Consider the following 54,163-nt stretch of genomic DNA (forward strand, 5'->3'; position numbering starts at 1 on the left):
GAAGTGCGTCAGCAGCTGGGCGATACTCAGCAGAAGTTGGCCGCAGTCGGCAGCCAGGTGCAGCGCGTGCCGGAACTGGAGCAGCAGTTGGCCGCCCGCGAGCAGCGGCTGTTCCAGCAGCAGGAAGACGCCCGCGCCATGGCGGCACGGCTGGCCACCAGCGAAGAGCAGGGGCGCCAGCTGCAGCAACTGCAGGCGCAGCGCGAACATTGGCAGCAGGCGCAGCAACAGCTGCAGGATGAACTGACGCGGCTGAGCGTGCGCGAGCAGGAACTGGCCACGCTTCTGCAGCAGGAGCGGCAGCAGAGCGCTGAAAAGCTGCGGCTGCTGAGCGAGGCGCGCGAGGCGCTGAGCCACCAGTTCAAGGCGCTGGCCAGCGACATCCTGGAAGAAAAAAGCCAGCGCTTTACCGAGCAGAACCGCCAGAACCTGGAGCAGATGCTGGGCCCGCTGGGCGAACGGCTGCAGAACTTCGGCAAGCTGGTGCAGGACACCTACGACAAGGACTCCAAGGAGCGGCTGACGCTGGAGCAGGAGCTGCGCCGGCTGCAGGAGCTGAACACCCGGCTGAATGCCGACGCCGTGGCGCTGACCAATGCGCTGACCGGCAGCAACAACAAGGCGCAGGGCACCTGGGGCGAGATGGTGCTGGAAAAGGTACTGGAAACCTCCGGCCTGACCCGCGATCGCGAGTACCGCGTGCAGGTATCGGACACGCTGGAGCACGAAGACGGCAGCCAGCGTCGCTACCAGCCAGACGTGGTGATCGACCTGCCGGAAGGCAAGCAGCTGGTGGTGGATTCCAAGGTGTCGCTGAACGCCTACGTGCGCTACACCGCCGCCAGCGACGAGGCACAGCGCGACAGCGAGCTGAAAGCGCACATCGCCGCGTTGCGGCAGCATATCCGCAGCTTGTCGGACAAGCGCTACCAGGATCTGTACAAGCTCAATACCCTGGATTTCGTGTTCATGTTCGTGCCGGTGGAGCCGGCCTACCTGCTGGCGGTGCAGCACGACATGAGCCTGTTCAACGAGGCGTTCGAGCGCCGCATCATGATCGTCGGCCCCAGCACGCTGCTGGCCACGCTGCGCACCGTGGCCAGCATCTGGCGCTACGAGTACCAGAACCAGAACGCCCAGGAGATCGCGCGCCAGGGTGGGGCGATGTACGACAAGCTGGTGGGGTTGGTCGATACGCTGGAAAAACTCGGTCGCCAGCTGAGTCTGGCGCAGGAAACCCACGGCAACGCGCTCAAACAGTTGTCGAATGGCAGTGGCAATCTGCTTGGTCGCGCCGAGCGCTTGCGCAAGCTGGGTGCGCGCACCAGCAAGCAGCTGGCGTCACATTTGCTGCCGTCGCTGGACGACGAAAGCGAAGACGCTGCCGAATGATTTCTTGCAGCCGTGTGACGGGTAATCTATATCGAAATCAGGCAGCAGAAAGGAGGGGGGCAAAATGGTATCGCTGACATTGTTGTGTAGTGTTGTAGCCGCAGTAATGTTCTTTGGTAAAGCGTCTCCCCTGAAGCGCGTCCGTGTGAGCGTACGGACGCAACAGCAACCGGCATCGCGCCGGCAACGCTCCCGCCTTTATTGATGCCTGCTTTGCAACCGGTGGGCTGGAAGAGTAGAACCAGTCCGTTTGAAGTACTGCAAGCCCAAAGCCGACCTCCTGGTCGGCTTTGTCTTTGTGTGCCACAGGCTGCTGCGCTGCCGACCGCTAGTCGGATGGGGGCGTCAGTCGGTGGCAGTGGTCTGATACGGCGCCAGCGCTTGCAGTAGCTGCGCCAGTGTCCGGGATACGGCGGCAAATGTCGTGCGAGCCGTCTCAAGCTCTCCGGCCTTGCTGACGCTCTCCAGTTGCTGGCAGGTGGCCACCAGTGCCGGGGCGGCAATGGATAGTGCCGAACCGCGCAGGCTGTGGGCGGCAATGCTGACACGCTGCAGCTCGGCAGCGGCCAATGCCTGTTCGATTTCTGCCAGCCGTGCCGGCGCATCGTCACAGAATGCCTGCAGCAGGATGGGAACAAAACGCTGGTCGTCGTCGCAGTTGCGTAGCAGCTGCGGGTAGTCGAACACCATGTCCGCGCTGGCAGTGTTCTGCCGTGGCAGCATCGCGCGGCCGCCCTGTACCCGGGCGATTTCCTCGAATACCTTTTCGGCGGTGATCGGCTTGCCGATATAGCCGTCCATGCCTGCCTCGATGCAGCGCTCGCGGTCGCCGTTCATTACGTTGGCGGTCATGGCGATGATCGGCAGGTGGCCGCCGCTGCTTGCCTCCTGTGCCCTGATGCGGCGGGTGGTCTCCAGCCCATCCAGTACCGGCATTTGCATGTCCATCAGTACCAGATCGAAGCACTGGGCGGAGAGCAGCTCCAGTGCCTCCTGGCCGTTGTTGGCCACGGTGACCTGATAACCGTGACGCTCCAGCAGGGTAACGCCCAGCTTCTGGTTGACCTGGTTGTCTTCCACCAGCAGCACGGTCTGCGTGTTGCTCAGGGTGCGGATGGTGTCCTGGGTCACCAGCGGCGCCTGCTGCTCGGCAGCATCGTGGCTGAGCAACAGGCGCATGGCCAGCAGCAGTTCTTCTTGCCGTATCGGCTTGGTCAGATAGCCGCGGATGCCCAGCTGCTGGCAACGCTGAGTGTCGCCACGCTCGCGCGACGAGGTCAGCATGATGACCGTGGTGTGGCGGTGCGCGGTTTGCAGCTGTTGCACAACCTCAAAGCCGGACATGCCGGGCATGTGGCTATCCAGCAGGATCAGCGAGTACGGCGCGTGCTGCAAGGCTTCCAGTGCGGCAAAGCCGTCGTTGACCAAGGTTGGCCGCATGCCCCAGCTCAACAGCAGCGTCTCCAGCCAGCTGCGGTTGGTGGCGTTGTCATCGGCAACCAGTACGGACTGGCCGGTAAGGTCGGCCGTCACCACGCGCGGTACGGCCAGCTGCTCTGCCGGGCTTGCCGGCAGGGTGAAGTAGAAGCTGCTGCCTTGCCCTTCGGCGCTTTGCACCCACAGCCGGCCACCCAGCAGCCCCACCAGCTGGCGGGTAATGGCCAGCCCCAGGCCGGTGCCGCCGTAGCGGCGGGTGGTGGAACTGTCGGCCTGGGCAAAGGCGGCAAAAATCAGCTGTTGCTTGTCGAGCGGAATACCGATGCCGGTATCACGCACGGCAAACTCCAGCACCATGGGCTGCTGCGCGGTAGCAGCAAGCTGACGCACGCTGATTTCGATTTCGCCGCGGTCGGTGAACTTGATGGCATTGCCGATCAGGTTGTTGAGAATCTGGCGCAGGCGGGAGGGGTCGGAGAGTAGCTGGTCCGGGATGTCGGGTTCGATGCGGCATACCAGTTCCAGCTGTTTCTCGCCGGCACGCAGGGCAAACGGGTGCAGCGTCTGCGCCATCAGGCTGCGCAGCGAAAACGACACCGATTCCATTTCCAGCTTGCCGGCCTCGATTTTGGAAAAATCCAGGATGTCGTTAATGATCACCAACAACGAGTCGGCAGACGATTTCACCAGATTCAGATATTGGCGCTGGTCGTCATCCAGCCGGGTGTCCAGCGTCAGGTCGGTCATGCCGATGATGCCGTTCATCGGCGTGCGGATTTCGTGGCTCATATTGGCCAGGAAGGCGCTCTTGGCTTCGTTGGCCGCTTCGGCTTCTACCCGGGCACGGTCCAGCTTGCGGCTAAGCTGCTCGGCTTCCTGGCGGCGGCGCTCGCTGGCGGCCAGGTTGCGGTAAGCCAGCACCGCAATGGCGGCGGTAATCAGGATCAGCAGCGCCGCCAGGGCCGCCACCATGGTGTTGAGGCCCTCCATGGCGCGGTTGTTGTCCATTGCCACCTGGTTCAGGCGGCTATTGGCCCCCAGCGTCAGCTCGCGCACCGGCTCAATGACGGCCGCCAGTTCGCGCTCGAAACTGGCGGCGATCTGACGGTTAAAGCTGCCGTCGCCGGCATTCAGCAGCGCATCGGTGCGCTCGATCATCTTGCGCAGCGCGGCAATCTGGCGAGCGTGCCACTGGGTGTCGTGAAACAGCGGCGCAAAGCGGTACTGTGCAAGGACATTGATGCGTGATACCAGAATTTCGTAACGCAGCTGCAGCTCGTCCAGATCTGCGGGGGCATTGCTGACCTCGGCCAGCCGGGCGGCACCGGCGGCACGATGGTAGTCAATCCCCAGCTGGGTGTAGACCCACACCACATTGTCTTCACCCAGGGTGGCCACGCGCTGCATCATCGAGCGCTGCTTGTAGTACAAGCCACCCACGGTGAGCATGGCTACCGTCATCAGCACGGCCAGCCACCACAGCTGCTTCTTTACGTTGTTCTGCATCAGATGGAAGGTCTGCTTATTCGACGCGGATGCGGTTTACCTGCCAGACACAGCGGGAGTAGATGTCCTTGGTCTGCAGCTCCGGGTTCTTGTGGAACGGGTACATCACGAACAGCGGGCCCTTGTCGCGGACGTTCAGTACCTTGCCGTTCACCTTGCGCGCCAGGATCACGTCGTACTTGGCCAGATCGCTCAGCGGAATCTCGGCGGCGTAGTCGTTGAGCGCCACCACGTACAGTTTTTTGCCGTTGGCGCCCACTGCTTTCAGTACGTCGCGGAATAGCGGGCCTTCAAAGGTTTGCGCGGTTTTGTACCATGGCGTGGGCACTGTCATTTTTACTTGCGGCAAGGCATCGATCATGCGCGAATCGAACTGGGTTTCGTTGCCGGCATTTTTTTCGGCGATCAAGCCATTGATCGTCAGCAGGGCGCGGCCCTGTGGTTTATCCAGCGCCAGTGCCGAGCCGCTGGCGGTCAGCAGCATGGCGGAGGTGAGCAGGACTTTCAGTAGTGTGGTCATGGTTTCTCCCTTATTCAGACCAATCTGCAGGCGGTAATTGTAAACGAAGTGACTTGCGGTGCTATCTGCATATTAAAGATAGCAATTAAGCATTCTTTGTCAGTGTCTGTGCCAGGAAATCCAGCAATGCGGCCAACTTGGGGGGCATGAAACGGCTGCGCGGGTAGGTGGCCCAGATGCCATCCTGCAGCATATAGCCGGTCAGCACCGGCACCAGCTGGCCGTTGGTCAGATAGGGCGTCACATAATAATCCGGCAGTTGTACCAGCCCCAGCCCCTGCAGCGCGGCATTCAGCAATGCGGCGCCACTGTTGCAGCGCAGCCGGCCGCCGACGCGCACTTCGCGCAGGCGCTCGCCCTCGTTGAAACGCCAGAAGTCGATGGTGCCGACCAGGCATTGATGCTGCGTCAGCTCGGCCAGCGTATGCGGTGTGCCCTGGCGGGCCAGGTAGTCTGGCGCCGCACACACGTGGTGGCGACGGCTGCCCAGCTGGCGCAACTGTAGCGAGGATTCGTCCATCGGCCCCAGGCGGATGCCCAGATCGTAGCCTTCGGCGACTAGGTCGATCTTGCGGTTGTCCAGGTTCAGCTCGGCGCTGATCTGCGGATGGCTCTGCAAGTAACGGGTCAGCAGCGGGGCGATCACTGTTTCGCCGTAGTAGGTGGGGGCGGTGATGCGCAGGTGGCCGGAGGGCGTGCCCTGCGCCTGCGACAGCGCCTGCTCGGCCTGCTGCAGCCCGTCCAGTAGCGGGCGGCAGTGCTGGTAGTACAGCTGGCCGGCCTCGGTAACGCTGACGCGGCGCGTGGTGCGGTACAACAGCCGTGTTGCCAGCCGCGACTCCAGCGCGCTGACCTGGCGGCTGACCTGCGCCACCGACATGCCCAGTCGCTGTGCCGCCACGGTAAAGCTTTGGGTTTCCACCACGGTGACGAATTCCACTACCCCTAGCCACTGCATGATTGTTACTCATTGGCAAAAATATGTTTCCATTTAACCCGATTATTTCCGCTGTGCCCATTCCTACAATGACGGCAGTTGCGGCTAACCTGCATGGTTGGCCGCATTCACCGAATGCAAGCAAGAGGAGAGCGTGATGCAGATGATCAAGACCCGTGCCGCCGTCGCCTGGGGCCCGAACCAGCCGTTGTCGATTGAAGAAGTCGACCTGATGCCGCCGCAAAAGGGCGAGGTGCTGGTACGCATTGTCGCCAGCGGCGTGTGTCACACCGACGCCTACACCCTGTCCGGCAAGGATTCCGAAGGCGTGTTCCCCTGCATTCTGGGCCATGAAGGTGCCGGCATCGTGGAAGCGGTGGGCGAGGGCGTGACCAGCGTGGCAGTGGGCGATCACGTGATCCCGCTGTACACCCCGGAATGTGGCGAGTGCAAGTTCTGCAAGTCCGGCAAGACCAATCTGTGCCAGGCGATTCGCGCCACTCAGGGCAAGGGCCTGATGCCGGACGGTACCACCCGCTTCTCCAAGGACGGCAAGCCGATCTACCACTACATGGGTACCTCGACTTTCTCCGAGTACACCGTGCTGCCGGAAATCTCGCTGGCCAAGATCAACAAGGAAGCGCCGCTGGAAGAAGTCTGCCTGCTGGGTTGCGGCGTTACCACCGGCATGGGCGCGGTGATGAACACCGCCAAGGTGAAGGCCGGCGACACCGTGGCCATCTTCGGCCTGGGCGGCATCGGCCTGTCGGCAGTGATCGGCGCGCGCATGGCTGGTGCCAGCCGCATCATCGGCATCGACATCAACACCAGCAAGTTCGAACTGGCGCGCAAGCTGGGCGCCACCGATCTGGTGAACCCCAGCGATTTCGACAAGCCGATTCAGGACGTGATCGTCGAGATGACCGACGGCGGCGTGGATTTCTCCTTCGAGTGCATCGGCAATGTGAAAGTGATGCGTTCGGCGCTGGAATGCTGCCACAAGGGTTGGGGCGAGTCGGTGATTATCGGCGTGGCCGGTGCCGGCGAGGAGATCAGCACCCGTCCGTTCCAGCTTGTGACCGGCCGCGTGTGGCGCGGTTCGGCATTTGGTGGCGTGCGTGGCCGTTCCGAGCTGCCGGACTACGTGGAGCGTTACCTGCAGGGCGAATTCCGCCTCGACGACTTCATCACCCATACCATGCCGCTGGAAGACATCAACACCGCCTTCGACCTGATGCACGAAGGCAAGTCGATCCGCAGTGTGGTGCACTTTGCCAAGTGAGGCCGGCATGAGCGCCTCCCTGGAACTGTTGTCCAGCCAGCGCGCCTTTGGCGGCTGGCACAAGCGCTACCGCCACCAGTCGGCTAGCACCGGCACCGTGATGACGTTTGCCATCTACCTGCCGCCGCAGACGGCGCAGGGCGACAAGGTGCCGGTACTGTACTGGCTGTCCGGCCTGACCTGCACCGACGACAACTTCGCCACCAAGGCCGGCGCGCAGCGCGTGGCGGCCGAGCTGGGGCTGGCGCTGGTGATGCCGGATACCAGCCCGCGCGGCGAAGGCGTGGCCGATGCCGACCGCTACGATCTGGGGCAGGGCGCCGGCTTTTACGTCAACGCCACTCAGGCACCGTGGTCGACGCACTACCGCATGTACGACTACGTGGTGGACGAGCTGCCGGCGCTGGTGGAGGGCAACTTCCCGGTCAGCGGCAAGCGGGCGATCAGCGGCCATTCCATGGGTGGCCACGGTGCACTGATGGTGGCGCTGCGCAACCCGGGGCGCTATGCCTCGGTGTCGGCGTTCTCGCCCATCGTCAACCCGGCCGCGGTGCCGTGGGGGCAGCTGGCGTTCAGCACTTATCTGGGTGAAGACCGCGCGGCATGGGCAGCGTACGACAGCTGCCAGCTGCTGGCCACGGCGCAGCCGCTGCCGACGCTGGTGGATCAGGGCGAGCAGGACAGCTTCAAGCCGGAGCAGCTGCAGCCGGAAGCGCTGCAGTTGGCCGCCAGCAAGCGTGACTGGCCGCTGACGCTGCGCTTGCAGCCGGGCTACGACCACAGCTACTACTTTGTCGCCAGCTTCATCGAAGACCACTTGCGCTTCCATGCGGCCAACCTGGTGGCGGCCGGCTGAGCATTTAAGGCAGTACGGCCAGGCGGGCCGCGGATTCAGCAGATTGCAGGCTGAGTCCGCGGCCTTTTTACTGGCGGTGGCGTGTGGCAGTCGGCGGCTGCGACCAACCTTGCCTGCGGTTACTTGAGATAGCTTTGCAGGATGGTGAGCAGCTGTTCCACCTCCTGCTGGCGCTGCGCCGGTGTCAGCGCATCGGCGCCCACGTGTTCGCGGATGTGGTCGGCCAGTACCTGGTTCATCAGCCCGTTCACCGCGCCGCGAATGGCGGCAATCTGCTGTAGCACCGCCACGCAGTCGCCACCGTCCTGCAGCGCCTTTTCCAGTGCTTCGGCCTGACCCTTGATGCGCCGTACCCGGGTGAGTAGCGGTTTGTTATTACCTGCAATGTGCGACATGCTGCGTCCTGGTTGGTACTGGGGGGTAGTATGGTTGGTGGTGCTGCAATATACTGCCCGCCAGTATATCAAGAGACCACGGCAGCATGAATAACCGCACCCACACCCACGTTTTCCATCTCGGCAACCCGCTGGCGCAGCGCAACACCCGCTGGGCGGTGTGGCTGACCGCCATCACCATGGTGGTGGAGATATGCGGCGGCTGGTGGTTCAACTCCATGGCGCTGCTGGCCGATGGCTGGCACATGAGTTCGCACGCGCTGGCGCTGGGGCTGTCAGTGCTGGCGTATGCCGCCGCGCGCCGTTACGCCTACGACAAGCGCTTTGCCTTTGGCACCTGGAAGATCGAAATCCTGGGAGGCTTCAGCAGCGCCTTGCTGCTGCTGGGGGTAGCCGGCCTGATGCTGGTGCAGTCGCTGCAGCGCTTGCTCAACCCCAGCGCCATTCATTACGACCAGGCGATCGTGCTGGCGTTGCTGGGGCTGCTGGTCAACCTGCTGTGCGCCTGGCTGCTGCATGCCGCCGGCCATCAGCACGAGCACGACCATCATCACGGTCACCACCATCATGGCCATGATCATCACGCCCATGATGACCACCATGATCTCAACCTGCGCTCGGCCTACCTGCACGTGCTGGCGGATGCGGCGACCTCGGTCCTGGCCATCGTAGCGCTGTTCGCCGGCAAGCTGTGGGGCGCAGCCTGGCTGGACCCGGTAATGGGCATTGCCGGCGCGGTACTGGTGGCGGTGTGGGCCAAGGGGCTGTTGCAGCAGGCCGGCAAGGTGTTGCTGGATGCCGAGATGGATGCGCCGCAGGTGGCGGAGATCCACGACGCGGTGGCCAGCCTGCAACCGCCGGCCAGCATTACCGATCTGCACCTGTGGCGGGTGGGGCAGGGCAGCTATGCCTGCATCGTGGCAGTGGAAACCAGCGGCGATGCCACGCCGGACCAGATTCGCGGCCTGCTGGCAGTGCATGAAGAACTGGCGCACATCACGGTGGAGATCAACCGCCCGCTACGCTGATAGCGGCTGGCCATCGGCGGGATAGGCACAATCGATTTCTCTGCCGCACTGGCGTGGCCTAGGCTGGGGTATCACCCCATGGAGAAGCCACATGGACACGCGACTTGAATGCAGGGTCTGCCTGGAAGAAATCCCGGCGGATCACAACAGCGAAAAAGACGAATACGTCAGCAACTATTGCGGTCTGGACTGCTATCAACAATGGCAACAACAGGCGCCAGCGATGTCGGCACCGCTGGAGGTGGCGGCCTGACCCAGTTTTTGCCCTGCCAGGCGTGGACGCGGACTATGTGCCGCGTTTTTTATTGCGGCCAACCTTTGGCCGCGGGTTGGACCAGGCGTCGCTGCTGACGGCTTCGCCTGATCGCGAGCGGGCAACGGCGAGGCTTGCGACCGGTGTGACGGCTGCGCTGCCGCTGCCGAATGGTGCTGGCTTAGGTGGTGCTGTCGCCGCCGGCCGCCGGGTCGCCATGATCCGGATTGGCGCTGGCTTCGGTGGCCAGGTGGCCCATTTGCCGGGTGCGCGCCAGGCTCAGGTTGGCTGCACGCCAAGTGGCTGCCTCGGCCAGTACCGGCCAGCGGCGCAGCAACTGCAATACCAGCAGCAGGCAGCCTAGCGCCAGCTGGGCATCGTGGCGTTCGCTGTCCGTCAGCAAGTTCTGCCGGTTTTCGCCGCCCTTGCGCCGCTCGCGGTGGCCGCGTGGCGGTGCCGCCCGCGTGTGGCTTGCCGGTGCTTGCCGGCTGTACAGCCGGTAGGGCAGCGGCCATTCGTCCACCGCCGCCATCTCGCGGCCACTCAGCTCACCCACGACCTGTTCCAGTTCGCGCGCCAGATGCGCGGCCTCGTCCAGCAGCACGTGGCCGGGCGTGCCGCCAAGCATGGCCTTGTCGCGCAGCACCATGCAGCGGCGCAGAACGAAGCCGAGCTTGCCGTCGGCCAGCGCGCGCACTTCGCGCTCGCCGCCGTTATTGGCGTGGCGATGCAACTCGTCCAGCCAGCGCGCCCATGCCAGGTATTCCTCGGCCAGGTTCTGCGGGTTGGCCGCCGGCATGCTGCTGGCGGCAACCATGCTGCGCCCTTGCTGCTGCAATGGCGGGAAGGTGCTGCTAAAGCCGTCCAGCAGCTTGCGGCGGATGGGCATCATGGCGAACTCCGGATGCGGGTATAGCCGGTTTATCGGCATGGCCGCAGTATTGCTTAGGGCTGTTTTAGCGATTGCTTACATACTGGGTTTGGACAGCACTTTGCCTGCAAAGTTGGCCGCAAGGCGTGCGGGGCCGCTCTACACTGGAAGCTGTCAGCGCCACATGCGCGGCCACAGCGGCAGGGAGACCATGAGCCACCATTTGCCCACTGCAACGCCACCAGAGGCGCCGCCCCCATCCATTGCCGGACCGCTTGGCCTGCCCGCGCCGCAGGCGTTGCCGAACGGTTTTCTGGACGCCAAATTCCACGACCGGCGCCGCTATTCGCAGCGCATGTGGCAGCTGTCTGGCCTGTTCGCCACCGGCATGTGGGTGTGGGATTACGTGATCGACGCCAGCGGTGCGCAGCACACCATCGGCCTGCGCATCGGCATGGGCTTGCTGGCGCTGGCGGTGGCCTGGAGCATGGCGCACCCGGCGATGTCGCCCCGCAACGCGCGGCTGATGATCTTTGCCGCCGCGTTCATGTTTGATGTGCTGTTTTTCGACATCCTGCTGCGGTTGAACGGTGGCTTCATCTACGGCATCGGTGGCTATATGTACTTCCAGATGGCCGGTTTTCTGGTGCTGCAGGGGCTGTCGTTTCCGCTGATCATGAGCGCCCATATCCTGTTTTCCCTCGGGCCGCACCTGCAGGCGCTGCTCAACCCGCAGCTTGCCTTTCCCCACTTGCTGTACGCGGTGCAGATCTGGCCGGCGACCGGTCTTGCCATTGCCGCGCAGTACGCGCTGTATCGAGAATACGTGCACGGCTACCAGCTACGGCTGCAGCTGGCCGAGATGGCGATGCAGGACCCGCTGACCGGCGCCATGAACCGGCGCGCCTTCCGCGACGGCGCCACTGGGCTGATCGCCAACGCCCAGCGCCAGCGGCAAGGGGTGGCACTGTTGATGATGGATGCCGATTTTTTCAAGCGCATCAACGATGAGCATGGCCATGCCATGGGCGATGCCGTACTGCGGCAGCTGACGGCGATCATGCAGGACGTGCTGCGGCGCAATGACCTGTTCTGCCGCTGGGGTGGGGAGGAGTTTGTGGCGCTGTTGCAGGGAATGGCTGCAGAGGATGCGCTGGAAGTGGCCGAGCGCATCCGGCAGCGGGTGCAGCAGGCCGAAGTGCCGCTGCCGCAGGGGGGCAGTGTCCGTATCACCGTCAGCATCGGGGTGGCGGCGGCGAAGGCGGACGATACCGAGCTGGAGCAGCTGATCTATGCGGCGGATACCGCGCTGTATCGCGCCAAGTTTGCCGGTCGCAACCAGGTGTCGCTGTCGGTCAACTGAGTACGGGCCGTGCCCGGCGCGGCGTAATGCCCAGACGTGCCGCCAAGCCGGTGCCGTAGGTCTGTAAAACCATGCGGGTCGCCTGCGCCAGCAGTGCCGCCGCCGGGCTATGCATGCTGATGCATGGCAGGGGAGGTCTGTGCGGCCAACGTTGGCCGCAGTGCGGACGCTAGTCCGCCAGCCGCGCCAGCAACTGTGTCAGCTGGCTGATTTCCGCCGCGCTCAGCCGGTCGCGCAGCCACTGGCCGGTATTGGCCACAGTTTCGGTCATGGCGCTCTCGATCAGCTGCCTGCCGCTGTCGCTGAGGCACACCGGTTTCAGCCGCAGATCGTGCTCCTGCTGCTGCCGTGTCACCAGGCCACGCGCTTCCAGTTGCAACAGCACCTTGGTCAGGCCGCCGGAGGTAATCACCACCCCAGCCTGAATGGCCGAGGGCGTCAGCTGGTGCGGGGCGGGGGCGTTGCGCAGTGTGGCCAGCACGTCGAATTCCACCGCACTGAGCGCAAACTTCTCCAGCATCGGCCGCATGGTGCGCAGTGATTGCGCCTGCGCCCACTGCAGCTGCAAGAACAGCGGCACGGTGTGCGGGTCTAGCGCGCTGTCCCACTGGTGGTTGTGCATGCGGTTTTTCTGCTGCATTGCTGGCTTCCTTGGCGGATTTGTTAAGGGCGGCGGCAAGATGTTAACGGGTGTGTAGTTATCTTGCGAGAAAGATATGTGGCGATTAGGCTGCCACCATTCGGATTAGTGTTCGCAAGGTGACTGACATGCGCAAGATCACATGGTTTTTCTGGGGCACGCTGGCCCTGGTTTCGCTGCTTTGGCTGGCCAGCAACCCCGCCACCCTGGGCGGGCAGCCCAATTTCATCGCCTGGCGCAATGTCCTGATCCAGTACAGCGGCGTGCTGGGCATGACAGTGATGAGCGTCGCCATGTTGCTGGCGATGCGGCCAACCCGGCTGGAAGGCCGCCTGGGCGGGCTGGACAAAATGTACCGGCTGCACAAATGGTTGGGTATCGCCGGCCTGGTGTTATCGCTCAGCCACTGGCTGCTGGCGAAAGGCCCCAAGTGGCTGTCGGCACTTGGGCTGCTCAGTGGTGGCCGGCCACGCCGGGCGCCGCTGCACTTGGTGGACGGCAGCCTGCAACAGCTGTTCATGCAGCTGCGCCACACCGCGGAAAGCCTGGGTGAGTGGGCGTTTTACGCCGCCGCGGCGCTGATGGTGGTGGCGTTGATCAAGCTGGTGCCGTACCGCCGCTTTGCCCAATTGCACCGTCTGCTGCCGCTTGCCTACCTGGTGCTGGTGTTCCATGCCGTGGTGCTGCTGCAGTTCGGCAACTGGGCGACACCGACCGGTTGGTTGCTGGCAATGCTGATGGCGGCGGGCAGCGTGTCCGCCATCCTGTCGCTGGCGCGCCGTCACCGCGGCCAGCCGCGCACCGCCGGCCGGATCAGTGCCGTAAGCTATCAGCCGGAACTCAAGGTGCTGGCGGTCGACTTGCAGCTGGAGCAGGCCTGGCCGGGGCATCAAGCCGGGCAGTTTGCCTTTGTCACCTTTAACCCGCAGGAAGGGGCGCACCCGTTTACGCTGGCCTCGGCCTGGCAGGGCGATGGCCATGTGCGGCTGTTGATCAAGGCGCTGGGCGACTACACCCGGACCTTGCCGCACAAGCTGGCGGCGGGTGATGCGGTGCAGCTGGAAGGCCCGTATGGCCGCTTTACTTTCGACAGTGCCGGCCCGCGCCAGATCTGGATCAGCGGCGGCATCGGGGTGACGCCGTTCGTGGCCAGAATGCAGGCGCTGGCCGCCCGGCCAGCCGGGCAGCAGATCGATTTTTTCCACGCCAGCAGCGACTACGACGCCGACATCATGGCCCGCCTGGCCGCCGATGCCCGTGCCGCCGGGGTGGATCTGCATCTATTGTGCCAGCCACACGATGGCCGGCTGGATGTCGAGCGCCTGACCCGCACCGTACCGGACTGGCGTGAAGCCGATATCTGGTTCTGCGGCCCGGTGGACTTTGGCCAGCAGTTGCGCGACAGGTTGCTGGCGCTGGGCCTGCCTGCGGCACGCTTCCATCAGGAGCTGTTCCAGATGCGTTAACCCTTGCCGCCGGGCGTGTGTCGCCTGGTTGCCACCCTCCACACATGGATACCGTCATGAAACAACATCGCTATCGCCTTACCGTAGAACACCTCGCCACCGCCAACGGTGAGCCTTCCGCTTACGATGCGCCACTGCAGTTTGAAGCGGGCAACCATGACGACCTGTTCCAGATCGCGCAGCGCCTGCGGCAGCGTAGCGATCTGGCCGGCATCAATACCGACGCGTTCGCCATCGGCCTGAAGCTGTTTGGTGAAGTGATGCTGGAACACAAGGAGCACCCGCTGTTTGCCGAGTTCCGGCCGCACTTTGGTGCGTTCATGAAACAGCTGAAAAAAGGCCCGCAAGCCGACTGAGGCTGCGGCCAACGTTGGCCGCAGGCCGGTGGCAAATCGGCCGCAATATTGTGGCCGCAGGCAGCTATGCTGAGCACAGGCGCTGCGGGTGCAGTCGCCAGTGGTGTTGATTCAGCAGGAGATTGTCATGCCGAAGTATGTGATTGAACGGGAAATACCGGGCGCGGGCAAACTGACCGCGGCAGAGCTGCAGGGCATCTCGGCCAAATCCTGCGGGGTGCTGCAAGAGCTGGGGCCGAGCGTGCAGTGGCTGGAAAGCTATGTCACCGACGACAAGGTGTACTGCGTCTACATCGCCCCCAGCGAGGAGTTGGTGCGGGAACACGCTCGCAAGGGCGGCTTTCCGGCCGACCGGGTGTCGCAGGTCCGCACGATGATAGACCCCACGACGGCCGAGTAAGCACCCGGCTTGGGTGCCCATCGTGTTGCCCGCCGAAGGCCCTGCTGATGCAGGGCCTTCGCCATTGCGGCTGCCGGCTTGCGGCGCCGGCGGCCAGGGTTGGCCGCAGCTGTGGCGCCGGCGACAGGTGCACTTCACCGCCGGCGGCGGCTGGTTGCAGTTGCAGGGGCGTTGCCTACACTTAAGGCGCACTTGCTGCGGTTTCGCGCCTTCCGTTTTCAGCTCCCGGCTGCCAGCTAGCGAAGGCAAGAGCCGTGCACTGTTCTCTTACAATCCAGGTGTTCCACACAGTCGTGCCGGCAGCCGGGGAGACACCCGTTGAATCGCAAAGGAGTGATCATGTCGACACCGGCTTTGACACACCGCTGTCTGGCCATTGCCCTGGGGTTGGCCGCCATTGTCCATCTGCCTGCCGCTTTTGCCTCGCCGCCTGGCGACAAGCAAATGATCAAGAGTGCCATGAGAGCGGCGCCGCGCAAGGTTGCCGCCAGCGCCAGCATTGTCACGATGGAGGCGGACGGCAAGATGCGCATGCTGCGCCAGGGCAGCAACGGCTTTACCTGCATGCCGGACAACCCGGCTACCCCGGGACAGGATCCGATGTGTATGGACATGGCCGCCATGAGCTGGGCCATGGCCTGGATCGGCCACACCACGCCGCCGCCCGGCAAGATAGGCTTCATGTATATGCTGTCCGGCGGCACCGATGCCAGCAATACCGATCCCTATGCCAGCAAGCCGGATGCGCAGAATCACTGGGTGAAAACCGGGCCGCACGTGATGATTGTCGGGGCGGAGCAGGCCTTCTATGACTTGTATCCCAAGGATGCCACGCCGGATACCGCGGTACCGTACGTGATGTGGCCGGGCACGCCGTATCAGCACCTGATGATTCCGGTGAAGTAACCGCAGGCATCGCCACCGGGCATGCAGAAGGCGCCCGCGCATTGAGCAGTAGTTGGCTGCGTCAATGTGCGGGCGCCTCTCTATTGGGCAGTGCTGGCGGGCTATTGCAGCTGGCCGTTGTCCAGCGCCTGGGCGATGAGTTTCAGCAGCACCGTCTCGCGCACGATAGACAGCCCCATGCCGGGCGCACCGCGCTGCAGCACCGCCTCGTTGTGGGCAATGGCAGCATCCACGTCCAGCCAGCGCACTTCCATGCGGTTCTTGATCTCGTAGGCCTCCATCTGCGGTGCGGCCAACGTTGCCGCGATCTGGCACACATAGCAATACGACAGCATGTGCAGCACGTCGTAATCACCGCGCGGCGGGCGGAATTCGTCGATCAACCCGAATGGCCGCTGGATGTTGACCTCGCGCGCGCCGGTTTCTTCCGCCAGTTCGCGCGCCAGTGCCAGCGAGTGGTCCTCATCGGCCTCTACGCCGCCGCCGGGCAGGCTGTAGTCGTCGTAACGGCCGGTGTACAGCAACAGCAGCTCGCGCCCGCGCGCCACGATGCCGCGTACCGCCTGTCGCTGCTGCACCCGGGCGCTGGCGCTGGGCTGCAGGTGATAAATGGTTTGCAGGTGGTGCATGTCCGGTCTCTCCCAACAAGGCACTTGTTTTTGCCGGCGCGGCCGGGCGGCGTCAAGCAACAAATTGTACGGCGGGGCTCAGGCGCGGCGACTTGGTGCGCTCGTCGCAACCGGGTGCCGGCTGCTGTTACCAGCATGCGATGGTGCCGGTGGCGCATCGCGCTGCGAGAGCTTGGTGGCGCCGTGCTCGCGCGGACATGAAAAAGCCGCTGCACGGGCAGCGGCTTGGCAGGGCGCCGGTTTGCGCTCAGGTAGTCTGGAAGCGGCGGAAGCTGCGGCTGATTTCCTCGGTCAGCTCGCTCATGCGTGCCGCCGCGCTGGCGGCTTCGTTGGCCGCATCACGGTTGCGTTGGGCGATGGAGGTGATGCGCTGTACCTCGCGCGATACCTGTTCGCCGGAGCGTGCCTGCTCGGACAGCGCGCTGGCGATGCCTTGCACGCTCTGGCCCACGTTGTCGGTGCCGTTCTGGATGGCCACAATGGATTGCCCGGCCAGCTGGCCCTGGGTGGCGCTGGTGTGGGCGCGCTCCACCGACTGATTCATGGCTTCCACTGCCTGCTGCGCGCTGATGCGGATGGCGCCGATCATGGCGGCGATCTCGCCGGTAGCCTTGGTGGTGCGCTCGGCCAGCTTGCGCACTTCGTCGGCCACCACGGCAAAGCCGCGGCCCTGTTCGCCGGCGCGGGCGGCTTCGATGGCGGCGTTCAGTGCCAGCAGGTTGGTCTGGTCGGCAACGTCACGAATCACCGACACGATGTTGTCGATGGTCTGCGATTGACGCCCCAGCTCGTTAATGCTGCCGGACGTTTCCTTGATCAGGCTGCTGATGGCATCCATCTCGCGTACCGCGCCCTTGATCACTTCCACGCCCTGCTGCGCTTCGCCGCTGGCGGAGCGGGCGGCCGCTTCGGTGTCGTCGGCGCTGCGATGCAGCTCCTGCACGCCGACGGCCATCTGCTGGATCACGACGACCATGTCGTCGGCGGCGCGGTTCTGTTCTTCCGAGCGCGTCATCAGCCGCTGCATGGTGTTTTGCAGTTCGCCGGAGGCGGCGGCGCTTTCCTGCACGCTGCGCTCCACGGTGTGCAGCGCGTCGTTCAGTTCCTTGGTCATGCGCGACAGGTTGTACAGCAGCGAGCTGTTGTCACCCTTGCGGATTTTGACTTCCACGCCCAGGTTGCCGTGGGCGATTTCCTTCATCACGTTGGCCGCATAGTCCGGCTCGCCACCCAGTTGACGGGTGAGGGTGCGGGCAATCAGCAACGCCACGAAGATGCTGGCGCCCACGCTCACCACGATCGCCAGTAGCGATGCCACCATGGTGTCGCGCAGGGTGCTGGTGGTGCTGGATTTCTGCTCTTCCATCACCTTGGTGTGGTAGGCGATCAGCTTGTCCAGCTGGATGCCCAGCAGCTTCTCCTGCGGTTCCAGTTTTTCGCTGACGATGATGGAAGCATCCCATTTCTGGCGGGTGATCATCGGCAGCAGCTTGTCGACCAGGGCGGTGAATTCGCCCAGCGATTTGCCGATCTTGCCGACCAGTTCCACTTCGGACGCATCGCGGGAAATGGCTTTCATCTGGTCATACTGGGTGCGTGCAACCGTCACCGAGTTTTTCAGAATGGTCATCTTTTCTTCCACCAGCTTGTCGTCGCTTTCCAGCAGGATGGTGCGGGCGGCGTTGGTGGAGGCCAGCAGGGCCCCGCTGAGGGTGCGGGAGTTCTGGATTACGGGAATGCGGTATTCCACCAGTTCGGAGACCCGGGACTGGATGGTGGTCAGGCGATAGAGGGTGAATGCCGAACCGAGAACCAGCAGCAGAATGACAGCGCCAAAGCCTAAACCCAGGCGCTGTGCCAGTGAGAGTTTCCCCATAGTTGTTTTTCCTTGCTGAAGTACTTTGTAGGTTGGGTGGGCGCCAGCTTGATGTTGAACTTTAAAATGTGCTGGTCGTTTTATATGTCGGTCGATAGTAAAGCGTGAACGTGGTTTGTTGAAGTGTTAACGCGGACAGGGCCAGTGCGTATTTTTATCTGGAACCAGCCGTGCAACACATGCCCGACTGCAGCGGGGCCGGGCGGGGCTCAGCGCGGGGTTTGTTGCAGGCTGGTCAGGTGGTCCAGCAGCAGGAAATGGGCAATCGAGCGCGGCGGCGGGGTGAGCGGCAGCTGGTCGATATCGAACCAGGCGGCGTCCTCAATCTCGCCGGGTTGCGGGGTGATGTCACCACTGTCGTACTCGGCCACGAACGCCAGCATCAGCGAATGTGGGAACGGCCAGGACTGCGAGCGCATGTAACGCAGCGAGCGCAGGCGCACGCCGACTTCTTCGAACGCCTCGCGGTGTACGCACTCTTCCACGCTTTCACCAGCCTCGACAAAGCCCGCCAGCGCGCTGTACATGCCCGGCGCGAATTGCGGGCTGCGTGCCAGCAGCACTTCGCGGCCACGGTAGATCAGTACCATCATCGCCGGCGATAGCCGCGGGTAGTACAGTTCGCCACAGCTGGGGCAGTGCTTGCCGTGGTCGTGGGCGTTGGCGAGTAGCGGCCCGGCGCAGGCGCCGCAGTAGCGGTGGGTTTGCTCGAAACGGCGCAGTTGCGCGGCACGCGCCAGTAGCGGGGTGTAATCGGCCGGCAGGGTCAGTAGCGCCTGGCGCAGGCTGACCTGTTGCCAGTTGGCTGGTGCCGGGCCCAGCAATTCGGTGGCGAACAGGTTGGCCGCCGTGTTGTGGCCGATGTAGCGGGCACCGGTGTGTTGCGCGGGGGCGGTGTCCGGCAGTTGCTCGGCGGCAAGGTACAGGCCGTTGCCATCGAAAACGCACCACTGGATCGGAAGCTGCGGGTCTGGGCTGGTGGGAAGGTTGAGGCTCATGGCAAGGCCGTGGGTGTGGAGTGGCTTGATTCTACGCCGAGCGTCTGGCGTGCTCCAAGCATCCTCCGGCGGCTATTGTGCCGGTGCCCGGGGTGCTGGCTGTGCGGCACGCCGGTGGCAGTGCACCGCGGTTCAGGTCGATCAGCCAGTCGGCGTGCTGGTGTGCCAGAGTTTGATCCTGCAGGGTAATCACAATGGTGCGGCCGGTGATGGCCAGGCGCTGCAGCTGTTGTAGTAGCAGCTGTCGCTGCTGGCATGCCAGGCTGGCGGCGGGTTCGTCCAGCAGCACGATCGGGGCGGTGCTGGCCAGGCAGCGGGCAAGGGTAGCCAGTTGCTGTTCCGCCGCAGTCAGTTGGCAGAAGCGTTGTGTGGCAAGGTGGCTCAGCCCGAATTCACGCAGCAGCTGATTGACGATGTGCAGGTCGTGCTCGTTGCCGCGCAGCCACCAACTGTGGCGCGGCAGCCGTCCCTGCAGTGCATGGCGACGCAACTGCTGTCGGCAATGACTGTCGCCACTTTGCTGGCCGCAGGCCAGGCGTTGCAGCTTGTCGGGGCAGGCGGGCTGGCCGAATAGTTGGCCGCAGATGTCGCCGCTGTGGCCGGACAAGGCGGCGAGCAGCTGCTGGCGCTCGGTGGGGTGTCCACCGGTAATGATGCTCAGCCGGTTGGCGGGAATGCGCAGCGGTATGGCCAGCGCATTGCGGTTCCCTGTGGTGGGGGTGTGCTGCAAGTCGTAGGCTGGCCATAGCATTGGGACGATCCTCCAGTAAAAAGCGCAACCGGAGGGGTGCGCTAGGTTGCTTGCATCATCGCAAATTTTCATCAAATGATAATTGTTTGCATTTGAGTTGGCAATGACGATGTCAGAGTGTGGGCAGGCTGGCGTGGCATTGTCGCGCCTCGTCTTCCAGGCGTTGGAACAGCTCGGCCACGCTGGGTACGTCATCAATCAGTCCCTGCACCTGGCCAATGAGTTGCACACCGCGCTGGTGATCGCCATCCTCGATCGCCAGGCGAATGGATTCGGTGGCGGCACCAAACTGCGCTAGTTGGCGCAATTGCTGCGGCGCGCGCAGCAGGCCGCCCAGCACTACCTTCATTAGCGGCATATGCATGCGACGTGCCGCACCGGCGGCTCGCCAGGCCGCTTGCAGCAGCCCCAGCGGTTTGCGGGTGGCGCGGCGGGCGGTGGGGGTGTCCATCACCCGACACCACAGGCCGTCAAAATTTTTCGAATATAGGGTGTCGGCTACCGTGCGCTGGCGAATCATGTCCTTGGTGTGCTGGTGTACCGGGCTTTCGCGAGTCATGGCAAGCCGGGTGCCCATGGCGATGGCGTCGGCGCCCAGTGCCAGTGCGGCCAGCAGCCCCTGGCCATTGCCGAAGCCGCCGGCGGCAATGATTGGCAGGTCGGTGAGGCGGCGGATGGCCGGGATCAGTACTAGTGAGGTTACTTCGCCGCCATGTGCAGCTGCTTCATGGCCGGTAACCAGCAGTGCATCCACGCCAACGTTGGCCGCAGACTGGGCGTGCTTTTCGGTAACCACGGTGGCGATGACCTTGCCGCCATAGGCATGCGCCCGTTGCACGATCCAGTCACCTTTGCCGAGCGAAAAATTGATTACCGGCACCTGCTCCTGCAGGGCGACTTCGGCGTTTTCCCGTGCGCCCGGCATCATCAGGGTGCAGCCGATGCCGAATGGTTTGTCGGTCAGCGTGCGAATGTGGCGGATGGCTTGGCGGGTTTGTTCGGGGGTGAGCGGCCCGGTGGCGAGGATGCCCAGGCCGCCGGCATTGCTGGTGGCGGCCACCAGTTCCGGGGTGGCGATATAGCTCATGCCGGGGCAGAGCAGCGGCCTGGCGATGCCAAATGCCTGGGTGAAACGGGTTTGCATGTGGTCAGCCCTGTGTTGTGCGTTGTAGTGCGCTATTCTTGTCGCAATTCTCGATAAATTTCAAACGGTTGTTTGATATGTACTTGGTGCTGATAGGCTGGTTGTACTTTGTATTGATGCTGGCGGTAGGGCAGAACTCCGCCGTGCAGTCGTTTCTGGTCTTACTGCTGCTGGGTTTCTTGCCCACCTGGCTGGTGGTGTGGATTGCCATGCGCAAGCATCGGCAACGCATTCGCGACCGTGGAGAGCAGGATGGGGCTTGAGCAGGGGTTTGCGCTGATGCTACAATTGCGAGTTCCCTCAATTTCGGGGGAAATTACGCACATCCGTACGCAATAGGGTGCCCGCAAGGGTTGACTGTACGGATGGAGGCTTAACCCTTTTGGAGATTAAAGAATGTCCACCAATGTGACCATGCGTCAAATGCTTGAGGCCGGCGTACACTTCGGCCACCAAACCCGCTTCTGGAACCCGAAGATGGCTCAGTACATCTTTGGCAGCCGCAACAAGATTCACATCATCAACCTGGAAAAAACCCTGCCGCTGTTCGTGCAGGCTCAGGATTATGTGCGTCGTCTGGCTGCCAACAAGGGTACCGTTCTGTTCGTGGGTACCAAGCGTCAGGCGCGTGAGATCGTCCGCGAAGAAGCCAGCCGTGCTGGCGTTCCGTTCGTGGATCATCGCTGGTTGGGCGGCATGCTGACCAACTACAAGACCGTGAAGCAGTCCATCAAGCGTCTTGAAGACAAGCGTGCCCAGCTCGAAGCTGGCGATCAGTCCGGTTTCAACAAGAAAGAACTGCTGGATATGCAGCGCGAAGTTGAAAAACTCGAGCGCTCGCTGGGTGGTATCAAGGATATGAAAGGTCTGCCGGACGCGATCTTCGTTATCGATACCGGCTACCAGAAAGGTACCATCGTTGAAGCCAAGAAACTGGGTATCCCGGTTATCGGTGTGGTTGATACCAACAACTCGCCGGAAGGCATTGACTACGTAATTCCGGGTAACGATGACTCCAGCCGTGCCATCCGTCTGTACGCTCGCGGCATCGCCGACGCCGTGCTGGAAGGCCGTGCGCAGTCGCTGCAGGAAATCGTAGCTGCTGCTGAAGCAGCCGCCGAGTAAGCACTTGGCGAAAAGGGGCGAAAGCCCCTTTTTTTAAATCCTCCGGAACGTATTTATTTTTAAGGAGTTAGTCATGGCGGAAATCACCGCAAAGATGGTATCCGACCTGCGCGTTGCGACTGGTCTGGGCATGATGGAGTGCAAAAAGGCATTGGTTGAAGCTGACGGCGACGCTGCCAAGGCTGAAGAAATCCTGCGCATCAAGTCCGGCAACAAGGCTTCCAAGATGGCTGGCCGTGTCGCTGCAGAAGGTATCATCGGTTCTTTCGTGGCTGGTGGCGTTGGTGCCCTGGTAGAAGTGAACTGCGAAACTGACTTCGTAGCCAAAGACCCGACCTTCATCGCCCTGGCTGCCGCAGCTGCCAAAGCAGTTGTTGCGGCCAACCCGGCTGATGTTGAAGCCCTGGCTGCCGTTGAAGTTGACGGCCAGTCGGTGGAAGAAACCCGCAAGGCAGCCATTGCCAAGCTGGGCGAGAACATGACTATCCGTCGTTTCGTTCGTTACGAAACCGACGGTGCCATCGCTACCTACCTGCACGGTGCCAAGATCGGCGTGATCGTTGATTACAAGGGCGAAGAGCAAGTGGGCAAGGATGTGGCCATGCACATTGCCGCTTCCAAGCCGATCTGCGTTTCCAAGGCTGAAGTTCCGGCTGAAACCCTGGAACAAGAGCGCAAGATCTACACTGCTCAGGCTGCCGAATCCGGCAAGCCGGCTGACATCGTTGCCAAGATGGTTGAAGGCCGCGTGAACAAGTTCCTGGCGGAAGTGACCCTGGTTGGTCAGCCGTTCGTCAAGAACCCGGACGTGACCGTTGAAAAGCTGCTGGCTGAAAAATCCGCTTCCGTGAAAGCATTCGCCATGTTCGTGGTGGGTGAGGGCATCGAGAAGAAGGTTGTAGACTACGCTGCTGAAGTGGCTGCTGCTGCCAAGCTGTAATTCGTAGTCACGTTGTACCAAGAACGGCACCCTGCAAAACAGGGTGCCGTTTCGCAAACAGAATTCAAACCTATTGCCAGAGGTAATCATGAGCCAAGTTCCCGCGTACAAGCGCATCCTGCTGAAATTGTCCGGCGAAGCCCTGATGGGTGATGACAGCTACGGGATTAACCGCAACACGATCGAGCAGATCGTGGCTCAGATCAAGGATGTGGTGGATCTGGGCGTGCAAGTCGGCATCGTGATTGGTGGTGGCAACATTTTCCGTGGCGTAGCACCGGCCGCTTCCGGCATGGATCGCGCTACCGCAGATTACATGGGCATGATGGCGACGGTGATGAATGCACTGGCGCTGAAAGATGCCATGACCAAGGCCGGCCTGATTGCCCGTGTGCAATCCGCGCTGACCATGCAGCAGATTGCCGAGCCGTATGTGCGCGGCAAGGCGATGCAGTATCTGGAAGAAGGTAAGGTAGTGATCTTTGCTGCCGGCACTGGCAACCCGTTCTTTACCACCGATACCGCAGCAGCGTTGCGCGGCATGGAAATGAACGTGGACATCATGCTGAAGGCCACCAAGGTGGATGGCGTCTACACCGATGATCCGAAAAAGAACCCGGATGCCGTTCGCTACCAGACACTGACGTTCGACGAAGCCATTTCGCGCAACCTGAAGGTAATGGATGCCACTGCCTTCGCGTTGTGTCGTGACCAGCACCTGAATATCAAGGTATTCAGCATTTTCAAGCAGGGCGCGCTGACCCGTGTCGTGCTTGGCGAAGACGAAGGCACGCTGGTACACTGCTGATTTAGTGATTCCACATAGGCGGAAACGGCGCAAAGCCGCTTTCCGCCTTGTTTTTCAGAATGCAACGGGAGTAATCATGATCAATGACGTAAAGAAGTCGGCCGAGCAGCGCATGCAGAAATCGCTCGAAACCTTCAAGACCGACCTGTCCAAAGTGCGTACCGGTCGTGCCCACACCGGCCTGCTGGACCATGTCATGGTTGACTATTACGGCAGCGATGTGCCGGTTAACCAGGTAGCCAACGTTACCCTGATCGACGCGCGTACCATTGGTGTGCAGCCGTGGGAAAAAAACATGGCTGCCAAGGTGGAAAAGGCCATTCGCGATAGCGATCTGGGTCTGAATCCGTCTTCGATGGGCGAGCTGATCCGTGTGCCGATGCCGGCACTGACCGAAGAGCGTCGCAAGGATCTGATCAAAGTGGTGCGCAGCGAGGCCGAAGGCGCGCGCGTGTCGATCCGCAACGTCCGTCGCGACTGCAACAACGATCTCAAGAACCTGATCAAGGACAAAGAGATTACCGAGGACGAAGAGCGCCGCGGCCAGGACGAAGTGCAGAAGCTGACAGACAAGTTCATTGCCGAAGTCGACAAGGCTCTGGCGGCCAAAGAAGCCGAACTGATGGCCGTGTAAGGAGCATTGCGTGTTTGCAAGTTCCACGCAAGCAGTGCCGGAGGTGCAGTCTGTGCCCCGGCACATTGCCATCATCATGGATGGTAACGGCCGCTGGGCGAAAAAACGGCTGTTGCCGCGTGTGGCTGGCCATAAGCGCGGCCTCGATGCGGTGCGCGACACCGTAAAAACCTGTATCGATCTGGGGGTTGGTTACCTGACCTTGTTCGCGTTTTCTACCGAAAACTGGCGGCGCCCGGCCGATGAGGTCAATTTCCTGATGGAATTGTTCTTTGTTGCTCTCGATCGGGAGGTTGAGCGCCTGCACCAGAACAATATTCAGCTGCGTGTCATCGGAGCGCGCGAGCGTTTCTCTGCCGCAATCTGTCAGCGTATCGATGCCGCCGAAGCCAAAACCGCGGCCAATAGTGGTCTGGTGCTGACCATTGCCGCCGATTATGGTGGTCGCTGGGATGTGCTGCAGGCCGTCAATCGTCTGCACACCGCCGGTGTGCAGGAGATCGATGAGGCCAGTCTTGCGGCCAACCTGTCGATGGCTTACGCGCCAGAACCGGACCTGTTCATTCGTACCGGCGGCGAGCAGCGCATCAGCAATTTTCTGCTGTGGCAGCTGGCTTATGCCGAACTCTATTTCACCGATCTCTTGTGGCCGGACTTCGGCAAGGAAGCGCTGGACGCCGCATTGTCTTCCTTCCGCAGCCGTGAGCGCCGTTTTGGCCGCACCAGTGAACAATTGCCGCAAGCCCATCGCCGAGGCTGATCCATGCTGATAACCCGCGTCATTACGGCGTTGCTGCTGTTGCCCATCATGCTGGGCGCAGTGTTCTACTTTTCCGCGCCGCTGTGGGCTGCATTTGCCTGGCTGGTTATCGGCTTGGCGCTGTGGGAGTTCACGCGCATGGCCGGCATCAAAGGTTGGCCGCAGGCTGGCTATCTGGCACTCAGCTCGTTACTGGCCGTGGGTTTCTGGCAGTTGCCGATGCCGGGGCAGGCATCGCTGGCGCACGCACTGCTGTTGCTGGCATTGCCGGTATGGCTGCTGCTGGCGCCGTTGTGGCTGGTGCGACGCTGGCCGTTGCCGGGGGGCATGAAAGCCATGTTGCTGGGCTGGCTGCTGATGTTTCCTGCCTGGCTGGGGTTTCTGGCCTGGCGCCCGGATGGTACGGCTGCCAGCGCCACGCAATTGCTGGCGGTGATGGGCCTGGTGTGGGTGGCGGACATCGCCGCCTATTTTGCCGGCAAGGCTTTCGGTCGTCGCAAGCTGGCGCCGGCCATCAGTCCAGGTAAGAGCTGGGAAGGTGTTGTCGGCGCCGTGCTGGCGGTGGCGGGCTATGTCTGGCTGGTGTTGCAACTGGGTTGGCTGCAACTCGACCTGCCTCTGGCTGGTTTATTACTGCTGGCGCTGGGCCTGACGGCGGTGAGTGTGGTGGGGGATCTGCTGGAGTCGTGGTTCAAGCGCAGTGCCGGCATCAAGGACAGCAGTAATCTGCTGCCCGGTCATGGCGGCGTCTATGACCGCATCGATAGTCTGATTGCTGTGCTGGCCGTGTCGGCCGCCTTGCAGCGCCTGTTTGCCTGAGCACTTTTTGTCCTAAGGTCTTCATGACGATCCAAAAAATCACGGTTCTGGGGTCGACCGGCAGCATCGGCGGTAGCACGCTGGATGTCGTGGCGATGCACCCGGAGCGCTATCAAGTTTATGCGCTGGCAGCCAACAGCCAGGTCGACAAGCTGTTCGAGCAGTGTCAGCGTTTTCAGCCGGCGTTCGCGGCGCTGGTGGATGCCGCCGCTGCCGCGCAGTTGCGCAACCGTCTGGCCGCCGCCGGCAGTCATACCGAAGTATTGCACGGTGTTGCGGCACTGGAGGCTGTTGCGACTGCCGCTGACGTGGACATGGTGATGGCGGCGATTGTTGGGGCGGCAGGTCTGCGGCCAACCATTGCTGCCGCACTGGCCGGCAAGCGCATCCTGCTGGCCAACAAGGAGTCGCTGGTGGTGGCCGGCGAGCTGTTCATGCAAGCCGTGCGTCGTGGCGGCGCCGAGCTGCTGCCGGTGGATAGCGAGCACAACGCCCTGTTTCAATCGCTGCCAGCCGGATTTGCCGGCGATCTTGCCGCGGCGGGTATTGAAGAGCTGATTCTGACCGCCTCCGGCGGGCCGTTCCGCCAGCACACGCTGGAACAATTGCAACAGGTCACCGCCGACGACGCCTGCCGTCACCCCAACTGGGTAATGGGGCGCAAGATCTCGGTGGATTCCGCCTCGCTGATGAACAAGGGGCTGGAAGTGATCGAGGCGCACTGGCTGTTCGCCACGCCGGCCGAGCGCATCAAGGTGGTGGTGCATCCGCAGAGCGTGATCCACTCCATGGTGCGTTACCACGATGGCTCGGTGATTGCCCAGCTGGGCACGCCGGACATGCGCACGCCGATTGCCTACGCAATGGCCTGGCCGCAGCGCATCACCGCGCCGGTGGCGCCGCTGGATTTCACGACCCTGTCCGCGCTCACTTTCGAGCAGCCTGACCTGCAGCGCTTCCCCTGTCTGCGACTGGCATTCGACTGCCTGCGCACCGGCGGCGACGCCTCGGCGGTGCTCAATGCGGCCAACGAAGTGGCGGTGGCCGCCTTCCTGGCGGGTCGTATCGCCTTCCTGCAGATTCCGCAGCTGATTGAGCGCGCGCTGGAGCAGGGTGATCTCACGCTGAGTACGGATCTGGATTCTTTGCTGGAGAAAGATGCCATGGTACGCGACACGGTTCAGGGCTGGATTGCCGGATGACGATCCTGGCCTTTCTGCTGGTCATCGGCGTACTGGTGACCTTCCACGAATTCGGCCACTTTATTGCCGCCCGTGCCTGCGGCGTCAAGGTGCTGACTTTTTCCATCGGCTTTGGCCGCAAGCTGGTTTCCTGGCAGCGTGGTGATACCGAGTGGCGTATTGCCCTGGTGCCGCTGGGTGGCTTCGTGCGCATGCTGGATTCGCGCGAGGGCGAGGTGCCGGAGGCGGATCGCGCCCGGGCTTTCGATGCGCGCCCGGTATGGCAGCGCATGATCGTGGTGGTGGCTGGCCCGCTGGCCAATCTGCTACTGGCGGTATTGCTGTTCTCCTGGACCATGTCTGGTGCGCAGACCACGCTACAGCCGCTGGTGGGTACCGTGGTTGCGCAGACTGCTGCTGCTGCAGCCGGCCTGCAAACCGGCGACCGGGTGCTGGCAGTGAATGGTCGTGCGGTGACAGACTGGAGCGAGTTGCGTGGCAGCATCGCCGATGTGATTGCCGATGGCGACACCCCGCAGCTGCGCGTGCAGCGCCAGCAGCGACAACTCTCGCTGTCACTGGATTTGCAGCGTTTCAATCTGCAAACGCTGGATCAGCACACGTTTGCCAAGCTGGGCCTGATGCCGGTACGTTACCTGCCCCAGGTGGGCGCGGTGCTGCCGAACGGCGCCGCGGCGCGCGCGGGGCTGAAGGCCGATGACCGCTTGCTGCAGGTGGATGGCAAGCCGATCGGTAGCTGGGAGGCCTGGGTGGCCTGGGTGCAGAACCATCCGGGCAAGACCATGCGGCTGCAAGTGCAGCGTGGTACGCAGCTGCTGTCGTTATCGCTGCGGCCGGATGCAGTCGAGCAGGATGGGCAGCAGGTTGGCCGCATAGGGGTTGCCCCCGCACTGGACATGTCATGGCAGCAGCTGCTGCTGCAAACCAAGCAGGTTGGGGCCGTCGATGCCATTGCCGCCGCGGTGCAGCGTACCGCCGATTTGAGTGGCAGTACCTTGCGCATGATGCTGGCGATGTTTGGCGGTACCGTATCGCTGGATGCCTTGAGCGGCCCGCTGACCATTGCCGAGTATGCTGGTAAGAGTGCGGATGCCGGTTTTGACGCATTACTGGAATTCATGGCGCTAATCAGTGTCAGTCTGGGCGTGTTCAATCTGCTACCCATACCGGTATTGGATGGTGGGCACTTGCTGTATCATGTCGTCGAACTGATTCGGGGGCGGCCGCTCCCGGAGCGTGCTTATGAAGTCGGTCAGCGCTTGGGGATGGCATTCATCATGACTGTCATGCTGCTGGCCCTATTCAACGACTTCGCCCGGCTGCTGGCCCAATAGGGAAAACTAGATGAATAAACGTTTTATTGCCGCTGCTGTTTCCGCCGTTCTCATGTCGCCAGTGTGGGCGGCTGATGGTTTTGTCATTAAAGATATTCGAGTTGAAGGCCTGCAGCGTACCGAGGCCGGTACCGTCTTCAATTACCTGCCCCTGAAAGTGGGCGACAGTTTCAGCGATGAAAAGGCATCTGCCGCGATCAAGGCACTGTTTGCTACCGGTTTTTTCAATGATGTGCGTGTCGAGACCGACGGTGATGTCGTGGTGCTGTCGGTTAGCGAGCGCCCGATTATTTCGCGGCTGGGTATCAGCGGCGCCAAAGAGTTCAACAAGGAGCAGCTGATCAAGGCGCTGAAGGACAACGGCTTGGCCGAGTCGCGCATCTTTGATCAGGGTCTGCTGGACCAAGCGGTACAGGAGCTGAAGCGGCAGTACTTCAGCAAAGGCAAGTATTCGGTCGAGATCATCCCGCAGATCACCAAGCTGGATCGCAACCGTCTGGCCATCACGCTGGACATCGTCGAAGGCGTAACCGCCAAGATCAACAGCATCCACATTGTAGGTGCCCGTCACTTTGCCGAAGCCGATCTGCTGGATGAGTTCGCGCTGACGACTTCCGGTTATATGACCTGGCTGTCCAAGTCGGATCAGTATTCGCGCCAGCAGCTCTCGGCCGATCTGGAAAAGCTGCGTGCTTTCTACCTGAACCAGGGTTTTGCCGAATTCAACATCGACTCCACCCAGGTGTCGATCAGTGCCGATAAAAAAGAAGTTTACCTGACCATCAATATCACCGAAGGCCAGCAGTACAAGGTGTCCGAGGTGCGGCTGGCGGGTGATCTGAAAGTCCCGGAAGCCGAGCTGAAGAAACTGCTGACGGTTACGCCGGGGGTGTTGTTCAATCGCGAGAAAGTCAACGAGTCGGTTGCCGCGCTGTCCGATCGCCTGGGGGCGGAAGGCTATGCGTTTGCCAACGTGAACGTCACGCCGGAATTCGACAAGGAAAAGCAGAGCCTGGTGCTGACCTTCTTTGTCGATCCGGGTCGTCTGACCACGGTACGTCGCGTCAGTATCGCGGGTAATGCCCGCACCCGCGATGAAGTGATTCGTCGCGAGCTGCGTCAGCTGGAAAGCGCACAATACAATGGCGCCGCGGTAAAACGCAGCAAGGAGCGTCTGGAGCTGCTGGGCTATTTCGAGTCGGTGGAGGTTGAAACGCCGCCTGTAGCCGACACGCCGGACCAGGTCGACATGCTGGTGAACGTGAAAGAGCGTTCGACCGGTTCCATTCAGGCCGGTATCGGTTATGCGCAGGATGATGGCCTGCAGCTGTCCGCTTCGGTGTCGCAGTCCAACGTGCTGGGTTCCGGTAAATCGGCGTCTGTCAACTTCAACCAGGGCAAGTCGTCCAAGGTGTATGCGGTGTCGTTTACCGATCCGTACTACACCCCGGATGGCATCAGCATTGGTTATGACGTGTACCACCGCATTAGCACGCCGTACAACTCCAACACTTCTAGTTACGACCTGTACAAGAATGCCACTACCGGCGCGATGATGCGCTTCGGGGTGCCGGTGACCGAGTATGATCGCATCAACTTCGGCCTGGGGGCGGAATTCAGCAACCTGACCCTGGGCGATGACAGCCCAGATCAGTATCAGGAGTTCGTGGCTGACAACGGCGCGCGTAACACCACTTTCCTGGCCACTGCAGGCTGGTCGCGGGATACCCGCGACAGTGCCTTGTGGCCGACCCGTGGCAACAGCATGAGCGTCAACGTCAACATGGGGCTGCCGGGTGGCGACTTGCAGTACTACCGCGTTACGCACAGCGAGAGCTGGTTCTGGCCGGTATCGAAGAACTTCACCTTCGCCTTGAGCGGTGATGTCGGCTTTGCCAACAGCTATGGCCAGACCAAGCGCCTGCCGTTCTTCCAGAATTTCTACGTAGGTGGTATCGGCTCGGTGCGCGGCTACGACAGCGGCAGCCTGGGTCTGCGCGATTCCGATGGCGATGCGCTGGGCGGTACCCGCAAGATGAGTGGCTCCGCCGAGTTGCTGTTCCCATTCCCGGGTATGCGTGACAACCGCAGCCTGCGTGCCAGCGTATTCTTTGACGCCGGCACGGTGTGGGATGACAAGGACACCTCGGTGACGGCAACCGATGCGCTGCGCTACTCCACCGGTGTGGGGCTGGCGTGGTTGTCGCCCATCGGGCCGATGAAGTTCAGCTACGCGTTCCCGCTTGGCAAGAAAGAGGGCGATGACGTGCAGCGCTTCCAGTTCCTGCTGGGCCAGACCTTCTAAGGACTGCCGATGAAACCCGTTTTTTATAAAGGCCTGCTGTGTACCCTGCTGGCGCTGGCTGGCTCGGTACAGGCGGCCGATCTGAAGATTGGCTACATCAATACCGAGCGTGTTTATCGGGAAGCGGCGCCGGCTGTCATCGCACAGAAAAAACTGGAAAAAGAGTTTGCTGTGCGTGAGCAGGAGTTGAAGCGCCTTGCCGCTCGCGGCAAGGAGCTGGAAGCACTGATTGCCCGCAATCGCAACAACGAATCCGAGCGCAAGGCGCAGGAACGTGAACTGGCTTCGGTGGAGCGTGAGTATCAGGCCAAGACCCGCGATTTTCGCGATGACCTGAACCAGCGTCGCAACGAGGAATTTGCCGCGGTGCAGGAGCGGGCCAACCGCATTATCCGGCAGATGGCAGAGCGCGAGCAGTTCGACCTGATACTGCAGGATGCGGTGTATGTCAGCCCCAAGCTCGATATCACGCCAAGAGTGCTCAAGGAGCTGGAGAAGTAAACGCCAGCCGCCAGGAAACCCGAAGCCGACAGCCGTCGGCTTCATTGTTGATGACAACCGATGAAACTTTCCCAAATTGTCGCCGCGCTGGGCGGTGAGCTGCGCGGCGAAGACCGTGAGATCAGCCGCCTGGCCCCGATGGGCGAGGCGACGGCGCAGGAAATCACCTTTCTTGCCAATCCCAAGTTCCGCAGCCAGCTGGCCACAGCCAATGCCGGGGCGATCATCGTCAAGCCGGCACTGGCCGACGAGGCCACGGCCGTAGGGCGCAGCCTGATTCTGGTGGCCGATCCGTATCTGTATTTTGCCAAGGTCGCCACGCTGTTCAATCCGCCGGCTGTGGCACAGGCCGGGGTGCACCAACGCGCGGTGATCGGCGAGGGCGCGCGCATCGCCGCCAGTGCCGAAGTGCGGGAACTGGTCAGCGTTGGCCGCAACGTGGTGATCGGCGAGCGCTGCATCCTGCATCCGGGCGTGGTGCTGGGCGACGACGTAGTGCTGGGCGACGATGTGGTGCTGTACCCCAATGTCACCATCTACCACGGCTGCCGCCTGGGCAACCGCGTCGGCGTGCATAGCGGCACGGTGATCGGCGCCGACGGTTTCGGCCTGGCCTGGGCTGGCGATCGCTGGTTCAAGATTCCGCAGACCGGCCGCGTGATCATCGAGGACGATGTGGAAATCGGTGCCAATACCACCATCGACCGTGGCGCACTGACCGATACCATCATTCGTCAGGATGCCAAGATCGACAATCTGGTGCAGGTGGCGCATAACGTGGAAATCGGCGCCCATACCGCCATTGCCGGTTGTGCCGGCATCGCCGGCAGCACCAAGATCGGCGCCAATTGCACCATCGGCGGCGCGGCGATGATGGTCGGCCATATCGAAATTGCCGACCGTACCCATATCGGCGGTGGCACGCTGGTATCCAAATCCATTCGCAACGCCGACAACTACGCGTCGTCGTTCCCGCTTTCCACTTATAAAGACTGGCTGACCAATGCTTCGCATCTACGGCACCTGGATCAGCTGGTCACCCGTGTCAAACAACTTGAAAAAGCACTGAAAGAAGTGCAACAGAACAAGGACGTACAAGCATGACCGACGCAGTTAACAACACCGAAAACGCCGCAGTACACATCGACGTGCGCGAGATCATGAGCTATCTGCCGCACCGCTACCCGTTCCTGCTGGTCGACCGTGTCACCGAATTCGTGGCCGACACCCGCATCAAGGCGCTGAAGAATGTCACCATCAATGAGCCGTTCTTCATGGGCCACTTCGAGCAGTATCCGGTAATGCCGGGCGTGCTGATCATCGAAGCGCTGGCGCAGGCCGCCGGTATTCTGGCGATCAAGAGCCAGGGTCAGCGCGCCGACAATGAGCTGTATTTCTTTGTCGGTATCGACAACGCCCGCTTCAAGCGCCAAGTGGTGCCGGGCGATCAACTGGTATTCGAGGTGGAAACCATCACCGTCAAGCGCGGCATCGGCAAGTACAGCGCCCGCGCGCTGGTGGACGGCCAGGTAGCCTGCGAAGCCGTGATCATGTGTGCTAAACGCGAGGTGTAAGCATGGCCATTCATCCGACCGCCATTATCGCGGACGGCGCACAGATTGCGCCGGACGTGGAAATTGGTGCTTACAGCATTATCGGTGCCAATGTCAGCATCGGCAGCGGCACCTGGGTTGGCCCGCATGTGGTGATTGAAGGCCATACCAGCATTGGCAAGAACAACCGCATTTTTCAGTTCTGCTCGCTGGGTGCTATGCCGCAGGACAAGAAGTATGCCGGCGAGCCGACGCGACTGGAGATTGGCGACAACAACACCATCCGCGAATTCTGCAGCTTCAATATTGGTACCGCGCAGGATGGCGGCGTGACCCGCATCGGCAACGACAACTGGATCATGGCCTATGTCCATCTGGCGCACGATTGCCAGGTGGGCAACCACACTATCTTCGCCAACAACGCCACGTTGGCCGGCCACGTGCACGTGGGCGACTGGGTGATTCTGGGCGGCTTCACCAGCGTGCACCAGTTCTGCCATATCGGCGCCCATGCCATGACCGCGTTCTCCAGCGCCGTGGCGCAGGATGTGCCGCCGTACGTGATGGCGCATGGAAACCGCGCCGTGCCGTCCGGCATCAACGCCGAGGGCCTGAAGCGCCGTGGCTTTGTCCCGGAGCAGATCCGCAATATCCGCAATGCCTACAAGTCGCTGTACCGCAAGGGTCTGTCGTTCGATGAGGCCAAGGCAGAAATCACTGCCGCCGCAGCTGGCAGTGCCGAGCTCGACTTGTTCGTGCAATTTTTCGAGACAGCCAACCGCGGCATCATCCGTTAATCCATGACTGCAAAGCTGTTTACCCGCCCGGGCGCACTCAAGGTGGCGATGGTCGCCGGCGAGGCCTCGGGCGATCTGTTGGGCGCGCACCTGATGGATGCGCTGCGCCATGCACATCCGCATATCGAGTTTGCAGGCATCGGCGGCCCACGCATGCTGGCGCGCGGTTTTCATAGCCAGGTGGCACAGGAGAAGCTGGCGGTACGCGGCTATCTGGAAGTGCTGAAAAGCCTGCCGTCGCTGCTGCGCATCCGTCGCCAGTTACGCAAGACCCTGATTGCCGAGCGGCCGGACGTGTTTGTCGGCATCGACGCGCCGGACTTCAATCTGGGGCTGGAAAAAAGCCTGCGCCAGGCCGGCTTGCGTACCGTGCATTACGTCAGTCCGTCGGTATGGGCGTGGCGGCCGGAGCGGGTGAGTAAGATCGGCGAATCGGCCGACCTGGTGCTGTGCCTGTTCCCGATGGAAAAACCGCTGTACGACGCCGCCGGTGTGCACGCGACCTTTATCGGCCATCCGCTGGCCAGCGAGATTCCGTTTACGCCGGACCGTGACGCCATGCGCGAACAGCTGGGACTGCGCAAGCAGGGGCCGGTGTTTGCCTTGCTGCCGGGCAGTCGCCGCAGCGAGCTGGAGTTCATGGGCGGGCTGTATATCGAGGTGGCGCGCAAGCTGCTGCAGGACTATCCGGACGCCCAGTTCCTGGTGCCGCTGGCCACGCGGCCAACCCTGGACCAGTTCGACCAGCTGCTTACCCGTCACAAGGCCTGGGACTTGCCGATCCGCAAGCTGATCGGTCATGCGCAGATGGCGATGATCGCCGCCGACGTGGTGCTGGTCACCAGTGGCACCGCTACGCTGGAAGTGGCGCTGACCAAGCGGCCGATGGTGATCAGCTACAAGTTGTCGTGGCTGACCTACCAGCTGGTGAAGCGCAAGCTCAAGCTGCCGTATGTCGGTTTGCCCAATGTGCTGGCCGGCCGTTTCGTGGTACCGGAGCTGCTGCAAAAGGATGCCACGGTAGAGAAGCTGGCCGCAGCCGTCAGCAAACTGTACCAGGACCAGGATAGCCGCCAGGAAATCATCACCACCTTTGAGCGCATGCACGAAGTACTGAAGCAGGACTCCGCCAAGTTGGCCGCACGCGCGGTGCTGCGGGTGGCGCGATGCTGATCTGCGGTGTGGACGAAGCCGGCCGCGGCCCGCTGGTCGGTGCCGTTTACACTGCGGCGGTGATTCTGGACCCGGCGCAGCCGATTGCCGGCCTGGCCGACTCCAAAGTGCTTAGCGAGGCGAAGCGCGAGGCGCTGGCGCTGGAGATTCGCGCCAAGGCACTGGCCTGGTTTATCGCCAGGGCCGATGCGGACGAGATCGACCAGCGCAATATCTTCCAGGCCACCATGCTGGCGATGGTGCGCGCGGTCGACGGGTTGGCCATGGTGCCGGACAAGGTGCTGATCGACGGCAACAAGATTCCCAAGACCCTGCGCCTGCCGGCCGAGGCCATCGTCAAGGGCGATGCCAAGGTGGCGGAAATCTCCGCCGCATCGATCCTGGCCAAGACCGCGCGCGATGCCGAGATGATCGCGCTGGACCGCGAGTATCCACAGTACGGTTTTGCCCGCCACAAGGGCTACCCAACCCCTGAGCACCTGGCTGCCATCGTGGCGCACGGCGTGCTGCCACAGCATCGGCGCAGCTTTGCCCCGGTGCGGGCGCAGCTGGCGGCGCAGCAGGGCAGCCTGTTTTAACTTTGACGGCCGTGGGGTTCGCGGTGTACGGCGCACGCGACGCTCGCCAGGCTGGCGGGCCGCGTCGCGGGCATCGCGTTCTGGCGCTGGCATAGATGACACTTCATGCGTAAATCCAGTTTTCCGCCGGTGGTGGCTGCGGATACCCGCTTGCTGATCCTCGGCTCGCTGCCGGGCGAGGCGTCGCTGCAGGCCGGACAGTACTACGCCCATCCACGCAACCAGTTCTGGCGGCTGATGGCGGTGGTAACCGGGCGGGATCTGCCGGCGCTCGACTACCCGCAAAGGTTGGCCGCACTGCAAGCCAGTGGCGTGGGGCTGTGGGATGTGGTGGCCGACGCGCAGCGCAGCGGTAGCCTGGACAGCGATATCCGCGATGCACGTTACAACCCGCTACTGGCATTGCTGGCCGAACTGCCGGCACTGCGGGGTGTGGCGTTCAACGGCAAGACCGCCGGCAAGGCGGCGCCGCAGCTGGCCGGCTGTGGCGTGGAGCTGCTGGTGCTGCCGTCGTCCAGCCCGGCGCTGACCACGGCATTTGATAAAAAACTTGAAGAATGGCAGCGACTTGTCCGATATATCAGCTAATCGCCGACTACGGACTGCCGCCACATGAATCGCTACTGCATCTGGTTTGTTACCGCCGATGATCCGGCTACTCGCCGCGCCGAGGTCAGCCTGGCCGGCACGCTGCACAGTCACCAGGTGCTGGATGACATCGAACAGCGGCTGGCGGCGCAGCTGCGCCTGCCGCGTATCATGATTACCCACTGGCAGCGCTTCGAAGATCCGCCGTACGGCGGTTGAGTCCAACTGGCTCCTGCTTCCGGCGTATGCCGCATCGGCGCATCCTGTGCGAAGATGGGGCTTTACTTTTTGCCGCCGAATCCTGCCATGCAAAGCGTTGACCAAACCCGCGACTGGCTGCTGTCCCAGGCCCGTCCGCTCCACAATACCGAAACCGTTTCCCTGCTGGATGCCGTTGGCCGCGTGCTGGCTGCCGACGTGGTGGCCACGCTGGACGTGCCGCCGCATGACAACAGCGCCATGGATGGCTATGCCGTGCGCGCTGCCGATGCGGCCAACCTTCTGCCGGTAAGCCAGCGCATTCCCGCCGGTAGCCAGCCGCAGCCGCTGGTCGCTGACAGTGCCGCGCGCATCTTCACCGGTGCGCCGATTCCCGCCGATGCTAATGCGGTGGTGATGCAGGAGCAGGCCGAAGTGCAGGACGACGGCAGCGTGCGCTTCACTGCGCCGGTCGCTGCCGGGCAGAACATCCGTCGCCGCGGCGAAGACATCGCCAGTGGCCAGGTGGTGCTGGCGGCCGGGCAGCGGCTGCGCGATGCCGACATCGGCCTGGCGGCGTCCATCGGGGTGCCGGCGCTGCAAGTGCAACGTCAGCTACGGGTGGCGGTGTTCTTCACCGGCGACGAGCTGGTGGAGCCGGGCCAGCCACTGCCGGCAGGCAAGATCTACAACTCTAACCGCTACTGGCTGGTGCCGGCGCTGCGCCAGCTGGGCTGTCAGGTAATCGATCTGGGCATCGTGCCGGATACGCTGGACGCCACCCGCGCCGCGTTGCGCGAAGCGGCCGCGGCTGCCGATGTGGTGATGACCTGCGGCGGGGTGTCGGTGGGTGAAGAGGACCACGTCAAGGCGGCGGTTGAGGCCGAGGGCGAGTTGCAGCTGTGGAAGATCGCCATCAAGCCGGGCAAGCCTTTGGCCAGCGGCCGGGTGGGAGAGGCCGACTTCATCGGCCTGCCGGGCAACCCGGTGTCTGGCTACGTGACTTATGCAGTGCTGGTGCGCGATTTTCTGCGTGCGCGCATGGGCGAGGCGGTGCAAGGTTGGCCGCAGGCGCAGCAGTTGCCGGCGGCGTTCGAATGGAACAAGCCGGATGCCAAGCGCGAGGAGTTCCTGCGCGTGCAGCTGCGTGAGCAGGGCGGGCAACTGGTGGTGAGCCGCTATCCGAATCAGGGTTCCGGTGTGCTGACCTCCTGTGCCTGGGCCGATGCGCTGGTGCGCTTGCAGCCGGGGCAGCGCGTGGCGGTGGGCGATCTGGTGACGGTTTATCCGCTGTGAGCCGGCTGAGCTTCTGGCGCGGCGATGCGCTGCTGGCGCAGATCGACGACGCGCAGCCCGGCGACATGCTGCTGGATGTGGCGCGCTTTCACGAGGTGCCATTGCACTGGCGCTGCGGGCAGGGTACATGCGGCACCTGCGCGGTGCGTATCCGCCATGCCGCACAGCCGCGCGAGGTGAAGGTTGGCCGCAAGGAGCGCAATGTGTTGCTACGCGCCGGCCTGATCGACGCCGTGCTGGCGGCACAGGACACCTGGTTGGATACCGACTGCACGCCGCGACTGGCCTGCCATCTGCCGCTGGAAGAAATGGATTGGCAAGTGCTGCTGCCGGACGATAATTAGCTGACGACGCGCTTGCACAAACCGCGGGGCCGCGTACAATGCGCGGCTCTTTTATTGTATTGATTCGCAAAGGAAAAACCATGGCCAAGAAGCACGACGACGAACTGGATGACGAAACCCTGGCGCTCTTGGCCTGGTGCATGGAGGTGGAAACCCACCTGGTGGCCGCCGGTGCCACCACCGAAGAAGCGCAGGATCACATCGAAGAGCAGGCCGAGTGGTACACCGACATGTTCTACGATGGTCTGACCCCGGCCGAGGCCGCCAAACAGGCGCTGGCATGAAGCAGCGGCTGGCGGTGATCGACTTCGAAACCACCGGCATCACGCCGGGGGTGGGCTGCCGGGCGACGGAAATCGGCATCGTGCTGCTGGAAGGCGGGCAGATTGTCGACCGCTACCAGAGCCTGATGAATGCCGGTGTGCGGGTGCCGCCGATGATCGAGCAGCTGACCGGCATCAGCAATGCCATGCTGCGCAGCGCACCGCCGGTGGCGCAGGTGATGCGCGAGGCCGCCGATTTTGTCGGCAGTGCACCGCTGGTGGCGCACAACGCCAGTTTCGACAGCAAGTTCTGGGATTACGAGCTGGCACAGCTGGGGCGCACGCGGCCGCAGGCGTTTGCCTGTACCTTGCTGCTGTCGCGCCGCCTGCTGCCGCAGGCGCCGGACCACAAGCTGGGGACGCTGACCCGCTGGGCAGGGTTGCCGGCCACCGGCCGCGCCCACCGTGCGCTGGCTGACGCCGAGATGGCGGCCAACCTGCTGCTGCATCTGGGTACTACCCTGCGGCAGCAGCATGGTCGCGGTGCTGTCGATCACGGCTTGCTGTGCAAACTGCAGAAAGTGCCGGCCGCCAAGGTGCCGCAATACCTGCGCGAGCTACCGGCCTGAGTCTGGCTGCCACTGGCTGTCGCGCCGTTGCCAGCGGCAATATTGCCCGTTGACCCTGCCCATAGGCAGGGTTTTTTGCTGTTGGCCGCGCTGTCAGGCGCGGCTGGCTTGCGGTAACGGTGTCAGGTTGCACGCCAGCAAGGGCAGCGGGCTGCCTACGCGCAAGCCGGCGGCTTCGTCATGATCCAGCAGGATGTCCACCATACTGCCGCCGCTTTGCACTGTGACGCGCCACAGCAGGTCCGCCGGCTGGATCGCCAGCACCGTGGCATTGAGGTGCAGCCGTCCGGCGGTGCTGCCTTGCAGATAGACCTGCGCCGGGCTGCCGCGCCGCGCGATGCGGCCGTCAGCCAGCTGCAGCACCTGGCTGGCCAGCTTGAATACCTCCGGAATGTCATGACTGACCAGTACCGTGGTCACGGCGAAGCGCTGCTGCAGTAGCAGTAGTTCATCCTGCAGCCGGCTGCGCAGTGCCGGGTCCAGTGCCGATAGCGGCTCGTCCAGCAGCAACAGCCGTGGCCGGCGTGCCAGCGCCCGCGCCAGCGCCACGCGCTGCCGTTGGCCGCCGGACAGCTGGGCCGGTCGTTGCCCGGCGTGTGCTGCCAGGCCGGTCAGGGTCAGCAGTTCTTCCACCAGCGGCAGGTCGTCACGGCTGGCGCCATAGGCGATGTTGTGGCGCACATCCAGATGCGGGAACAGTGCGTAATCCTGAAACACCATGCCTACGCCGCGTGCCTGTGGCGGCAGGCTGTGGCGGCCATTGATCCACTGCTCGTCGCCTACCGCCAGTGTGCCGCTGTCGGCATGGCTGAGGCCGGCCAGCAGGCGCAGCAGCGTGGTCTTGCCGGCGCCGGAGTCTCCGGTCAGTGCGGTGATCTGGCCGGGCGGCAGCTCGGCGGCGACGTCCAGCGTCAGCCGTGGCGACAGCTGTTTTTGCAGCTTGAAGCGGATCATGCGGCCAACCTTTCGCTGTGACGGCGCAGCAGGTTCACCGCCAGCACCACCAGAAAGGAAAAGCCGCACAGTACCGCGGCGTAGACATGTGCGGCAGGGTAGTTCAGCACTTCCACCTCGTTGTAAATGGCTATCGACGCCACACGGCTGACGCCCGGAATATTGCCGCCCAGCATCAGCACCAGGCCGAATTCACCCACGGTGTGGGCAAAGCTCATCACCAGCCCGGCCACCAGCGCCGGCTTGATGCACGGTAGTTCCACGTGCCAGAAGGTGTATAGCCGCGACTTGCCCAGCGTGTAGGAGGCTTCGCGCAGGTTGTCCGGCAGGCTGGACAGCGCCGCGGCCACTGGCTGCACCATGAATGGCAGGCTGAACAGCACCGAACCCACTACCAGGCCGGCAAACGAAAATACCAGCTGGATGTGGAAGCCTTGCAGCCATTGCCCCAGTAGGCTGACGGGAGAAAACGCCAGCAGCAGGTAAAAACCCAGCACCGAGGGCGGCAGCACCAGTGGCATGGCCACCAGCGTTTCCGCCAGCGGCTTGTACCAGCGTCGGCTGTGCGCCAGCCAGCCGGCCAGCGGCACCCCGAGCAGCAACAGAATGCAGCTGGTGGTGGCCGCCAGCCTGGCGGTCAGCCACAGCGGTTGCAGGTCGATCATGTCTGCACCTCCTCCAGTAGCAGCATGGCGTGGGATTTGATCAGGGCGCTGACCTGGCTGCCGGTTTCCAGTTTCAGCCGTAGCGCGGACTGGCGAGTGATCAGCGCCGTGAATGCCAGTTGGCCGCAGCGCAGGCTGATGCGCGCCATGAGCGTGCCCAACTGCACGGCGGTCACTTCGCAGGGCAGGATGTTGCGGATGCTGATGTCGCCGCTCAGGTGGCGGGCCAGTGCCACGTCCATCTCGCGAAAGCCCAGTTGCACCCGCTGGCCGACATTGGCCGGCGCTTGCTCGCCCAGTGCCAGCGCAGTGCAGTGGTGCTCGCCCACGCTGACTTGCAGCAGGTGGATGCCATCGGCGCTGTGCACACCGGTGACAAAGCCGTGCAGCCGGTTCATGGCAGGTGGTAGCCGTAGCGCTGCAGGATGCTGCGCGCAGCCGGCGAGGACAGGTAATCGAACAGCTTGCGCGCGTCGGGGTTGGCCGTAGCGGTCTTGAGAAGCAGCATGTCCTGCACGATGGGCTGGTGGCTGGCCGCCGGCACGTCTACCCAGCGGCCCTTGCCCTGCATCTGCGGTGCCAGCACCAGCGCCTTGGCGACAAAACCGGCCTGTGCGGCGCCGCTATCTACGAATTGTGCGGCCTGGGCGATATTGTCGCCCTGCACCAGACGCGGCTTCACGCTGTCGGCCAGTCGGTAGTAGTCCAGCACCCGCAGTGCCTCGGCACCATAGGGCGCCGCCTGCGGATTGGCGATGGCGACTTTGCCGCCGGCGGCTTGCAGCCAGTTTTGCCACTGCTTGCCGTCAAAGGCTGGATCTTTCGACCACAGCACCAGTGCGCCCAGCGCGTAAGTTTTGGCCGGCAGCAGGGCCATGCCGGCGCTGGACAGTTTGCGCGGCGTTTCGTCGTCGGCGGACAGGAACAGCTCGAACGGGGCGCCGTTCAGGATCTGGGTGGCGATCTTGCCGGAGGAGGCATAGGACGCCTCCACGGCCACGCCGCTGCTGCGGGTAAAGTCGGCGGCAATGTCGGCAAAGGCGTATTGCACGTTGGCCGCAACCGCGACTTTTACCGTTGCGGCAAAGGCGGGGGTGCACAACAGGGTGGCAAGCAGGCAGCTCAACAGGGTAAGGGCGGGGCGACGCATGGGGAGATGGCTCCTGTGTCAATCAAGGATGCCCAGAATCACGTTCTGAGCGGAAAACAGCGCCGTGACGGCGCTGCCGGGTTGTAGTTGCAGGCTGGCGATGCTGTCGTTGTCGGTGATGGCGCACAGCGTGCCACCGCCGTTCAGTTGCACGATCACCTCGCTATTGACTGCGCCCAGTGTCAGGCGGCTGACGCTGCCCTCCAGTCGGTTGGCAATGGCGATGCAGCTGGCGGCTGCCGGGGTGGCCAGTGCGACCCACGATGCCTTGATCAGCGCGACCACCAGCTTGCCCGGCGCCAAGCCAAGCTCGGTGCTGCTGCTGCGCGTTACCTGGGCGGTGAGGGCCTGGCCGCCAACCAGCAGCAGGTGCAGGGTGTCGTTGACGGCGCCCTGGTCGATGCGGCTGATGGTGCCGGCCAGCTGGTTGCGAGCGGAGGTGCGCAGCGGCAGGCGGGACAGGTCAGCCAGTGCCGCCGGCTGGGTATCAGCGCTTTGCAGCGCGCTGCCGGCGTTGTCCCAGGCGTGCAGCAGTTGTTCGCCCAGTTCTGTCAGCCGGGTGCCGCCGCCGCCGCGGCCGCCGGTGGCACGGGCCACCAGCGGCGCAGCGCTCTGCTGGTTCATGCGGTCCACTTGCTGCCAAGCGGCCTTGTAACTCAGCTGGCAGGCGCGGGCGGCGGCGCTGATCGAGCCGTGCTGGGCGATGGCGCGCAGCAGCTGCAGCCGCTGACTGGCGCCGCGGCCGGCAAACAGTTGCCAGGGATCGTTCATCGCTATTCTTCGCTATTCAAAAATGGGTTAACGCTGAGGCAAAAAACGGCCGCTTGTCACGGCCGCTTCGGCTTATTCTTTATGTTCGGGGGCGCTGGCTAACCAGTGGCCACTCTTGCCGCCTTGCTTTTCCAGTAGTTGCACGCCGCCAATGGCCATGCCCTTGTCGACGGCCTTCAGCATGTCGTACACCGTCAGCAGGCCGGCCATTACGCCGCTGAGCGCTTCCATTTCCACGCCGGTGCGGCCAACGGTCTCGGTGGTCACCTCGATGTACAGGCGCTTGGCCGCGGCATCAGCACTGAATTCCACCGCCACGCGGGTCAGTGACAGCGGGTGGCACAGCGGGATCAGGTCTGCGGTGCGCTTGGTGCCCTGGATGGCCGCCAATCGGGCAATGCCGACCACGTCACCCTTCTTGTTGTTACCGGCCTGCAGCAGGGCAAAGGTGTCGGCGGCCATGTCGATGTGGCCGCCGGCGCGGGCAATGCGGCGGGTTTCGCTCTTGCCGCCGACATCGACCATGTGGGCCTGGCCGGCGTCGTCAAAGTGGGTGAGGCGTGTCATGCGCTGGATGCCGGTAGGACGAAAAAGTAGTGTTACCTTAGCGCGGGACGGCGCGGTTAACAATCCGCCGGAAGGTGTAGTTGGCCGCATGCGGTCGCAGTGGCTTGATTGCGCGGCGGATTTTGTCATGTCGTGGCTGCTGGCCGTCGCGCTCATGCCGGCCGGTATTGGCAGGCAGACCGGTGCGCTGTTCAATTTGACACTGCATGCTATACTCGCCCTTTGCTTTAGCCTGCTAGGCTTGCCCGCGCTGCGGGTGAGTGCACTGGTTTAAGTTCTGATTTCATGGCGCAGGAAAGCATTATCTGCAAGGTTCCTCCAGCACTACGCTAGGCCTCGGACTTTCCCGCTTCTGGCTTCAACCCCACACCCTTTTAAATCTAAGGATTGGAAATGCAAGTACAACTGGAAACGTTGAGCGGCCTCGAGCGTCGCATGAGCATCGCCCTGCCGCTGGCTGCCATCGACGCACAAGTAGCCGAGCGCCTGAAGCGCGTGGCCCGCTCGGCGAAGATTCAGGGTTTCCGCCCGGGCAAGGCTCCGGCAAAGATCGTTGAAATGAATTACGGCGCACAGGTTCGTGAAGAAGTGCTGGGCGAACAGGTTCAGCAGGCGTTCTACAAGGCTGCTGCCGAGCAGCAGCTGCGCGTTGCCGGCTACCCGCGTTTTGAACCGGCGGAAGGCGATGCAGAAAGCTTCAAGTTCGCTGCCGCTTTCGAAGTGTTCCCGGAAGTAAAAGTCGGCGAACTGGCCGGCAAGGAAATCGAGAAGCCGGCTACCCCGGTAACCGATGCCGAGATCGACAAGACCGTCGACATCCTGCGCAAGCAGCGCACTCGTTTCAACCGCGTTGAACGCGCTGCCGCCGACGGCGATCGCGTGATCATCGACTTCAAGGGCGCCGTGGACGGCGTGGCCTTCGAAGGTGGTTCCTCCGAGAACTTCCCGTTCATGCTGGGTCAGGGTCAAATGCTGCCGGAATTCGAAGCCGGCATCATCGGCATGAAAGAAGGCGACATCAAGAGCGTGGAAGTGAACTTCCCGACTGATTACCATGGCAAGGACGTGGCTGGTAAAACCGCCGTGTTCGAAATCCTGGTGAAAAACGTGGCCGAAGCCCAGCTGCCGGAAGTGAACGAAGAGTTCGCCAAGCAACTGGGTATCGCCGATGGCGACGTTGAGAAGATGCGTGCCGAGATCCGCAAGAACGTGGAGCGCGAAGTGAAGCGCCGCCTGACTGCCAAGATCAAGGAAAACGTGATGCAGGCGCTGATCGACGTTACCCCGATCGATCTGCCGAAGGCACTGGTGGATCTGGAGGTTGGCCGCCTGATGGACCAGGCGCGCCAGGATCTGGCTCAGCGTGGCATGCAGATGAAAGACATGCCGCTGCCGGCCGACCTGTTCACCCAGCAAGCCGAGCGCCGTGTGGCTCTGGGTCTGATCCTGTCCGAAGTGGTTGCCGCCAACAAGCTGGAAGCCAAGCCGGAGCAGATCAAGGCGTTGGTGGAAGAGTTTGCCGAAAGCTACGAGCAGCCGGAAGACGTGATCCAGTGGTACTACGCCAGCCAGGAACGCCTGGAAGGCCCGACTACCATGGTGCTGGAAGACAATGTGGTTGAATTTGTACTGGGTCAGGCCAATGTAGTGGAGAAGGACGTTTCCTTCGAAACTCTGATGGGCCAGAACGCCTAATTGTCAAACAATCCGGAGAGGTCGATGAAATCGATGATTGAACCGCAAGGTCTGGGCCTGGTGCCTATGGTGGTAGAGCAGAGTGGTCGTGGCGAACGTGCCTACGACATCTTCTCTCGCCTGTTGAAGGAACGCATTGTGTTCCTGGTCGGTCCGGTTACCGACGAGTCGGCCAATCTGGTGGTGGCACAGCTGTTGTTCCTGGAGTCGGAAAATCCGGACAAGGACATCTATCTGTACATCAACTCTCCGGGTGGTTCGATTACGGCCGGCATGTCGATCTACGACACGATGAATTTCATCAAGCCGGACGTATCGACCCTCTGCATTGGCCAGGCGGCCAGTATGGGTGCATTCCTGCTTTCTGCCGGCGCCAAGGGCAAGCGCTTTGCGTTGCCGCATAGCCGCGTGATGATTCACCAGCCGCTGTTGTACGGTGGTGGTCTCTCCGGCCAGGTTACCGATATTGAGATTCATGCCCGCGAATTGGTGAAAACCAAGGCGCTGATGAACGAACTGCTGGCCAAGCATGCAGGCCAGAGTGTGGAACAAGTACAAGCCGATACCGAACGCGACAACTTCATGTCTGCCGAAGAGGCCCGTGTTTACGGCCTCATCGACAAGGTGCTGAGTTCGCGTGCCGATGTCGCGGCTTAATTCAGGACGTCGATCAGATGGCAGAAAAAGGCGGTAACGAAAAATTGCTTTACTGCTCTTTTTGCGGCAAAAGCCAGCACGAAGTGCAGCGCCTGATTGCAGGCCCGCAGGTTTACATCTGCAACGAGTGTGTCGATCTGTGTGGTGACATCATCCGTGAGGAGGTGGAAGCCAAGGTGGGTGGTGGCGACGATGCGTCCGCAGTGCCGCCGTTGCCAACGCCGCAGGAAATTCGCACCTCGCTGGATCAGCACATCATCGGCCAGGAGCATGCCAAGAAGGCGTTGGCCGTGGCGGTGTACAATCACTACAAACGGTTATACACCCCGAGCAGCAAGGACGATGTTGAGCTGTCCAAGAGCAACATCCTGCTGATCGGCCCGACTGGCTCCGGCAAGACGCTGCTGGCACAGACGCTAGCCAAGCTGCTGGATGTGCCGTTCGTGATTGCCGATGCCACCACGCTGACTGAAGCCGGTTATGTGGGTGAGGATGTCGAGCATATCATCCAGAAGCTGCTGCAGAAGTGCGATTACGATGTGGAGAAGGCTCAGCGCGGCATTGTCTACCTCGACGAGATCGACAAGATTTCGCGCAAGTCAGAAAATCCGTCCATCACCCGTGATGTGTCCGGTGAAGGCGTGCAGCAAGCGCTGTTGAAGCTGATCGAAGGCACGGTGGCTTCGGTGCCGCCGCAAGGTGGCCGCAAGCACCCGAACCAGGAGTTCATCCAGGTCGATACCACCAACATCCTGTTCATTTGTGGCGGGGCGTTCGATGGCCTGGAGAAAATCATCCGCCGTCGCTCGGAAAAGGGTGGCATTGGTTTTGGCGCCAGCATCAACTCCAAGGAAGACGGTAAGTCCATCACCACGCTGTTCAGCGAGGTGGAGCCGGAAGACCTGATCAAGTTCGGCCTGATTCCGGAATTGATCGGTCGTCTGCCGGTGGTGACCACGCTGGAAGAGCTGGACGAGGAGGCGCTGGTCAGCATCCTGACCCAGCCGAAGAACGCGCTGATCAAGCAGTATCAGCGGTTGTTCGCACTGGAAAATGTCGAGCTGGACGTGTTGCCGTCGGCGTTGCGCGTGATTGCCAAGCAGGCGCTGATCCGCAAGACCGGTGCCCGTGGCCTGCGCTCCATTCTCGAGCGTGCGCTGCTCGATACCATGTACGAGCTGCCGTCGCTGGATGATGTCTGCAAAGTCGTTGTAGATGAAAAGGTTATCGAAAAGGGCGACAAGCCTACCTTCATTTACCAGGGCGGCGAACAGTTGCCGGATGCGGCGCAGTCAGCCTGATGCAGCCAAGACAAGCCGCCCGCAAGGGCGGTTTTTTTATTCCCAGCCCCGCGGATGTGCTTTAGCATGCTTGATAAGGACGGAATTGCCCTAATTTGTCCTGTTAACAGAAATCCCAAAGAGCAAGGTTAGGTGATATGCCACAACCCGCCGAATTAAAAGACCAGACCACGCTACCGCTGCTGCCGTTGCGCGATGTGGTTGTTTTCCCGCACATGGTAATCCCACTGTTCGTTGGCCGCGCCAAGTCCATCAAGGCGCTGGAGCTGGCCATGGACGAAGACAAGCAGATTTTGCTGGTAGCCCAGCGCTCGGCCGAGAAGGACGAACCGGCGGTTGACGATCTGCACGACATCGGTGCCGTTGCCAGCATTCTGCAGATGCTCAAGTTGCCGGACGGCACGGTAAAGGTGCTGGTGGAAGGGCGCCAACGTGCGCGCGTCAGCAAGGTGGATGACCATGGCGATTATTTCGCCGCCGTGGTGGAGCCGTTGGCGCCGGACGCAGACGATACGCGCGAAGTCGAGGCGCTGCGTCGCGCGCTGTTGGCCCAATTTGAGCAGTTCGTCAAACTGAACAAAAAGATTCCGAGCGAAGTGTTGTCTTCGTTGGCAGGCATCGACAAGGCCGGTCGTTTGGCCGATTCCGTGGTGGTGCATCTGCCGCTGAAGCTGGAAAGCAAGCAGCAAGTACTGGAAATGTTCGATATCAAAGAGCGTATCGAGTATCTGCTGTCGCTGATGGAAACCGAAATCGACATCCTGCAGGTGGAAAAGCGTATTCGTGGCCGCGTCAAGCGCCAGATGGAGAAGAGTCAGCGCGAGTACTATCTGAATGAGCAGGTAAAGGCGATCCAGAAAGAGCTGGGCGAAGGCGAAGAAGGTAACGACTTCGACGAGCTGGAAAAGAAAATCAAGCTGGCCGGCATGTCCAAGGAAGGCAAGGACAAGGCCATGGCCGAGCTCAAGAAGCTGCGCATGATGTCGCCGATGTCGGCCGAGGCCACGGTGGTGCGCAACTATATCGAGACCCTGACTGATCTGCCATGGAAGAAAAGGACCAAGATCAGCAAGGATATCGATGCTGCCGAAGAAGTGCTGGACGAGGATCACTTTGGTCTGGAAAAGGTCAAGGAGCGCATTCTCGAGTATCTCGCGGTACAGCAGCGTGTTGACCGCCTGAAAGCGCCTATCTTGTGCCTTGTCGGGCCGCCGGGGGTAGGTAAGACCTCGCTGGGGCAGTCGATTGCCCGCGCCACCAACCGCAAGTTTGTGCGTATGGCGCTGGGTGGGGTGCGTGACGAATCCGAGATTCGCGGTCACCGCCGTACCTACATCGGCTCCATGCCGGGCAAGGTGCTGCAGAACATGAGCAAGGTCGGGGTGAAAAACCCGCTGTTCCTGCTGGACGAAGTGGACAAGATGGGGGCCGACTTCCGTGGCGACCCGTCCTCTGCGCTGCTGGAGGTGCTGGATCCGGAGCAGAACCATGCTTTCGTCGATCACTATGCCGAGGTGGATTTCGACCTGTCCGACGTGATGTTTGTGGCGACGGCCAACTCGCTGAATATTCCCCCGGCACTGCTGGATCGCATGGAGATCATTCGTCTGTCCGGTTATACCGAGGACGAGAAGGTCAATATCGCCATCAAGTACCTAGTGCCAAAGCAGGTCAAGGCAAACGGTGTAAATGAAGGCGAGCTGCAGATCCATGAGTCGGCGCTGCGCGATATCGTGCGCTATTACACGCGGGAGGCTGGTGTGCGTAGCCTGGACCGTGAGATTGCCAAGATCTGCCGCAAGGTGGTGACCGTGCAATCGAAGAAAAAGACTGCCGGCACCAGTAAAACGCTGGTGAATGCCAAGAATCTGGAAAAGTACCTCGGTGTGCACCGCTTCGACTTCGGTCTGGCGGAAGAGGAAAACCGCATTGGCCAGGTTACCGGCTTGGCGTGGACCGAGGTGGGCGGCGAGTTGCTCACCATCGAAGCGGTGGCGTTGCCGGGCAAGGGCAATATCATCCGTACCGGCCAGCTGGGTGAAGTGATGCAGGAGTCGATCACCGCCGCGATGAGTGTGGTGCGCAGCCGTGCCAGTCAGCTTGGGATCAAGCCGGACTTCTACGAGAAGCACGATATGCACATCCACGTACCGGAGGGTGCCACGCCCAAGGATGGCCCGTCGGCAGGCGTTGCCATGACCACGGCGCTGGTTTCGGTGCTGACCGGCAACCCGGTGCGCGCGGACGTCGCCATGACAGGAGAAATCACCTTGCGTGGTGAGGTGTTGCCGATTGGTGGTCTGAAAGAAAAGCTGCTGGCAGCGCAACGCGGTGGCATCAAACGTGCGTTGATCCCCAAGGGCAACGTGAAGGATCTGGTGGAAATTCCAGCTAATATCAAGAACAAGCTGGAAATTTTACCGGTGAAGTGGATTGATGAAGTTTTGGCATTGGCCCTTGAGCGTCAACCGGAGCCTTTGACGGCTGAAATGGCCGCCATTGCTACGCCTGTTGGTGATCCCGCGACAGCGCCAGTGCAAATGACGCATTAATGACGCATTGTTTTGATTTGCCAGAGAAAGCGCGCTAGCATCGGCTTCCTGAGGGGCTGGAAACATACCAATACCCCGCTGGAAGCCGCTTGACACAAGGATTTTGGCCTTGCTATAAAGCTAGCGGTTTTATTCAGTACTCCGTACACCGAGAACGACGAAAGGGGACTTAACGTGAACAAGTCTGAACTGATTGACGCGATCGCCGCCAAGGCAGACATTTCCAAAGCAGCTGCCGGCAAGGCACTGGACGGCATGATTGATGCCGTTGCTGACGCACTGAAGTCCGGCGACACTGTCACCGTTGTAGGCTTTGGTACTTTCTACGTTGGCGAACGTGCCGAACGTAGTGGTCGCAACCCGAAGACCGGCGAAACCATCACCATTGCGGCTGCCAAGTCTCCGAAATTCCGCGCCGGCAAGGCTCTGAAAGACGCTCTGTAATTGCCTGGCCCGGTAACCGCTCGGGCGGCGATGTCGTCCGACAGTCTGGCCGGGGCTTGCTGGTCACGAGGCTCCATCAGATAACATACAAGGTGAACGGCCCGCCGTTCACCTTGTTCTTTTGTAAGACCCCATACGCCATGTTTGATTTCGTCCATAACAACAACGCTGCCATCAAGATCATCCTGGGGGCGGTTGCCCTGACTTTCGTCGGCTTTGGCGTGGGCAGCTACACAGCTGCGGTTGATGATCCATACCTGGCCAAGGTTGGGGATGCCAAGATTTACAAGCGTGATGTCGAGCGCCAGATGCAGGATCAGCCGGCCAATGCGGCATCGCGCCAGGCCGTGCTGGAAAACCTGATTCGCCAGGAAATGCTGCTGGCAGAAGCGCGTAGCTCGCACCTGGCAGTGTCGCCGGCACAGCTGCGTGCGGTGATTGCCGGGGTGCCCGGTTTTCAGGATAACGGCAAGTTCAGCCCGGCCCGCTATCAGGAGTTCCTGGCGGCGCGCAATATGAATGCCGCCACCTTCGAGGCACAGGTAAGCCGCGATCTACTGCTGCAAGCCCAGGTGGCGCCGTTTCTAAATGGCCAGTTTGTCTCCCGTACCCTGCAGACGCGCATGGCGGCGATGATGACCGAGTCACGGGATGTGCGCCAACTGGTGTTGCAGCCGGAGCAGTTCGCAGGCAGCGTGAAGCTGGACGATGCCATGCTCAAGGCCTATTACGAGGCCAATCTCAAGCGCTTCAAGGCCGAGGAAACGGTAAAGCTGGATTACGTGCTGCTGTCCCAGGCGCAGCTGGCGCAGGGTGTGCAGGTCAGCGATGCCGATGCCAAGGCTTACTTCGACAAGAACAGTGCCGAGTTTGGCGGCGAGCAGCGCGATGTGTCCCATATCCTGCTCACGGTAAGCAAGGGTGCGGCTGCCGCGGAAAAGGCCAAGGTCAAGGCCGAGGCGGAAGCGATTCTCAAGCAGCTGCGTGCCAATCCGGCTCAGTTTGCCGAGATCGCCAAGGCCAAGTCCCAGGATCCGGGTTCTGCGGCCAACGGTGGCGACCTGGGCATGTTCGGTCACGGTGCCATGACCAAGCCTTTCGAGGATGTGGCCTTCCGCATGCAGAAGGGCCAGATCAGCGAAGTGGTGGAAACCGAGTATGGCTACCACATCCTGAAGCTCAACGACATCAAGGGTGTCGATTTCGAGGCGCAGAAGCCGGCGGTGATTGCCAAGCTGCAGCAGCAGAAGGCGGCGGCGCAATTCCGTAGCAGTGCCGAGAAACTGGCAGAAATTGCCTACCAGCAGGGTGATTCGCTGAAGGGGATGGAAGCGCTGGGTCTGACCGTGCAGCACAGCGATGCACTGCCGCGTAGCGGCAAGGCTGGCGACGCGGTGCTGGGCAACCGCAAGCTGCTGGATGCCGCGTTCAGCGATGACGTGCTGAAGGGCAAGCACAATAGCGAGCCGGTGGACTTGGGTAACAATACGCTGGCGGTGGTGCGCATGGCCGAGCATCAGCCGGCGCGGCAGAAACCGCTGGCCGAAGTGCTGGAGCAGGTAAAGGCGGAGTTGTTGGCGCGCGAAGGCGGCAAGTTGGCCGCACAGCGTGGCCAGGCACTGCTGGCCGAGCTGAAGGCCGGCAAGGGCGTGGAGGCGCAGGCCTGGAGTGCCAGCCAGCCGCTGTCCCGTCGGACGCCGGGTCAGGTGCCGCCGGGCGATGTGCGTGCCATCTTTGCCGTATCGGGCAAACAACTGCCGGGTTTTGCCGGTCTGAAGCGCGATAGCGGCGAGTTTGTCATCTATCGGGTGGACAAGGTGCAGGCAGCGCAGGCGCTCAGCCCGGAGGAGGTTAACCAGCTGGGCGGTCTGCTGTCCGAGCTGTCGGCCAACAATATGTTGGCCGCGTACCTGGAGCAGCTGCGCCAGAAGCACAAGGTGCTGATCAACCAGACGCCGGCTGAATGAAAAAAGGCCCCGCAAGGGGCCTTTTTTATTGCGCAGCTGATGGATCAGGCGGCAAAGTTCTGGGCCACGAAGTCCCAGTTCACCAGCTTCCAGAAGCCTTCCATGTAGTTCGGGCGGCTGTTGCGGTAGTCGATGTAGTAAGCGTGCTCCCACACGTCGCAAGTCAGCAGCGCTTTCTTGTCGGTGGTCAGCGGGGTGGCGGCGTTGCTGGTGGAAACCAGGTCCAGGCTGCCATCGGCGCCTTTCACCAGCCAGGCCCAACCGGAGCCGAAGGTGCCAACGGCACAGGCGGCAAAAGCTTTCTTGAACTCGTCGAACGAGCCCCACTTGGCATTGATGGCATCAGCCAGCGCGCCAGCCGGCTTGCGCTCTTCGCCGGTAGCGTTCGGGGCCAGACCGAACCAGTAGAAGGTGTGGTTCCACACCTGGGCGGCGTTGTTGAAGATGCCGCCGGAGGATTTCTTCACGATCTCTTCCAGGGAGGCATTCTCGAACTCGGTGCCCTTGATCAGGTTGTTCAGGTTGGTAACGTAGGTCTGGTGATGCTTGCCGTAGTGGAATTCCAGGGTTTCTTTGGAAATGATCGGCGCCAGGGCATCCAGGGCGTACGGGAGTTCGGGCAGTTTGTGTTCCATCGTGCTCTCCAGGGTTGAAAAGTAAAACAGCATGCGCTGTTAGACCGTTGAAGTTTACTGTAATTGGGCGAATGCGCCAATTGTTGACCAAATCACTAGACTAAAGGTTCTGGGTGTGCATTTCGATGTCATTGTCTTGGGTGCCGGCGCGGCTGGCATGATGTGTGCAGCGACGGCGGGCCAGCGCGGCCGCCGGGTGCTGTTGCTGGATCATGCCGAGAAACTGGCGGAAAAAATCCGTATTTCCGGTGGCGGACGCAGCAATTTCACCAATCTGCAGGCGCGGCACGACTGCTACGTGTCGGACAATCCCAATTTTTGCCGTTCGGCACTGGCGCAATACACCGCCCGTGACTTTATCGCGCTGGTGGAGCGCCATGGCATTGCTTACCACGAGAAAAAGCTCGGCCAGCTGTTTTGTGATGATAGCAGCCAGCAGATTATCGACATGCTGGATAGCGAATGCCGCGCGGCCAATGTCGACCGCCGCATGGGTGTGCGCATCGAACAGCTTGGCCGCGGCGAGGCCGGTTTTGTGGTGCACAGCTCGCTCGGTAGTTTCAGCGCCGAGTCACTGGTGGTGGCCACCGGCGGGTTGTCCATCCCGCAGATCGGCGCCACGCCGCTGGGTTACCAGATCGCCGAGCAGTTCGGCCTGCCGCTGACGCCGCTGGCACCGGCGCTGGTGCCGCTGACCTTCCATGTCGACGATGCCGAGCGCTTTGCACCGCTGGCCGGGGTGTCGCTGGATGCCGAGGTGCGCATCGGCAAAGTGCGTTTCCGCGAGAACGTGCTGTTCACCCACAAAGGCCTGTCCGGGCCGGCTATCCTGCAGATTTCCAGCTACTGGCAGCCGGGGCAGGAGATCGTCATCGACCTGTTGCCGGATATCGATGCCGACGCCTGGCTGGAAGAGCGTGCCGGCAGTGAGCAGCTGCTGGCCAATGCCATGGGCGAGCTGGGCTGGCCCAAGCGCTTTGCCGACGCCTGGCTGGCGGCGCAGAGGGTGAATGTGCGCGGCAAGGAGCTGACGCCGAAGAAGCGCCGCCAACTGGCCGAGACGCTGCATAACTGGCGCCTGCTACCCAACGGCACCCAGGGCTACAAGAAGGCCGAAGTCACCCGTGGCGGGGTGTCGACCAAGGCGCTGTCGTCCAAGACCATGATGGCGGCCGAGGTGCCGGGGCTGTTCTTTATTGGCGAGGTGGTGGACATCACCGGCTGGCTGGGCGGTTACAACTTTCAATGGGCGTGGTCTTCCGGCTTTGTCGCCGGTAAAAACTGCTAGAATCAGCTCCTTCTTTCGGGGTTGGCCGCGGCCAACCCTGCCTCTGTTTTCCGATTGCTGGGTTTTATGAGCGAATTCGACATCAACGACGCTAGCGTTTCCGCCATTCGTACACCGCCGCACTCCATCGAGGCCGAACAATCGGTGCTGGGTGGTCTGCTGCTGGACAACAGCTCATGGGAAAAAATCGCCGACCTGCTGACCGAGGGCGATTTTTACCGTCACGACCACCGCCTGATCTTCAAGCACATCGCGCGCATGGTGGACATGGCGCGCCCGGCGGACGTGGTGACCGTGTCCGAAAGCCTGGACAAGAGCAACGAGCTGGCCAGCATCGGCGGCATTGCCTACCTGGCCTCGCTGGCGCAGAACACGCCGTCTGCGGCCAACATTCGCCGCTACGGCGAAATCGTGCGCGAGCGCTCCATCATGCGCGCGCTGGCGCTGGTGGGCACCGAGATTGCCGAGGCCGCCTACAACCCGCAGGGGCGCGATGCGGCGCAGCTGCTGGACGATGCCGAGGGCAAGGTGTTCCAGATCGCCGAATCCACCGCCAAGTCCAAGCAGGGTTTCCTGGAAATGCCGGCGCTGCTGAAAGAGGTGGTTGAACGTATCGACATGCTGTATAGCCGCGAAAATCCGGACGAAGTCACCGGTATCCCCA

59 protein-coding genes (2 of these 59 cut by a window edge) are annotated in these 54,163 nt (G+C 62.1%); 41 read left to right on the top strand and 18 right to left on the bottom strand.

The genetic code is table 11. From position 1 onward, the window contains the following. On the top strand, positions 1–1,392 hold the 3' portion of the coding sequence (locus tag ABNW52_RS07315; protein WP_349585902.1) for a DNA recombination protein RmuC. Its footprint begins 213 nt before the window's first position; only the last 1,392 of its 1,605 coding nucleotides appear in the window; the start codon falls outside the window, past its left edge; its stop codon occupies positions 1,390–1,392. Between the two features lie 345 nt (positions 1,393–1,737). Here the strand turns inward: ABNW52_RS07315 and ABNW52_RS07320 are convergent, their stop codons facing one another. The 3 genes from ABNW52_RS07320 to ABNW52_RS07330 all read right to left on the bottom strand — a co-directional run bounded on the left by ABNW52_RS07320 (position 1,738) and on the right by ABNW52_RS07330 (position 5,813). Continuing rightward, positions 1,738–4,335 carry a response regulator gene (locus tag ABNW52_RS07320; RefSeq protein ID WP_349585904.1) on the bottom strand — a complete coding sequence of 866 codons (2,598 nt, stop codon included), beginning with the start codon at positions 4,333–4,335 and terminating at the stop codon, positions 1,738–1,740. A 16-nt stretch (positions 4,336–4,351) separates the two neighbouring features. Then, on the bottom strand, positions 4,352–4,855 hold the full coding sequence (locus ABNW52_RS07325) for a putative pterin-binding protein (protein WP_349585905.1): 504 nt from the start codon (positions 4,853–4,855) through the stop codon (positions 4,352–4,354). Positions 4,856–4,940: 85 nt separating this feature from the next. Beyond that, positions 4,941–5,813 (bottom strand): LysR substrate-binding domain-containing protein, encoded by an 873-nt coding sequence (locus ABNW52_RS07330; protein ID WP_349585906.1) that lies wholly within the window; start codon positions 5,811–5,813, stop codon positions 4,941–4,943. 142 nt (positions 5,814–5,955) lie between these two features. On the opposite strand from ABNW52_RS07330, the gene ABNW52_RS07335 reads away from it, so the two are divergent. Both ABNW52_RS07335 and fghA read left to right on the top strand, forming a co-directional pair. Continuing rightward, the gene (locus tag ABNW52_RS07335) at positions 5,956–7,074 is read left to right on the top strand and encodes an S-(hydroxymethyl)glutathione dehydrogenase/class III alcohol dehydrogenase (protein ID WP_349586034.1); all 1,119 of its coding nucleotides are present in this window, start codon (positions 5,956–5,958) and stop codon (positions 7,072–7,074) included. A gap of 19 nt (positions 7,075–7,093) precedes the next feature. Beyond that, the gene (gene fghA, locus ABNW52_RS07340; RefSeq protein WP_465270725.1) at positions 7,094–7,930 is read left to right on the top strand and encodes an S-formylglutathione hydrolase; all 837 of its coding nucleotides are present in this window, start codon (positions 7,094–7,096) and stop codon (positions 7,928–7,930) included. 119 nt (positions 7,931–8,049) lie between these two features. On the opposite strand, the gene ABNW52_RS07345 is transcribed toward fghA, so the two are convergent. Further along, positions 8,050–8,325, bottom strand: a complete 276-nt coding sequence (locus ABNW52_RS07345) for a metal/formaldehyde-sensitive transcriptional repressor (protein WP_349585909.1) — start codon at positions 8,323–8,325, stop codon at positions 8,050–8,052. Between the two features lie 86 nt (positions 8,326–8,411). Here ABNW52_RS07345 and dmeF point away from each other — a divergent pair, with 86 nt between their 5' ends. Then, complete coding sequence (dmeF, locus tag ABNW52_RS07350) at positions 8,412–9,353, top strand: CDF family Co(II)/Ni(II) efflux transporter DmeF (RefSeq protein WP_349585911.1); 942 nt, start codon at positions 8,412–8,414, stop codon at positions 9,351–9,353. Between the two features lie 91 nt (positions 9,354–9,444). After that, on the top strand, positions 9,445–9,606 hold the full coding sequence (locus tag ABNW52_RS07355) for a DUF3330 domain-containing protein (RefSeq protein WP_349585913.1): 162 nt from the start codon (positions 9,445–9,447) through the stop codon (positions 9,604–9,606). Positions 9,607–9,787: 181 nt separating this feature from the next. On the opposite strand, the gene ABNW52_RS07360 is transcribed toward ABNW52_RS07355, so the two are convergent. Beyond that, on the bottom strand, positions 9,788–10,498 hold the full coding sequence (locus ABNW52_RS07360) for a hypothetical protein (protein WP_349585914.1): 711 nt from the start codon (positions 10,496–10,498) through the stop codon (positions 9,788–9,790). A 190-nt stretch (positions 10,499–10,688) separates the two neighbouring features. Between ABNW52_RS07360 and ABNW52_RS07365 the strand changes: the two genes are divergently transcribed. Further along, positions 10,689–11,840 carry a GGDEF domain-containing protein gene (locus ABNW52_RS07365; protein WP_349585916.1) on the top strand — a complete coding sequence of 384 codons (1,152 nt, stop codon included), beginning with the start codon at positions 10,689–10,691 and terminating at the stop codon, positions 11,838–11,840. A 169-nt stretch (positions 11,841–12,009) separates the two neighbouring features. On the opposite strand, the gene ABNW52_RS07370 is transcribed toward ABNW52_RS07365, so the two are convergent. Further along, positions 12,010–12,480 (bottom strand): MarR family winged helix-turn-helix transcriptional regulator, encoded by a 471-nt coding sequence (locus ABNW52_RS07370; RefSeq protein WP_349585918.1) that lies wholly within the window; start codon positions 12,478–12,480, stop codon positions 12,010–12,012. 128 nt (positions 12,481–12,608) lie between these two features. Here ABNW52_RS07370 and ABNW52_RS07375 point away from each other — a divergent pair, with 128 nt between their 5' ends. The 4 genes from ABNW52_RS07375 (at position 12,609) to ABNW52_RS07390 (ending at position 15,608) form a co-directional block, all read left to right on the top strand. Continuing rightward, on the top strand, positions 12,609–13,946 hold the full coding sequence (locus ABNW52_RS07375; protein ID WP_349585920.1) for a ferredoxin reductase family protein: 1,338 nt from the start codon (positions 12,609–12,611) through the stop codon (positions 13,944–13,946). 56 nt (positions 13,947–14,002) lie between these two features. Beyond that, the gene (locus tag ABNW52_RS07380; protein ID WP_349585922.1) at positions 14,003–14,302 is read left to right on the top strand and encodes a DUF3861 domain-containing protein; all 300 of its coding nucleotides are present in this window, start codon (positions 14,003–14,005) and stop codon (positions 14,300–14,302) included. 127 nt (positions 14,303–14,429) lie between these two features. Then, positions 14,430–14,702 (top strand): DUF4242 domain-containing protein, encoded by a 273-nt coding sequence (locus tag ABNW52_RS07385; RefSeq protein WP_349585923.1) that lies wholly within the window; start codon positions 14,430–14,432, stop codon positions 14,700–14,702. Positions 14,703–15,041: 339 nt separating this feature from the next. Then, positions 15,042–15,608: a hypothetical protein gene (locus ABNW52_RS07390; protein WP_349585925.1), complete on the top strand. Its 567-nt coding sequence runs from the start codon at positions 15,042–15,044 to the stop codon at positions 15,606–15,608. Between the two features lie 101 nt (positions 15,609–15,709). Here ABNW52_RS07390 and ABNW52_RS07395 read toward each other — a convergent pair whose 3' ends face one another. The 5 genes from ABNW52_RS07395 to ABNW52_RS07415 all read right to left on the bottom strand — a co-directional run bounded on the left by ABNW52_RS07395 (position 15,710) and on the right by ABNW52_RS07415 (position 21,006). Further along, positions 15,710–16,237, bottom strand: a complete 528-nt coding sequence (locus ABNW52_RS07395) for an NUDIX hydrolase (RefSeq protein WP_349585926.1) — start codon at positions 16,235–16,237, stop codon at positions 15,710–15,712. A gap of 247 nt (positions 16,238–16,484) precedes the next feature. Next, complete coding sequence (locus ABNW52_RS07400) at positions 16,485–18,113, bottom strand: methyl-accepting chemotaxis protein (RefSeq protein WP_349585928.1); 1,629 nt, start codon at positions 18,111–18,113, stop codon at positions 16,485–16,487. 209 nt (positions 18,114–18,322) lie between these two features. Next, complete coding sequence (gene nudC / locus ABNW52_RS07405) at positions 18,323–19,111, bottom strand: NAD(+) diphosphatase (protein WP_349585930.1); 789 nt, start codon at positions 19,109–19,111, stop codon at positions 18,323–18,325. Between the two features lie 31 nt (positions 19,112–19,142). Beyond that, positions 19,143–19,862: an ATP-binding cassette domain-containing protein gene (locus ABNW52_RS07410; RefSeq protein WP_349585932.1), complete on the bottom strand. Its 720-nt coding sequence runs from the start codon at positions 19,860–19,862 to the stop codon at positions 19,143–19,145. A 112-nt stretch (positions 19,863–19,974) separates the two neighbouring features. After that, a complete protein-coding gene (locus tag ABNW52_RS07415; RefSeq protein WP_349585934.1) occupies positions 19,975–21,006 on the bottom strand; it encodes an NAD(P)H-dependent flavin oxidoreductase in 1,032 nt (343 codons plus the stop codon). A gap of 38 nt (positions 21,007–21,044) precedes the next feature. On the opposite strand from ABNW52_RS07415, the gene ABNW52_RS07420 reads away from it, so the two are divergent. The 22 genes from ABNW52_RS07420 (at position 21,045) to ABNW52_RS07525 (ending at position 38,853) form a co-directional block, all read left to right on the top strand. Beyond that, positions 21,045–21,269 carry a hypothetical protein gene (locus tag ABNW52_RS07420; protein ID WP_349585936.1) on the top strand — a complete coding sequence of 75 codons (225 nt, stop codon included), beginning with the start codon at positions 21,045–21,047 and terminating at the stop codon, positions 21,267–21,269. 133 nt (positions 21,270–21,402) lie between these two features. Next, positions 21,403–22,131: a 30S ribosomal protein S2 gene (gene rpsB / locus ABNW52_RS07425; RefSeq protein ID WP_349585938.1), complete on the top strand. Its 729-nt coding sequence runs from the start codon at positions 21,403–21,405 to the stop codon at positions 22,129–22,131. A 73-nt stretch (positions 22,132–22,204) separates the two neighbouring features. Beyond that, positions 22,205–23,071, top strand: a complete 867-nt coding sequence (gene tsf, locus ABNW52_RS07430) for a translation elongation factor Ts (protein WP_349585940.1) — start codon at positions 22,205–22,207, stop codon at positions 23,069–23,071. Between the two features lie 88 nt (positions 23,072–23,159). Further along, on the top strand, positions 23,160–23,879 hold the full coding sequence (gene pyrH, locus ABNW52_RS07435) for a UMP kinase (RefSeq protein ID WP_349585941.1): 720 nt from the start codon (positions 23,160–23,162) through the stop codon (positions 23,877–23,879). Between the two features lie 76 nt (positions 23,880–23,955). Next, positions 23,956–24,513 (top strand): ribosome recycling factor, encoded by a 558-nt coding sequence (frr, locus tag ABNW52_RS07440; protein ID WP_349585943.1) that lies wholly within the window; start codon positions 23,956–23,958, stop codon positions 24,511–24,513. A 10-nt stretch (positions 24,514–24,523) separates the two neighbouring features. Continuing rightward, a complete protein-coding gene (locus tag ABNW52_RS07445; protein WP_349585945.1) occupies positions 24,524–25,273 on the top strand; it encodes an isoprenyl transferase in 750 nt (249 codons plus the stop codon). A gap of 3 nt (positions 25,274–25,276) precedes the next feature. After that, entirely contained in the window at positions 25,277–26,092 is an 816-nt protein-coding gene (locus ABNW52_RS07450) for a phosphatidate cytidylyltransferase (RefSeq protein WP_349585947.1), read from the top strand. A 23-nt stretch (positions 26,093–26,115) separates the two neighbouring features. Continuing rightward, positions 26,116–27,294, top strand: a complete 1,179-nt coding sequence (ispC, locus tag ABNW52_RS07455; protein ID WP_349585948.1) for a 1-deoxy-D-xylulose-5-phosphate reductoisomerase — start codon at positions 26,116–26,118, stop codon at positions 27,292–27,294. Beyond that, positions 27,291–28,628 carry an RIP metalloprotease RseP gene (gene rseP, locus ABNW52_RS07460; RefSeq protein WP_349585950.1) on the top strand — a complete coding sequence of 446 codons (1,338 nt, stop codon included), beginning with the start codon at positions 27,291–27,293 and terminating at the stop codon, positions 28,626–28,628. The genes ispC and rseP overlap by 4 nt, the downstream gene beginning before the upstream one ends. A gap of 10 nt (positions 28,629–28,638) precedes the next feature. Continuing rightward, on the top strand, positions 28,639–30,933 hold the full coding sequence (gene bamA / locus ABNW52_RS07465) for an outer membrane protein assembly factor BamA (protein WP_349585951.1): 2,295 nt from the start codon (positions 28,639–28,641) through the stop codon (positions 30,931–30,933). Between the two features lie 9 nt (positions 30,934–30,942). Continuing rightward, positions 30,943–31,434, top strand: coding sequence for an OmpH/Skp family outer membrane protein (locus ABNW52_RS07470; RefSeq protein WP_349585952.1), 492 nt, complete (start codon positions 30,943–30,945; stop codon positions 31,432–31,434). Positions 31,435–31,494: 60 nt separating this feature from the next. Next, positions 31,495–32,538, top strand: coding sequence for a UDP-3-O-(3-hydroxymyristoyl)glucosamine N-acyltransferase (lpxD, locus tag ABNW52_RS07475; protein ID WP_349585953.1), 1,044 nt, complete (start codon positions 31,495–31,497; stop codon positions 32,536–32,538). Then, complete coding sequence (gene fabZ / locus ABNW52_RS07480; RefSeq protein WP_349585954.1) at positions 32,535–33,008, top strand: 3-hydroxyacyl-ACP dehydratase FabZ; 474 nt, start codon at positions 32,535–32,537, stop codon at positions 33,006–33,008. Before lpxD ends, fabZ begins: the two co-directional genes overlap by 4 nt. Positions 33,009–33,010: 2 nt before the next feature. Then, entirely contained in the window at positions 33,011–33,784 is a 774-nt protein-coding gene (gene lpxA, locus ABNW52_RS07485; RefSeq protein ID WP_349585956.1) for an acyl-ACP--UDP-N-acetylglucosamine O-acyltransferase, read from the top strand. Between the two features lie 3 nt (positions 33,785–33,787). Beyond that, on the top strand, positions 33,788–34,957 hold the full coding sequence (gene lpxB, locus ABNW52_RS07490; protein ID WP_349585958.1) for a lipid-A-disaccharide synthase: 1,170 nt from the start codon (positions 33,788–33,790) through the stop codon (positions 34,955–34,957). Then, positions 34,951–35,535 (top strand): ribonuclease HII, encoded by a 585-nt coding sequence (gene rnhB, locus ABNW52_RS07495; protein ID WP_349585960.1) that lies wholly within the window; start codon positions 34,951–34,953, stop codon positions 35,533–35,535. The genes lpxB and rnhB overlap by 7 nt, the downstream gene beginning before the upstream one ends. Before the next feature lie 105 nt (positions 35,536–35,640). Further along, positions 35,641–36,123: a DNA-deoxyinosine glycosylase gene (locus ABNW52_RS07500; protein ID WP_349585961.1), complete on the top strand. Its 483-nt coding sequence runs from the start codon at positions 35,641–35,643 to the stop codon at positions 36,121–36,123. 24 nt (positions 36,124–36,147) lie between these two features. Continuing rightward, positions 36,148–36,342, top strand: a complete 195-nt coding sequence (locus ABNW52_RS07505; RefSeq protein ID WP_349585963.1) for a hypothetical protein — start codon at positions 36,148–36,150, stop codon at positions 36,340–36,342. 87 nt (positions 36,343–36,429) lie between these two features. Further along, on the top strand, positions 36,430–37,617 hold the full coding sequence (locus tag ABNW52_RS07510; protein WP_349585965.1) for a molybdopterin molybdotransferase MoeA: 1,188 nt from the start codon (positions 36,430–36,432) through the stop codon (positions 37,615–37,617). Next, a complete protein-coding gene (locus tag ABNW52_RS07515) occupies positions 37,614–37,961 on the top strand; it encodes a 2Fe-2S iron-sulfur cluster-binding protein (RefSeq protein WP_349585967.1) in 348 nt (115 codons plus the stop codon). Before ABNW52_RS07510 ends, ABNW52_RS07515 begins: the two co-directional genes overlap by 4 nt. 80 nt (positions 37,962–38,041) lie before the next feature. After that, the gene (locus ABNW52_RS07520; RefSeq protein ID WP_349585968.1) at positions 38,042–38,245 is read left to right on the top strand and encodes a hypothetical protein; all 204 of its coding nucleotides are present in this window, start codon (positions 38,042–38,044) and stop codon (positions 38,243–38,245) included. After that, positions 38,242–38,853 (top strand): 3'-5' exonuclease, encoded by a 612-nt coding sequence (locus ABNW52_RS07525; protein WP_349585970.1) that lies wholly within the window; start codon positions 38,242–38,244, stop codon positions 38,851–38,853. The genes ABNW52_RS07520 and ABNW52_RS07525 overlap by 4 nt, the downstream gene beginning before the upstream one ends. 93 nt (positions 38,854–38,946) lie before the next feature. Here the strand turns inward: ABNW52_RS07525 and ABNW52_RS07530 are convergent, their stop codons facing one another. The 6 genes from ABNW52_RS07530 to moaC all read right to left on the bottom strand — a co-directional run bounded on the left by ABNW52_RS07530 (position 38,947) and on the right by moaC (position 42,960). Beyond that, positions 38,947–39,807 carry an ATP-binding cassette domain-containing protein gene (locus ABNW52_RS07530; protein ID WP_349585972.1) on the bottom strand — a complete coding sequence of 287 codons (861 nt, stop codon included), beginning with the start codon at positions 39,805–39,807 and terminating at the stop codon, positions 38,947–38,949. Next, positions 39,804–40,472, bottom strand: coding sequence for a molybdate ABC transporter permease subunit (modB, locus tag ABNW52_RS07535; protein ID WP_349585973.1), 669 nt, complete (start codon positions 40,470–40,472; stop codon positions 39,804–39,806). The genes ABNW52_RS07530 and modB overlap by 4 nt, the downstream gene beginning before the upstream one ends. Further along, on the bottom strand, positions 40,469–40,870 hold the full coding sequence (locus ABNW52_RS07540) for a TOBE domain-containing protein (RefSeq protein WP_349585975.1): 402 nt from the start codon (positions 40,868–40,870) through the stop codon (positions 40,469–40,471). The genes modB and ABNW52_RS07540 overlap by 4 nt, the downstream gene beginning before the upstream one ends. Further along, the gene (modA, locus tag ABNW52_RS07545; RefSeq protein ID WP_349585977.1) at positions 40,867–41,622 is read right to left on the bottom strand and encodes a molybdate ABC transporter substrate-binding protein; all 756 of its coding nucleotides are present in this window, start codon (positions 41,620–41,622) and stop codon (positions 40,867–40,869) included. Before modA ends, ABNW52_RS07540 begins: the two co-directional genes overlap by 4 nt. Before the next feature lie 18 nt (positions 41,623–41,640). Further along, a complete protein-coding gene (locus ABNW52_RS07550; protein WP_349585979.1) occupies positions 41,641–42,393 on the bottom strand; it encodes a TOBE domain-containing protein in 753 nt (250 codons plus the stop codon). Between the two features lie 72 nt (positions 42,394–42,465). Then, positions 42,466–42,960 carry a cyclic pyranopterin monophosphate synthase MoaC gene (gene moaC, locus ABNW52_RS07555; protein ID WP_349585981.1) on the bottom strand — a complete coding sequence of 165 codons (495 nt, stop codon included), beginning with the start codon at positions 42,958–42,960 and terminating at the stop codon, positions 42,466–42,468. A 127-nt stretch (positions 42,961–43,087) separates the two neighbouring features. Here moaC and ABNW52_RS07560 point away from each other — a divergent pair, with 127 nt between their 5' ends. From ABNW52_RS07560 to ABNW52_RS07590, 7 genes are all read left to right on the top strand, one after another. Beyond that, on the top strand, positions 43,088–43,234 hold the full coding sequence (locus ABNW52_RS07560) for a hypothetical protein (RefSeq protein WP_349585983.1): 147 nt from the start codon (positions 43,088–43,090) through the stop codon (positions 43,232–43,234). A gap of 119 nt (positions 43,235–43,353) precedes the next feature. Further along, positions 43,354–44,655 (top strand): trigger factor, encoded by a 1,302-nt coding sequence (tig, locus tag ABNW52_RS07565; RefSeq protein ID WP_349585984.1) that lies wholly within the window; start codon positions 43,354–43,356, stop codon positions 44,653–44,655. 24 nt (positions 44,656–44,679) lie between these two features. Then, complete coding sequence (gene clpP, locus ABNW52_RS07570) at positions 44,680–45,312, top strand: ATP-dependent Clp endopeptidase proteolytic subunit ClpP (RefSeq protein ID WP_349585986.1); 633 nt, start codon at positions 44,680–44,682, stop codon at positions 45,310–45,312. 17 nt (positions 45,313–45,329) lie between these two features. Next, positions 45,330–46,613: an ATP-dependent Clp protease ATP-binding subunit ClpX gene (clpX, locus tag ABNW52_RS07575; RefSeq protein ID WP_349585988.1), complete on the top strand. Its 1,284-nt coding sequence runs from the start codon at positions 45,330–45,332 to the stop codon at positions 46,611–46,613. Positions 46,614–46,750: 137 nt separating this feature from the next. Then, positions 46,751–49,165, top strand: coding sequence for an endopeptidase La (gene lon / locus ABNW52_RS07580; RefSeq protein ID WP_349585990.1), 2,415 nt, complete (start codon positions 46,751–46,753; stop codon positions 49,163–49,165). A gap of 174 nt (positions 49,166–49,339) precedes the next feature. Then, on the top strand, positions 49,340–49,609 hold the full coding sequence (locus ABNW52_RS07585; RefSeq protein WP_349585992.1) for an HU family DNA-binding protein: 270 nt from the start codon (positions 49,340–49,342) through the stop codon (positions 49,607–49,609). Positions 49,610–49,749: 140 nt separating this feature from the next. Beyond that, complete coding sequence (locus tag ABNW52_RS07590; RefSeq protein ID WP_349585993.1) at positions 49,750–51,576, top strand: SurA N-terminal domain-containing protein; 1,827 nt, start codon at positions 49,750–49,752, stop codon at positions 51,574–51,576. Between the two features lie 44 nt (positions 51,577–51,620). On the opposite strand, the gene ABNW52_RS07595 is transcribed toward ABNW52_RS07590, so the two are convergent. Next, entirely contained in the window at positions 51,621–52,211 is a 591-nt protein-coding gene (locus ABNW52_RS07595) for a superoxide dismutase (RefSeq protein WP_349585995.1), read from the bottom strand. A 115-nt stretch (positions 52,212–52,326) separates the two neighbouring features. On the opposite strand from ABNW52_RS07595, the gene ABNW52_RS07600 reads away from it, so the two are divergent. Beyond that, positions 52,327–53,499: a BaiN/RdsA family NAD(P)/FAD-dependent oxidoreductase gene (locus tag ABNW52_RS07600; RefSeq protein ID WP_349585997.1), complete on the top strand. Its 1,173-nt coding sequence runs from the start codon at positions 52,327–52,329 to the stop codon at positions 53,497–53,499. A 66-nt stretch (positions 53,500–53,565) separates the two neighbouring features. Further along, positions 53,566–54,163: the 5' portion of a replicative DNA helicase gene (gene dnaB, locus ABNW52_RS07605; RefSeq protein WP_349585999.1), read on the top strand. It continues 806 nt past the right edge of the window; only the first 598 of its 1,404 coding nucleotides appear in the window; its start codon is at positions 53,566–53,568; its stop codon lies beyond the right edge, outside the window.

Origin of the sequence: Vogesella oryzagri (assembly GCF_040148885.1) — a bacterium.
Taxonomy (GTDB): Bacteria; Pseudomonadota; Gammaproteobacteria; order Burkholderiales; family Chromobacteriaceae; genus Vogesella; species Vogesella oryzagri.

What these genes read in the sequence shown, in the direction of transcription:
- ABNW52_RS07320 (WP_349585904.1), bottom strand. Translation starts at nt 4,335, where the DNA reads ATGCAGAACAACGTAAAGAAGCAGCTGTGGTGGCTGGCCGTGCTGATG.
- ABNW52_RS07325 (WP_349585905.1), bottom strand. Translation starts at nt 4,855, where the DNA reads ATGACCACACTACTGAAAGTCCTGCTCACCTCCGCCATGCTGCTGACC.
- ABNW52_RS07330 (WP_349585906.1), bottom strand. Translation starts at nt 5,813, where the DNA reads ATGCAGTGGCTAGGGGTAGTGGAATTCGTCACCGTGGTGGAAACCCAA.
- ABNW52_RS07335 (WP_349586034.1), top strand. Translation starts at nt 5,956, where the DNA reads ATGATCAAGACCCGTGCCGCCGTCGCCTGGGGCCCGAACCAGCCGTTG.
- ABNW52_RS07345 (WP_349585909.1), bottom strand. Translation starts at nt 8,325, where the DNA reads ATGTCGCACATTGCAGGTAATAACAAACCGCTACTCACCCGGGTACGG.
- dmeF (WP_349585911.1), top strand. Translation starts at nt 8,412, where the DNA reads ATGAATAACCGCACCCACACCCACGTTTTCCATCTCGGCAACCCGCTG.
- ABNW52_RS07355 (WP_349585913.1), top strand. Translation starts at nt 9,445, where the DNA reads ATGGACACGCGACTTGAATGCAGGGTCTGCCTGGAAGAAATCCCGGCG.
- ABNW52_RS07360 (WP_349585914.1), bottom strand. Translation starts at nt 10,498, where the DNA reads ATGATGCCCATCCGCCGCAAGCTGCTGGACGGCTTTAGCAGCACCTTC.
- ABNW52_RS07365 (WP_349585916.1), top strand. Translation starts at nt 10,689, where the DNA reads ATGAGCCACCATTTGCCCACTGCAACGCCACCAGAGGCGCCGCCCCCA.
- ABNW52_RS07370 (WP_349585918.1), bottom strand. Translation starts at nt 12,480, where the DNA reads ATGCAGCAGAAAAACCGCATGCACAACCACCAGTGGGACAGCGCGCTA.
- ABNW52_RS07375 (WP_349585920.1), top strand. Translation starts at nt 12,609, where the DNA reads ATGCGCAAGATCACATGGTTTTTCTGGGGCACGCTGGCCCTGGTTTCG.
- ABNW52_RS07380 (WP_349585922.1), top strand. Translation starts at nt 14,003, where the DNA reads ATGAAACAACATCGCTATCGCCTTACCGTAGAACACCTCGCCACCGCC.
- ABNW52_RS07385 (WP_349585923.1), top strand. Translation starts at nt 14,430, where the DNA reads ATGCCGAAGTATGTGATTGAACGGGAAATACCGGGCGCGGGCAAACTG.
- ABNW52_RS07390 (WP_349585925.1), top strand. Translation starts at nt 15,042, where the DNA reads ATGTCGACACCGGCTTTGACACACCGCTGTCTGGCCATTGCCCTGGGG.
- ABNW52_RS07395 (WP_349585926.1), bottom strand. Translation starts at nt 16,237, where the DNA reads ATGCACCACCTGCAAACCATTTATCACCTGCAGCCCAGCGCCAGCGCC.
- ABNW52_RS07400 (WP_349585928.1), bottom strand. Translation starts at nt 18,113, where the DNA reads ATGGGGAAACTCTCACTGGCACAGCGCCTGGGTTTAGGCTTTGGCGCT.
- nudC (WP_349585930.1), bottom strand. Translation starts at nt 19,111, where the DNA reads ATGAGCCTCAACCTTCCCACCAGCCCAGACCCGCAGCTTCCGATCCAG.
- ABNW52_RS07410 (WP_349585932.1), bottom strand. Translation starts at nt 19,862, where the DNA reads ATGCTATGGCCAGCCTACGACTTGCAGCACACCCCCACCACAGGGAAC.
- ABNW52_RS07415 (WP_349585934.1), bottom strand. Translation starts at nt 21,006, where the DNA reads ATGCAAACCCGTTTCACCCAGGCATTTGGCATCGCCAGGCCGCTGCTC.
- rpsB (WP_349585938.1), top strand. Translation starts at nt 21,403, where the DNA reads ATGTCCACCAATGTGACCATGCGTCAAATGCTTGAGGCCGGCGTACAC.
- tsf (WP_349585940.1), top strand. Translation starts at nt 22,205, where the DNA reads ATGGCGGAAATCACCGCAAAGATGGTATCCGACCTGCGCGTTGCGACT.
- pyrH (WP_349585941.1), top strand. Translation starts at nt 23,160, where the DNA reads ATGAGCCAAGTTCCCGCGTACAAGCGCATCCTGCTGAAATTGTCCGGC.
- frr (WP_349585943.1), top strand. Translation starts at nt 23,956, where the DNA reads ATGATCAATGACGTAAAGAAGTCGGCCGAGCAGCGCATGCAGAAATCG.
- ABNW52_RS07450 (WP_349585947.1), top strand. Translation starts at nt 25,277, where the DNA reads ATGCTGATAACCCGCGTCATTACGGCGTTGCTGCTGTTGCCCATCATG.
- ispC (WP_349585948.1), top strand. Translation starts at nt 26,116, where the DNA reads ATGACGATCCAAAAAATCACGGTTCTGGGGTCGACCGGCAGCATCGGC.
- rseP (WP_349585950.1), top strand. Translation starts at nt 27,291, where the DNA reads ATGACGATCCTGGCCTTTCTGCTGGTCATCGGCGTACTGGTGACCTTC.
- bamA (WP_349585951.1), top strand. Translation starts at nt 28,639, where the DNA reads ATGAATAAACGTTTTATTGCCGCTGCTGTTTCCGCCGTTCTCATGTCG.
- ABNW52_RS07470 (WP_349585952.1), top strand. Translation starts at nt 30,943, where the DNA reads ATGAAACCCGTTTTTTATAAAGGCCTGCTGTGTACCCTGCTGGCGCTG.
- lpxD (WP_349585953.1), top strand. Translation starts at nt 31,495, where the DNA reads ATGAAACTTTCCCAAATTGTCGCCGCGCTGGGCGGTGAGCTGCGCGGC.
- fabZ (WP_349585954.1), top strand. Translation starts at nt 32,535, where the DNA reads ATGACCGACGCAGTTAACAACACCGAAAACGCCGCAGTACACATCGAC.
- lpxA (WP_349585956.1), top strand. Translation starts at nt 33,011, where the DNA reads ATGGCCATTCATCCGACCGCCATTATCGCGGACGGCGCACAGATTGCG.
- lpxB (WP_349585958.1), top strand. Translation starts at nt 33,788, where the DNA reads ATGACTGCAAAGCTGTTTACCCGCCCGGGCGCACTCAAGGTGGCGATG.
- rnhB (WP_349585960.1), top strand. Translation starts at nt 34,951, where the DNA reads ATGCTGATCTGCGGTGTGGACGAAGCCGGCCGCGGCCCGCTGGTCGGT.
- ABNW52_RS07500 (WP_349585961.1), top strand. Translation starts at nt 35,641, where the DNA reads ATGCGTAAATCCAGTTTTCCGCCGGTGGTGGCTGCGGATACCCGCTTG.
- ABNW52_RS07505 (WP_349585963.1), top strand. Translation starts at nt 36,148, where the DNA reads ATGAATCGCTACTGCATCTGGTTTGTTACCGCCGATGATCCGGCTACT.
- ABNW52_RS07510 (WP_349585965.1), top strand. Translation starts at nt 36,430, where the DNA reads ATGCAAAGCGTTGACCAAACCCGCGACTGGCTGCTGTCCCAGGCCCGT.
- ABNW52_RS07520 (WP_349585968.1), top strand. Translation starts at nt 38,042, where the DNA reads ATGGCCAAGAAGCACGACGACGAACTGGATGACGAAACCCTGGCGCTC.
- ABNW52_RS07525 (WP_349585970.1), top strand. Translation starts at nt 38,242, where the DNA reads ATGAAGCAGCGGCTGGCGGTGATCGACTTCGAAACCACCGGCATCACG.
- ABNW52_RS07530 (WP_349585972.1), bottom strand. Translation starts at nt 39,807, where the DNA reads ATGATCCGCTTCAAGCTGCAAAAACAGCTGTCGCCACGGCTGACGCTG.
- modB (WP_349585973.1), bottom strand. Translation starts at nt 40,472, where the DNA reads ATGATCGACCTGCAACCGCTGTGGCTGACCGCCAGGCTGGCGGCCACC.
- ABNW52_RS07540 (WP_349585975.1), bottom strand. Translation starts at nt 40,870, where the DNA reads ATGAACCGGCTGCACGGCTTTGTCACCGGTGTGCACAGCGCCGATGGC.
- modA (WP_349585977.1), bottom strand. Translation starts at nt 41,622, where the DNA reads ATGCGTCGCCCCGCCCTTACCCTGTTGAGCTGCCTGCTTGCCACCCTG.
- ABNW52_RS07550 (WP_349585979.1), bottom strand. Translation starts at nt 42,393, where the DNA reads ATGAACGATCCCTGGCAACTGTTTGCCGGCCGCGGCGCCAGTCAGCGG.
- moaC (WP_349585981.1), bottom strand. Translation starts at nt 42,960, where the DNA reads ATGACACGCCTCACCCACTTTGACGACGCCGGCCAGGCCCACATGGTC.
- ABNW52_RS07560 (WP_349585983.1), top strand. Translation starts at nt 43,088, where the DNA reads ATGTCGTGGCTGCTGGCCGTCGCGCTCATGCCGGCCGGTATTGGCAGG.
- tig (WP_349585984.1), top strand. Translation starts at nt 43,354, where the DNA reads ATGCAAGTACAACTGGAAACGTTGAGCGGCCTCGAGCGTCGCATGAGC.
- clpP (WP_349585986.1), top strand. Translation starts at nt 44,680, where the DNA reads ATGAAATCGATGATTGAACCGCAAGGTCTGGGCCTGGTGCCTATGGTG.
- clpX (WP_349585988.1), top strand. Translation starts at nt 45,330, where the DNA reads ATGGCAGAAAAAGGCGGTAACGAAAAATTGCTTTACTGCTCTTTTTGC.
- lon (WP_349585990.1), top strand. Translation starts at nt 46,751, where the DNA reads ATGCCACAACCCGCCGAATTAAAAGACCAGACCACGCTACCGCTGCTG.
- ABNW52_RS07590 (WP_349585993.1), top strand. Translation starts at nt 49,750, where the DNA reads ATGTTTGATTTCGTCCATAACAACAACGCTGCCATCAAGATCATCCTG.
- ABNW52_RS07595 (WP_349585995.1), bottom strand. Translation starts at nt 52,211, where the DNA reads ATGGAACACAAACTGCCCGAACTCCCGTACGCCCTGGATGCCCTGGCG.